Origin of the sequence: Desulfopila inferna (assembly GCF_016919005.1) — a bacterium.
Classification (GTDB): Bacteria; Desulfobacterota; Desulfobulbia; order Desulfobulbales; family Desulfocapsaceae; genus Desulfopila_A; species Desulfopila_A inferna.
In genome coordinates, this window is sequence record NZ_JAFFQE010000003.1 from 576,714 (window position 1) to 625,452 (window position 48,739).

42 protein-coding genes and 1 tRNA gene (1 of these 43 running past the window's edge) are annotated in these 48,739 nt (G+C 50.9%); 15 read left to right on the forward strand and 28 right to left on the reverse strand.

Annotated features, from left to right (window positions below):
- Positions 1-674 carry the 3' end of an ATP-binding protein gene (locus tag JWG88_RS10735; RefSeq protein ID WP_205233724.1) on the forward strand. Its footprint begins 1,429 nt before the window's first position, so 674 of the gene's 2,103 nt are visible here — the last part of the coding sequence; the start codon falls outside the window, past its left edge; the stop codon is at positions 672-674.
- A 53-nt stretch (positions 675-727) separates the two neighbouring features.
- Here JWG88_RS10735 and JWG88_RS10740 read toward each other — a convergent pair whose 3' ends face one another.
- Genes JWG88_RS10740 through JWG88_RS10750 form a run of 3 tightly spaced genes read right to left on the reverse strand, consistent with a single transcriptional unit; the run spans position 728 to position 3,178 of the window.
- The gene (locus JWG88_RS10740) at positions 728-1,471 is read right to left on the reverse strand and encodes an ABC transporter permease (RefSeq protein WP_205233725.1); all 744 of its coding nucleotides are present in this window, start codon (positions 1,469-1,471) and stop codon (positions 728-730) included.
- A complete protein-coding gene (locus JWG88_RS10745) occupies positions 1,455-2,198 on the reverse strand; it encodes an ABC transporter ATP-binding protein (RefSeq protein WP_205233726.1) in 744 nt (247 codons plus the stop codon). The genes JWG88_RS10740 and JWG88_RS10745 overlap by 17 nt, the downstream gene beginning before the upstream one ends.
- An 8-nt stretch (positions 2,199-2,206) precedes the next feature.
- The gene (locus JWG88_RS10750; RefSeq protein ID WP_205233727.1) at positions 2,207-3,178 is read right to left on the reverse strand and encodes a MetQ/NlpA family ABC transporter substrate-binding protein; all 972 of its coding nucleotides are present in this window, start codon (positions 3,176-3,178) and stop codon (positions 2,207-2,209) included.
- Positions 3,179-3,709: 531 nt separating this feature from the next.
- Here JWG88_RS10750 and JWG88_RS10755 point away from each other — a divergent pair.
- Positions 3,710-7,348, forward strand: coding sequence for a DUF3683 domain-containing protein (locus tag JWG88_RS10755; RefSeq protein ID WP_205233728.1), 3,639 nt, complete (start codon positions 3,710-3,712; stop codon positions 7,346-7,348).
- Positions 7,349-7,368: 20 nt separating this feature from the next.
- Here JWG88_RS10755 and megL read toward each other — a convergent pair whose 3' ends face one another.
- From megL to iorA, 15 genes are all read right to left on the reverse strand, one after another.
- Entirely contained in the window at positions 7,369-8,568 is a 1,200-nt protein-coding gene (megL, locus tag JWG88_RS10760; protein ID WP_205233729.1) for a methionine gamma-lyase, read from the reverse strand.
- Between the two features lie 68 nt (positions 8,569-8,636).
- The gene (gene ilvA / locus JWG88_RS10765; protein ID WP_205233730.1) at positions 8,637-10,145 is read right to left on the reverse strand and encodes a threonine ammonia-lyase, biosynthetic; all 1,509 of its coding nucleotides are present in this window, start codon (positions 10,143-10,145) and stop codon (positions 8,637-8,639) included.
- Positions 10,146-10,733, reverse strand: a complete 588-nt coding sequence (locus tag JWG88_RS10770) for a pyridoxamine 5'-phosphate oxidase family protein (protein WP_205233731.1) — start codon at positions 10,731-10,733, stop codon at positions 10,146-10,148. It lies immediately after the preceding gene.
- Positions 10,734-10,752: 19 nt separating this feature from the next.
- Positions 10,753-11,550 carry a radical SAM protein gene (locus JWG88_RS10775; RefSeq protein ID WP_205233732.1) on the reverse strand — a complete coding sequence of 266 codons (798 nt, stop codon included), beginning with the start codon at positions 11,548-11,550 and terminating at the stop codon, positions 10,753-10,755.
- Between the two features lie 25 nt (positions 11,551-11,575).
- Complete coding sequence (gene rph, locus JWG88_RS10780) at positions 11,576-12,271, reverse strand: ribonuclease PH (RefSeq protein WP_205233733.1); 696 nt, start codon at positions 12,269-12,271, stop codon at positions 11,576-11,578.
- 85 nt (positions 12,272-12,356) lie between these two features.
- Positions 12,357-13,655 (reverse strand): phenylacetate--CoA ligase family protein, encoded by a 1,299-nt coding sequence (locus JWG88_RS10785; protein ID WP_205233734.1) that lies wholly within the window; start codon positions 13,653-13,655, stop codon positions 12,357-12,359.
- A 291-nt stretch (positions 13,656-13,946) separates the two neighbouring features.
- A complete protein-coding gene (locus JWG88_RS10790) occupies positions 13,947-14,678 on the reverse strand; it encodes an ABC transporter ATP-binding protein (RefSeq protein WP_205233735.1) in 732 nt (243 codons plus the stop codon).
- A 40-nt stretch (positions 14,679-14,718) separates the two neighbouring features.
- A complete protein-coding gene (locus JWG88_RS10795) occupies positions 14,719-15,474 on the reverse strand; it encodes an ABC transporter ATP-binding protein (RefSeq protein ID WP_205233736.1) in 756 nt (251 codons plus the stop codon).
- 2 nt (positions 15,475-15,476) lie between these two features.
- Positions 15,477-16,550 carry a branched-chain amino acid ABC transporter permease gene (locus JWG88_RS10800; RefSeq protein WP_205233737.1) on the reverse strand — a complete coding sequence of 358 codons (1,074 nt, stop codon included), beginning with the start codon at positions 16,548-16,550 and terminating at the stop codon, positions 15,477-15,479.
- Positions 16,551-16,554: 4 nt separating this feature from the next.
- Positions 16,555-17,445: a branched-chain amino acid ABC transporter permease gene (locus tag JWG88_RS10805; protein ID WP_205233738.1), complete on the reverse strand. Its 891-nt coding sequence runs from the start codon at positions 17,443-17,445 to the stop codon at positions 16,555-16,557.
- Positions 17,446-17,846: 401 nt separating this feature from the next.
- The gene (locus tag JWG88_RS10810; protein ID WP_205233739.1) at positions 17,847-18,995 is read right to left on the reverse strand and encodes an ABC transporter substrate-binding protein; all 1,149 of its coding nucleotides are present in this window, start codon (positions 18,993-18,995) and stop codon (positions 17,847-17,849) included.
- A gap of 455 nt (positions 18,996-19,450) precedes the next feature.
- On the reverse strand, positions 19,451-19,882 hold the full coding sequence (locus tag JWG88_RS10815) for an ACT domain-containing protein (protein WP_205233740.1): 432 nt from the start codon (positions 19,880-19,882) through the stop codon (positions 19,451-19,453).
- A gap of 14 nt (positions 19,883-19,896) precedes the next feature.
- On the reverse strand, positions 19,897-21,207 hold the full coding sequence (locus JWG88_RS10820; protein WP_205233741.1) for a phenylacetate--CoA ligase family protein: 1,311 nt from the start codon (positions 21,205-21,207) through the stop codon (positions 19,897-19,899).
- 12 nt (positions 21,208-21,219) lie between these two features.
- A complete protein-coding gene (locus JWG88_RS10825) occupies positions 21,220-21,801 on the reverse strand; it encodes an indolepyruvate oxidoreductase subunit beta (protein WP_205233742.1) in 582 nt (193 codons plus the stop codon).
- Positions 21,801-23,600: an indolepyruvate ferredoxin oxidoreductase subunit alpha gene (gene iorA, locus JWG88_RS10830; protein ID WP_205233743.1), complete on the reverse strand. Its 1,800-nt coding sequence runs from the start codon at positions 23,598-23,600 to the stop codon at positions 21,801-21,803. The genes JWG88_RS10825 and iorA overlap by 1 nt, the downstream gene beginning before the upstream one ends.
- Positions 23,601-24,340: 740 nt before the next feature.
- Between iorA and JWG88_RS10835 the strand changes: the two genes are divergently transcribed.
- From JWG88_RS10835 to JWG88_RS10845, 3 genes are all read left to right on the forward strand, one after another.
- On the forward strand, positions 24,341-25,009 hold the full coding sequence (locus JWG88_RS10835; RefSeq protein ID WP_205233744.1) for a CBS and ACT domain-containing protein: 669 nt from the start codon (positions 24,341-24,343) through the stop codon (positions 25,007-25,009).
- A 117-nt stretch (positions 25,010-25,126) separates the two neighbouring features.
- The gene (locus JWG88_RS10840) at positions 25,127-25,648 is read left to right on the forward strand and encodes a hypothetical protein (RefSeq protein ID WP_205233745.1); all 522 of its coding nucleotides are present in this window, start codon (positions 25,127-25,129) and stop codon (positions 25,646-25,648) included.
- A gap of 71 nt (positions 25,649-25,719) precedes the next feature.
- Complete coding sequence (locus JWG88_RS10845) at positions 25,720-26,601, forward strand: universal stress protein (protein ID WP_205233746.1); 882 nt, start codon at positions 25,720-25,722, stop codon at positions 26,599-26,601.
- Positions 26,602-26,661: 60 nt separating this feature from the next.
- On the opposite strand, the gene JWG88_RS10850 is transcribed toward JWG88_RS10845, so the two are convergent.
- The 3 genes from JWG88_RS10850 to rnc all read right to left on the reverse strand — a co-directional run bounded on the left by JWG88_RS10850 (position 26,662) and on the right by rnc (position 30,526).
- Positions 26,662-28,638 carry an ABC-F family ATP-binding cassette domain-containing protein gene (locus JWG88_RS10850; RefSeq protein WP_205233747.1) on the reverse strand — a complete coding sequence of 659 codons (1,977 nt, stop codon included), beginning with the start codon at positions 28,636-28,638 and terminating at the stop codon, positions 26,662-26,664.
- Positions 28,625-29,620 (reverse strand): elongator complex protein 3, encoded by a 996-nt coding sequence (locus JWG88_RS10855; protein WP_205233748.1) that lies wholly within the window; start codon positions 29,618-29,620, stop codon positions 28,625-28,627. The genes JWG88_RS10850 and JWG88_RS10855 overlap by 14 nt, the downstream gene beginning before the upstream one ends.
- Before the next feature lie 174 nt (positions 29,621-29,794).
- Entirely contained in the window at positions 29,795-30,526 is a 732-nt protein-coding gene (gene rnc, locus JWG88_RS10860; RefSeq protein ID WP_205233749.1) for a ribonuclease III, read from the reverse strand.
- Between the two features lie 70 nt (positions 30,527-30,596).
- Between rnc and JWG88_RS10865 the strand changes: the two genes are divergently transcribed.
- Positions 30,597-30,672, forward strand: a tRNA-Cys gene (locus JWG88_RS10865).
- 163 nt (positions 30,673-30,835) lie between these two features.
- Here the strand turns inward: JWG88_RS10865 and JWG88_RS10870 are convergent.
- Positions 30,836-33,337, reverse strand: coding sequence for a glycogen/starch/alpha-glucan phosphorylase (locus JWG88_RS10870; RefSeq protein ID WP_205233750.1), 2,502 nt, complete (start codon positions 33,335-33,337; stop codon positions 30,836-30,838).
- A gap of 503 nt (positions 33,338-33,840) precedes the next feature.
- Here JWG88_RS10870 and JWG88_RS10875 point away from each other — a divergent pair.
- The 6 genes from JWG88_RS10875 (at position 33,841) to cysK (ending at position 39,636) form a co-directional block, all read left to right on the forward strand.
- Positions 33,841-34,446 (forward strand): tetratricopeptide repeat protein, encoded by a 606-nt coding sequence (locus JWG88_RS10875; RefSeq protein ID WP_205233751.1) that lies wholly within the window; start codon positions 33,841-33,843, stop codon positions 34,444-34,446.
- Between the two features lie 31 nt (positions 34,447-34,477).
- Complete coding sequence (locus tag JWG88_RS10880) at positions 34,478-35,764, forward strand: O-acetylhomoserine aminocarboxypropyltransferase/cysteine synthase family protein (RefSeq protein WP_205233752.1); 1,287 nt, start codon at positions 34,478-34,480, stop codon at positions 35,762-35,764.
- Between the two features lie 69 nt (positions 35,765-35,833).
- Entirely contained in the window at positions 35,834-36,997 is a 1,164-nt protein-coding gene (metX, locus tag JWG88_RS10885) for a homoserine O-acetyltransferase MetX (RefSeq protein ID WP_205233753.1), read from the forward strand.
- 1 nt (position 36,998) lies between these two features.
- Complete coding sequence (gene metW / locus JWG88_RS10890) at positions 36,999-37,610, forward strand: methionine biosynthesis protein MetW (protein WP_353740675.1); 612 nt, start codon at positions 36,999-37,001, stop codon at positions 37,608-37,610.
- Positions 37,611-37,627: 17 nt separating this feature from the next.
- Positions 37,628-38,632 (forward strand): serine O-acetyltransferase, encoded by a 1,005-nt coding sequence (locus JWG88_RS10895; RefSeq protein ID WP_205233755.1) that lies wholly within the window; start codon positions 37,628-37,630, stop codon positions 38,630-38,632.
- Between the two features lie 86 nt (positions 38,633-38,718).
- Positions 38,719-39,636: a cysteine synthase A gene (gene cysK / locus JWG88_RS10900; protein ID WP_205233756.1), complete on the forward strand. Its 918-nt coding sequence runs from the start codon at positions 38,719-38,721 to the stop codon at positions 39,634-39,636.
- Positions 39,637-39,658: 22 nt separating this feature from the next.
- On the opposite strand, the gene JWG88_RS10905 is transcribed toward cysK, so the two are convergent.
- From JWG88_RS10905 to JWG88_RS10930, 6 genes are all read right to left on the reverse strand, one after another.
- Positions 39,659-40,774, reverse strand: a complete 1,116-nt coding sequence (locus JWG88_RS10905) for a Glu/Leu/Phe/Val family dehydrogenase (RefSeq protein ID WP_205233757.1) — start codon at positions 40,772-40,774, stop codon at positions 39,659-39,661.
- Positions 40,775-40,798: 24 nt separating this feature from the next.
- Complete coding sequence (locus JWG88_RS10910) at positions 40,799-41,404, reverse strand: 2-oxoacid:ferredoxin oxidoreductase subunit gamma family protein (protein ID WP_240194381.1); 606 nt, start codon at positions 41,402-41,404, stop codon at positions 40,799-40,801.
- On the reverse strand, positions 41,404-42,147 hold the full coding sequence (locus JWG88_RS10915; protein ID WP_205233758.1) for a thiamine pyrophosphate-dependent enzyme: 744 nt from the start codon (positions 42,145-42,147) through the stop codon (positions 41,404-41,406). The genes JWG88_RS10910 and JWG88_RS10915 overlap by 1 nt, the downstream gene beginning before the upstream one ends.
- Positions 42,144-43,205: a 3-methyl-2-oxobutanoate dehydrogenase subunit VorB gene (gene vorB / locus JWG88_RS10920; RefSeq protein ID WP_205233759.1), complete on the reverse strand. Its 1,062-nt coding sequence runs from the start codon at positions 43,203-43,205 to the stop codon at positions 42,144-42,146. The genes JWG88_RS10915 and vorB overlap by 4 nt, the downstream gene beginning before the upstream one ends.
- Positions 43,206-43,214: 9 nt before the next feature.
- Positions 43,215-43,442 carry a 4Fe-4S binding protein gene (locus tag JWG88_RS10925; protein ID WP_205233760.1) on the reverse strand — a complete coding sequence of 76 codons (228 nt, stop codon included), beginning with the start codon at positions 43,440-43,442 and terminating at the stop codon, positions 43,215-43,217.
- 343 nt (positions 43,443-43,785) lie between these two features.
- On the reverse strand, positions 43,786-44,373 hold the full coding sequence (locus JWG88_RS10930; protein ID WP_205233761.1) for a helix-turn-helix domain-containing protein: 588 nt from the start codon (positions 44,371-44,373) through the stop codon (positions 43,786-43,788).
- A 736-nt stretch (positions 44,374-45,109) separates the two neighbouring features.
- On the opposite strand from JWG88_RS10930, the gene JWG88_RS10935 reads away from it, so the two are divergent.
- The 3 genes from JWG88_RS10935 to JWG88_RS22160 all read left to right on the forward strand — a co-directional run.
- Positions 45,110-46,132: a TAXI family TRAP transporter solute-binding subunit gene (locus tag JWG88_RS10935; RefSeq protein ID WP_205233762.1), complete on the forward strand. Its 1,023-nt coding sequence runs from the start codon at positions 45,110-45,112 to the stop codon at positions 46,130-46,132.
- A gap of 289 nt (positions 46,133-46,421) precedes the next feature.
- A complete protein-coding gene (locus JWG88_RS10940; protein WP_205233763.1) occupies positions 46,422-48,512 on the forward strand; it encodes a TRAP transporter permease in 2,091 nt (696 codons plus the stop codon).
- A 131-nt stretch (positions 48,513-48,643) separates the two neighbouring features.
- On the forward strand, positions 48,644-48,739 hold a 96-nt coding region (locus tag JWG88_RS22160; RefSeq protein ID WP_205233796.1), incomplete at its 3' end, for a 4Fe-4S binding protein.

The window sequence follows — 48,739 nt, forward strand, 5'->3', positions numbered from 1 at the left end:
AAGAAGGCGATTATGTCGTGCTGACAGTGGAGGATTTCGGCATCGGCATAACAGCTGAGGATCTCAATCACATATTTGAACCTTTTTATACAAAAAAGGCCATGGATCGCAGCGGCACAGGTCTGGGCATGGCCATTGTCTGGGGCACGGTTGAGGATCACCATGGCTATATAAACGTGGCAAGCATTCCGGAACAGGGCACTCGTTTCGAACTTTATTTTCCGGTAACTCGGGATCCTAAAATTGAAAAAGACAAGTCCATTGTGATCAATGATTATATGGGCAATCAGGAAAAAATACTGGTCATTGACGACATAGCCGAACAACGAAAAATTGCCACGGCCTTGTTAACTGCTCTCAATTACAGGGTAACTACTGTAAGCAGCGGTGAAGAAGCTATAGGTTATCTGCTCGAAAATCAGGCTGATATACTTTTATTGGACATGATAATGGATCCCGGCATAGACGGACTGGCTACGTATAGGCAGATACTAAAAAGACATCCGCACCAAAAGGTAATCATTGCCAGCGGATTTGCGGAAAACCAGAGGGTTAAAGAAGCCCAGCGACTTGGTGCCGGAGAATATATACGAAAGCCTTATACGATTGATAAAATCGCTATTGCGATTTCCGCAGAGCTTTCCCGGGATTCTTTAAAGACCATAAGCAACTGATTCCTGAAGATCTATTGCTATCCCAGCGGGGCTGGACGAGACACTTGGCCAGCTCAACCCGCGGCACTCCAACGGCACAGTCTCCTTTCAAGCATATCAAGCAGCAGGTAGAGGCAAAAGCCCAGCATGGCCATGCAGGAAATACCGGTGTAGAGAGCGACATAATCGGCGCGTCCCCAGGAATCCATGATGATATAACCGAGACCTTTGGTGGTGGCGAAGGATTCGACAAAAAAGAGGATAGCTACCGAGGTGCCGATGGAAATGCGCATGGCCGTCAGGATCTTGGGCAGGGCGGCGGGAAGAATGACATGGCGATAGATCTGCAGGCGGGTTGCGCCAAGGGTCTGCATGGAATAAAAGTAGTTGCGGTGGATGTTCTTGGCCGCATCCCTGGTGGTCACCAGGATCTGGAAAAAGACGATCAGGGCGATAAGAAATATTTTGGAAAAATTACCGATGCCGAAGAGGATGATGATCAGCGGCAGCAGCACCACATGGGGAATAGGATAAAGCAGATAGATAAAAGGCGACAGGCTCTTGCGCAGAGCCGGCTCCGCACCGACTGCGAGCCCGAGCGGAACGGCGGTCAGGAGCGCCAGCAGAATACCCAGGAGCGCCCGGACCATACTGATGGCCAGATCATCGAGCAGACTGCCGTCGGCCAGTTTGATGATAAGATCGTAGAACACCTGCCAGGGCTGCGGCAGGGCCATGGTCTCCAGCAGCAGCGCACTGACCTCCCAGAGCAGCAAAAGAATTGCGGCTGCTAAAAGGGTATCACGTTTCCTGCCCATTGCCCTGCCCTCCCAGGATGGTGCGCACTTCCGTGCATAAATGAAAAAAGTTTTCGCTCTGCCGGTAATCGGAACTGCCCACCTCCGGGTTGTCGACGATCTGCAGCACCTTGGCCGGCCGTCTGCCCAGGATAATTATTTTCTGGCCCAGAAATACCGCCTCTTCAATGGAGTGAGTAACCAGAACCTTGGTGATCTTCTTGGTCTTCCAGATATCCAGGATAAGATTCTGCAATCTCTCGCGAGTCAGGGCGTCAAGTGAGGAGAGCGGCTCATCCATGAACAGGATCTGAGGTTCTACGGCAAGGGCGCGGGCCAGGGCGACGCGCTGCTGCATGCCTCCGGAGAGCTCGATGGGATAATGATTCCCGAAGCCAAGCAGTCCCATATCGTCAAGCAAGGTGTTGACGCGCTCGGTGATCATGGCTTTTTCCATCTTTTGCAGGACAAGACCGAGTCCGATATTCTGCGCAACCGTTTTCCAGGGAAAGAGCCCGTAGTTCTGCAGAATGGTGCCGCAGCGGGGATTGCCGGTAATGGAAATATCACCCCGATCGGGCCGGAGCAGTCCGGCAAGCAGGAAGAGCAGCGAGGTTTTGCCGCAGCCGGAAGGCCCGATGATGGCGCAGCTGGTCTGCGCTTCGATACGGAAGGATATATCCCCCAGTACTTTCTCGACGGTTCCATCCCGGGTGAAGGAAAGATGCACGGATTCGACGTTAACCATACAGTGATCTACTCGGCAAGAAAATCGGTTGAAACCATGCTTTCATAAGGCAGCCTGCCCACCAGCTTTTTGGGGGCCAGCCAGTCGATAATAGGACCATAGAGCTCTCTGCTGAACGGTGCCGGCAGCGGATAGCGGGGTATCACATAGTCGGCAAGAAACGGTGGAATCCGTCCTTTTTCCAGGAAAAGAGCGCGATATGTCTCGGGACTGGAGTTGATGGCCTGTACGCCTTTGGTCAGGCCACGGAAAAAGGCGGCGATATCGTCTCTTCGCTCCTTGAGCACATCGCTGTGGAAAACCATGACCGTCTGAGAAAGGCTTTGTTTACTGGCTGCATCGGAAATCAGAATACGGGCACCCTTTGATACGGCAATGGAGGCCAGTGGTTCCGGCAGGGTTGCCGCTTTGACCGAATTGGAAAGCAGCATTTGCATCCTGATGGGCATCTTCTTCACCTCCACGGTCTTGATCTCGGCAGGCGTGAAACCCTGTTCCTCGAGCAGTCTGTCGGTGACATACTCGATGATGGTGGCACTGGAGACGGCGATCTCCACATTTTTCAGATCGTCTACCTCTTTGATATCCGATTTTGGTGAGGCCAGGATGGCAAAAAGGCCTTCGCCGGGAGTTTCGCCAAGGAGAAGCGAAGTGATTTGCAGGATGCCCCTGCCCTTATCGAAAAGGATGGCACCGACAGGATCGGCGACAGCGCCGTCGATTGCTCCGGCCATAAGTGCGCTGTCTCTTTCCAGTGCGCTGAGAAAGGGAATGAGCTCTACCTCGAGGCTCTGTTCGGTAAAGAAGTCTTCCTGTTCGGCGACATAGAGTGGAACAGAATCCTCGATCAACAGAACCCCTATTTTGAGAGGCGTAGCGGCCTGGACTGTGCCTGAGAGCAAAAGCAGGCAGAGAAGTATCAGTGCCTTACTCTTGAAAAACTGCCCCCAAAAACAAGAAAATGAAAAATTTATTAACATCCGTGAACCTGCCTCTATAGCCAAAGTGCTTACACCCCTCAAGGGGGTACTGTAAAGAGTCCAGCTCGGCTGGGTTAGTACCTTACTCATTCTTTTCTTGTTTCTTGGCAAGAAAGCTATGTGGCCCAAGGTTTTCATCCGGCTCAGCCGGACTAGAAAATGATTGTGTTTCATAATGTTCCGGGTAGAAATAGATTTTGATAGTGTAATTCACCAGCCTATCTTATTTTTGCTGGTTTTTCGAGTATTTTCCTTTGATTTTTTTTGCAAGCAACTGCGAATTATGGTAGTGAGAAGTCTTGACATCCGGTTCCGACTTCACCAGGCAGTCCTCTGTAGTTCCACTCTATATCGGACACAGCTTGTTTGACAAAAAGAGATGATTTTCTTTTAACTTTTGAGAATCAAATGATTTTCTTTGTCATGTTATACTTTATTGAAAGCAGCAGGAAAATTCACCTTTCCAATTATTAGAGATCTGCGCAGCTCGATGTCATCTTTTTGACACTGAACTTGCGATATGGAACAGTTATGAATAAAGAAGATTATCGCGAAATTCCCTACAACTTCACCTCAGCCGACGACAAACTGATAATCAACCATCTATTCGGCCCGGCGGTCTGGGGCAGCCTGGAAGAGTTGCGCTCCCAGAGGATCACAGGAAGATCGGCACGCCTGGTGATGCGCTTTATGGGTGATCTCTTTATCATGAGGCGCAATCCCTTTCTCTACCAGGAACTGATCGACTCGCCTCTGCGCAGAAACCAGTTTTTCAAAACAGCGGATACCGATCTGCAGATTATCGAAAACGGAGTCAAGGCTGTTGGCGTCAGCGAAAAGCGCAGCACCAAAGTCATCAACCTCGTCAACACTTGTCGAAACCGCCTGAAAATCCTGAAAAAAAGCATCACCGGGGCCAAGGCGCGCAGAGCAAAAATCAAGAAGCAGCTTGGCTCCATAATCGGCAGGGAATGCATCTCCTTCGACCCCTTCACCCTGATCAGCCATGCCACCGATGCCACGGATTGGCGCCTCTACCTGCCCGTTGCCGTTGTCTATCCCTCGGAGGAAAGCCAGGTGGCGCCGCTGCTTAAGGCTATAGCCGAGCTGAAGATGCATGCCATACCCCGGGGCGGGGGAACCGGCCTCACCGGCGGCAGCGTGCCGGTCCGGGACAACTGCATCGTCATCAATACCGAGAAACTTAATGGAATCAAACCCATCGGCAAGGTCAGCTATCTGCAGAATGACCCCACGCAGAAGGTGGAGGTTCTCAGGGCCGAAGCCGGGGTTATTACCCAGGATGCTATGGCCGCGGCGGAAAAGGAAGGGTTGGTTTTCGCCACCGATCCCACCAGCGCCTGGGCCTCCACCATTGGCGGCAACATTTCGGAAAATGCCGGAGGGAAGACCGCTGTTCTCTGGGGGACGGCGATCGACAATATTCTCTCTTATTCCATCGCCATGCCCAATGCCGGTCTGTGCACAGTGCGGCGGATCAACCATCCTCTGCGCAAGATCCTCCCGGAGGATCAGGTGATCTTCGAGGTGAAGAGCGAGGACGGCAGCTACCGGCGTACCATATCACTCTCAGGCATGGACATCCGCAAAAAGGGGCTGTGGAAAGATATCACCAACAAGGCACTGGGCGGACTGCCGGGCTTCCAGAAGGAGGGCACCGACGGCATCATAACCTCCGCCGAGTTTATTCTGCATCAGGCCTATCCCAAGAAACTCACCTTCTGCCTTGAATTTTTCGGCAATGACATGGATGAGGCCAGCCGGGTCATCGTTGAGATTTCTCAAGAGTTTTCCAATGGCGGTGCCGAAGCGCTCATGGCGCTGGAACACTTTGACGAGGAATATATCAAGGCAATCAACTACAAATTCAAGGCGGCCAGGAGTGAACGCCCCAAGGCGGTGCTTCTTATAGACATGGTCGGTCACAGCGACGAGGAGATCGGGAGGGGTAGAAAAAGATTCGAGAAGCTTCTTGCACCTTATGTCAATACCGAAGTATTTGTTGCCAAAGACAGCGATGAAGCCTCCCGTTTCTGGCGGGACCGCAAAAGGCTGGGCGCCATCGCCGCCAGGACCAATGCCTTCAAGCTGAACGAGGATATCGTTCTGCCTCTGGCGGCCCTTGCCGAATTTGCCCGCTTTGTCGATGAATACAATATCAATGAAGATATTCACAATAAGAAGGAATCCATCCACGCCACCATTGAATACCTCAAGACTGCCGTGCCTATCGAGGATCCGGACTGGCTCGAGGCAAAACTGCCCACGGCCGACAGGCTTTGCCGCGAAACCCTGGAAAAGCTGGACCTGCGTAGTATTGAGTCTATTCGTCACGAGGTTTATATCAAAAAACTGATGGATGATCTGCTTGAGCTTTTTCGGGGCTACAGCCGGGTCAGTGGTCATATTCGTGAGATTTTTGAAGATGTCCGCAAAAAACGCATCATCATCGCCACCCACATGCATGCCGGCGACGGCAATGTTCATGTCAATATTCCGGTGTTCTCCAATGATAGAAAGATGATGGGTCGGGCCGAAAAGACCGCTGAAGATATTATGGCAAAAGCCGTCGAACTCGACGGTGTGGTCAGCGGCGAACACGGCATCGGCATCACCAAGATGAAGTTCCTCGACAAGCAGCGGCGCCTCGAGCTGCAGGAATATCGCCGGGATGTCGATCCGGAAAACATCATGAACCCGGGCATGCTGGAAGACCCGTATATCATCAACAAAGTCTTTACCCCTAGTTTCAACCTGCTTGAACTGGAGGCTCGCATCCTCAAGCACGGCTCACTGGAGAGTCTCTCCTCCAAAATCGCCAAATGCGTGCGCTGCGGCAAATGCAAGCCTGACTGCTGTGTGTTTATCCCCTCAGGTAATGTTTTCTTTCATCCCCGCAACAAAAACCTGGCCATCGGCTCGCTTATCGAAGCATTGCTCTATGATATGCAGCGCTCTCACTTTCCCAGATTCAACCAGCTGAAAAACCTGCAACAGATTGCCGACCACTGTACCATGTGCGGCAAATGTCTGAGCCCATGTCCCGTTGATATAGATACCGCAGAAGTATCGGTGCTGGAGCGGGAGATTCTTGCTGAAATCGGCTATAAAAAGACTCCTGTCGCCACCACCCTTTCACTGCGGTATTTGAAAAGCAGAAACAGAGTATTCAACACGGTCTTTCGTAAAGGTGTCGTCGACTGGGGCGGCAAAACCCAGCGGCTTGGCGTCAGGATGCTGGAAAAAGCGCCGGACAGGGTAAGCCACAGCCGTAGCAACATGGTTGCGATGCTGAAGTCGCCGATGGTACCGCCTTCCGCCAGCACCCTGCGGGATCTGTTGCCGAAGTGCTCAAACAGCGAGGCGCTGCTGCTGCGGCCGGCAAAAGTTGCCGTAAAAACGGTTTTCTATTTTCCCGGATGCGGTTCGGAGAGGCTCTATGCCGATATTTCCAAAGCGGCACTCTACGTTCTTTTGAACAGCAATATCCAGATAGTACTGCCGCCTCCCTATCTGTGCTGCGGTTTTCCCTCCCGGGTCAACGCCAAAAAGAAGATGCATAACGAGATCGTTCTGCGGGACACCATTATCTTCAGCCAGATACGAGAGATGCTGGGGCACCTTGATTTCGATGCGGTTTTGATTAGCTGCGGCACCTGTCGGGAGGCTCTGCACAAAATGGGGGCCGCGGAAATTTTCAACTGCGGCATCGAGGATATATCCGAATACGTCATGCGCCTGAATCCGGAACTTTTCCGTGTGTCCGCAGAGAATTATCTCTACCATGCGCCCTGTCACGATTCCCTGGACGGCAACGGAAGTGTGCTCATTAAAAAGCTTGGAGCCGGGGTAACCCCGACACCGGATTGCTGCTCGGAAGCGGGAACCATGGCCATTTCCAGACCTGATATATCTTCTGCCATGCGCAGCAAAAAACGGGAATCGATAGCCGGCAGGATGAACGATACTGATGCAGAGCAGATCATCCTGACCAATTGCCCTTCCTGTATTTCCGGTCTGGGCAGGAATACGGATATGAAGATCAGGCCACAGCATCTGACCGAGGCGCTGGCGATCTCGGCGGGTGGTCCGCAGTGGATGGCAGAACTTGAAGCTCTGATAGCAAAATTTGAAAAGGTCACCTTTTGAAACGTTGGGTGCACTCGTGCTTAAATGATCCGGTTCAACGCCTGTTCCAGATCAGCGATGATATCGTCGACGTTTTCCAAACCGACAGCCACCCGTACCAAACCCTCCGATATTCCGGCTTCCTCTCGCTCTTCCGCAGTATACGGAGAGTGGGTCATGGAAGCCGGGTGCTGAATGAGCGTCTCGGCATCTCCCAGACTAACAGCCAATTTGCACAATCGCATGCCGTTCATAACACCCTTGCCCTCTTCTAAGCCGCCCTTCAACTCAAAAGCGACGATAGCCCCGGGAAGGCTCATGTTCTTTTTAGCCAGTTCGTACTGCGGGAAACTCTGCAAACCAGGATAGTACACTCTTTCCACCGCTGGGTGCCTCTCCAGGCATTCTGCCACTTTCATAGCGTTTGCACAGTGTTTTTCCATTCGAATTTCCAGGGTTTTCATCCCTCTGATAATCAGGAACGCATTAAAAGGACTCAGCGAAGCTCCGGTCATGTCTTTAATGCCGAAAAACCGTACTTGATCGATGAATTCCTGCTTCCCCACCACCATACCGGCAATGACATCTCCATGGCCATTGAGAAATTTTGTACCGGAATGAACCACGATATCGGCACCCAATTCCAATGGCCGCTGGATATAAGGGCTGCAGAAAGTGTTATCCACCACGACCACACACCCTTCTTGATCATGGGCAATGTTGCTGACTTCTTCAATATCAATGATCTCCAAGGTCGGATTGGCCGGCGATTCCAAGTAAATAACCCGGGTATTGGGCCTCATTGCCTTTTCAATATTTTTTGGATCTGTGGCATCTACAAAGGTGACTTCCACTCCATACCGGGTCAGACCGTGGCTCAAATAGGAAAAGGTACATCCGTACAAAGTCTTGGACGCTACTACGTGGTCTCCGGATTTAAGCAGCGTCCAAAAAGCCGATGTGATGGCACCTATGCCGGAAGCTGTGGCCACTGCAGCTTCGCCCCCTTCCAGCAAGGCGAGTTTTTCCTCCAGATGAGTGCAGGTAGGATTGCCTAAACGGGAATATATATAGCCGCTTTCTTCCGATGCAAAGCGGCGGCCCCCCTGTTCTGCATTGTCGAATACAAAAGTGGCTGTCTGGTGAATGGGAACAGTCAATGCGCCGTACTGGTCTTTTTTATACCCTCCGTGGATTGCTTTTGTTGCAAATCCTGCCTTAGCCATTATTTTTTCGTCCATTGAGATGCCTCCTTGGCATAGTTATGACAGATTAACAATTCGCAGCCTCTATGCCAAAGGAAAATGAATTAGAGAAACAGTGAATACGCCGGATTGTCGGTTTCCTCCCGATACCTGTAGCCCAGGGCGGCAAGTCTCTCCTCCAGATGAGGATCGTTACCTTCGGGAAATTCCAGGCCGACAAGGACGCGGCCGTAATCGCCGCCCTGCATGCGATAGTGAAACAGCGAGATGTTCCTGGCTCCACGGGTGGCGTCGAGAAATTTAACCAGGGCACCGGGAGTTTCCGGGAACCAGAAGCGGAACAGCCTCTCGTTTTGCACCTCCTGGGAGCGGCCGCCCACCATGTAGCGAATATGGGTTTTAGCGAGAGAGTTGTCGGTGAGATCGATATTTTCATACCCCGCTTCACTGAGTTGCCTGCTGAAGCTTTGGCGCTCCCGGGAATCGCGAATGGAGATGCCTACAAAAATCTGCGCCCTGTCCCGGCTGGAGAGGCGATAGTTGAATTCTGTAATATTGCGCTCACCCACCAGATCTCTGCAGAACCTTTTCAAGCTCCCCGGCTCTTCGGGTATGGTTACGGCAAAGAGCGCTTCCAGCTTTTCGCCGATCATGGTGCGTTCGGCCACATAGCGCAGCCGCTCGAAATTCATATTCGCCCCGGAGTTGATAGCGATCAACGTCTTATTTCTGCAGCCTGATTCCCGCACATATTTCAATAATCCAGTCATACCCAGGGCGCCGGCCGGCTCAACGATGGACCTGGTGGCCTGATAGATGGCCTTAATGCCGCCGCACAGCTCATCGGTATCCACTCTGATTATCTCATCGACAAATTTACGGCACAGCTCAAAGGTAAGATCCCCCACTCTTTTAACGGCAACCCCATCGGCGAATATTCCCGGTGCCTCAAGAGTTACCGGCTCTCCTTTTTCAAGAGATCTGGCCATGGCATCGCTGTCCTGCGGCTCGACGCCGATCACCATGATATCCGGGCGCAGCGCTTTTATATATGCGGCGATTCCAGCAATCAAACCGCCACCGCCGACCGGCACAAAGATGGCGTCCAGTTCTCCCGGGTTCTGGCGCAGCAGCTCATCGGCCACGGTGCCCTGACCGGCAATGACCAGAGGGTCATCGAAAGGGTGAATGAAGACCATGCCGGTCTCTTCTATGATCTGCCGGGCATAATCGGCGGCCTCGGAATAGCTTGCGCCGTGGAGCACCACCTCACCACCGAAATACTTAACCGCCTCAACCTTGATCTGCGGGGTGGTCTCCGGCATTATGATGAGCGCAGGTATCTGCAGTTTACGTGCGGAAAAAGCCACACCCTGAGCATGGTTGCCGGCGGAAGCGGCAAGAACACCGCGCTTTTTCTCCTCGCTGCTGAGATGGGCAATTCTGTTGTAGGCCCCGCGGATCTTGAAGGAAAAAACCGGCTGCTGATCTTCCCGTTTGAGCAGGATATTGTTGCTCATGCAGGCCGACAGCGAGACAGCCGCATCGAGAGGGGTTTCGATGGCCGCTTCATAGACCCTTGAGGTAAGTATTCTTCTCAACATTTCTTCCATCTATTTCTCTCCGATATATCTGGCGGCCTCCTGGTCGCCGGGAAGGTTGCGGGTGTGAAGGTACTTGGCGATTCGATTTTTTTCGGAACTTTCCTTTTTCTGGGCAAGATCACTTTTTGCGGATATGGAATCGATACGGACGGCAATCACGGTGCAAAGGCCCACTTCCTTAGTCTCTGCAGTGATGGACGTAAAGCTGCCACCCTCTTCATGAACACGGACAAGGGCATTGAGGGAGTCCGCCTTTTCTTCTAAATCCTCAACAAATCTGGCCCTTCCCCGAATAATCACACAGTGATAGAACTGGTGAACCTGACAGCTTGGGCGACTGCGGTCATAATCGACTCCGAGATAGGACAGTGGTATGTCCACCTCGAAACAAACTTTGTCACAGCGTTTGATGTTGTCTGTTTTTTCGCCCTTATGGGCACAGTGAAAGTAGATCGAGTCCCGGTGAAGGACATAGTTGACCGGAGTTATATAGGGGTAGCCGTCCTTCCCGAGAGTTGCCAGCCTGCCGATTCTCACCCTTTCCAGAATCTGCTTGATTTCTTCTTTGTCGGTTATTTCGCATTGCTTTCTTCGCATATCTGTATCCTGTGATTTCTTATATGTCCAGGCCCGGCTGCCGGAGGAGTTCCAGGCCGACAACCTCCTTGATCGATTCCTTCCAGCGAATCAAGCTATTGTTTTTCAGCCTATGGTAGATCGCTGCAATATTCTCGTCGTTCTGTTCTTTTCTGATGCGCTGAAGCTCGTGGGCCATTTGAGGTGTATCTTCGCTCACACGCTTTTTAATTTTATTCATCTTGCCGATCCAGATGGAATGGCTGACAAAGGGTGAGAGTTGGTCTACCAACTCTTCGATTTTTTCACTCTCGAGCATCGGCTCGATACTGATTGAGGTTTGAAAACCACGGGAGTATGCATGCCGGAGACTGGCCAGCCGCTCTTCATAGGCGGGTGCCGCCGGCTCCCAGAATTGCAGGATTCTGTTATCTATTGCGGTAATTGAAAAACGGAAGAGAATCTGCCGGCGGCTGTTGTTAAAGGTTCGACAGATTTCCTCGATGCAGAGCAGGTGCGGTTTGGAGACAATCAGTATGCTGTTGCCGGGGGCGAGAAGATTGTGGAGAAGCCGGATGCAGTCAGCGAGTATTTCCGGCTGTATATCATGATTGGCGGGAAACATGACTGTCCCCGGATACAGTGGAAAGCTCCGGTGCACATCCGCGGAACGAACTTCGGGATGCTGCCACTCGGAGGCAGAAACTCTCTTCTTTTTGACGACGCCGTCATACCGGGCGTAACAGTATCTGCAGCCATGGGAACAGCCTGTACAGCAGTCGATATCTGCCACTGCCCATTCACGGGTGCCGCGTATTCTTTTCTCAGCAGCCGTCATCTTACTCTGTGAGCAATCTCCTTTCTTACCAGAGGTCGAACAATTCCTTGATTCCCCTGTCGGCAAGCTTGGTCATCTCAATCAGGGATTCTGTGGTAAACGGAAAGCCTTCGGCGGTAGACTGGATCTCAATCCATCTGCCGTCTCCTGACATGACAAAGTTGGCATCGGTATCCGCTCTTGAATCCTCCTCATAGTCGAGATCAAGCATGGCAATGCCATCCACCATTCCGGCAGAAACCGCTGCCACCGGCAGAAGATCGGGAAGGTGAGCGATTCGGCCGTCCTCAGCCATGCCGCCTATAGCATTGCGAAGCGCCAGAGCAGCACCGGTGATGGAGGCGGTACGTGTTCCTCCATCGGCATTGAGTACGTCACAATCTACCCGGAGAGTGCGCTCGCCAATGGCCCTCAAGTCTACCATCATGCGGAGGCTGCGACCGATAAGACGCTGGATTTCGAAGGTTCTGCCGCCTATGCCTTTAGCGGTCTCCCGCCGAAATCTGGTCGAAGTGGCGCAGGGCAGCATTCCGTATTCCGCCGTTATCCAACCCTTTCCCGTGCCAATCAGAAAGGGAGGAACCTGCTCCTCAATACTGACTCCGCAGATGACATGGGTATTGCCCATCTTGATAAGAATTGAACCGTCGGCGTTAGGCTGGATGTTTCTTTCGACCGTTACCGGCCGCAGCTCGTCTGCAGCTCGATTATTTGAACGCATATTTAATCCTTTGTTAATCCGCCAGAAACAGCGGATAAATGGAAAACCATTTCGGTTTATATGTGGCTATAAATGTACCCTAAGTCTAAAGCTTACGATTATCAATAACCCTATTGCCCTTGCCGTTAAATCGTTCCAGGGTCTTCTCCTCGACCAGCTTAATGTCGACACTGATGCCGAGTTCGGTGGCCATTTTCTTTTTGATCATCTCCACCAGCCCCCGTTGTTTTTTCATGGAGTCGAAAAACATCGATTCAACAGCCTCGACCATTACCGTAAGCTTGTCTTCATTGTTTTCTCGATCGACAATGAGGCGGTAATGCGGCTCAGTGCCTTCAATGTCGAAAAGGATCGACTCTATCTGGGTGGGAAAGACATTGACGCCCTTAATGATGAGCATATCATCGGTCCGTCCCATTATCCTGCTCATCCTCTGAAATGTACGGCCACAGGGACAGGGCTCAGGGATCAGCCGGGTAAGATCACGGGTCCGGTAACGAATTACCGGAAAGGCTTCCTTGGTAAGTGTGGTTATGACCAGCTCTCCTACTTCTCCCGGTGCCACCGGCTCCATGGAGTCAGGGTCAATCACCTCGACGAGAAAATGATCCTCGTTGATATGAAGACCATTGCACTCCGCGCATTCACCGGCTACCCCCGGCCCCATGACCTCGGAAAGACCATAGTTGTCGCTGGCCCGGATTCCTAGACGCTCGTTTATCTCCCGACGCATGGATTCGGACCAGGGTTCGGCGCCGAACAGTCCGAACCTCAGGGAGAGGCCATGGGGATTGATGCCCATATCCATCATCACATCAGCCATCTTCAAGGCATAGGATGGGGTGCAAACCAGAGCGGTGGTCTTGAAATCCTGCATGATCTGAATCTGTCGCTTAGTATTTCCCGAAGAAATCGGAATTACCGAGGCCCCAAGGCGCTCCGCCCCGTAGTGCAGACCGAAACCGCCGGTAAACAGCCCGTAGCCGAATGCTATCTGGATAACGTCGTCCGCGGTGACTCCGGCACTGCAAAGAATCCTGGCAACCAGGTTGGACCAGGTTTTAATATCGTTTCTGGAATAGCCGACCACGGTGGCCGAACCCGTAGTCCCCGAAGAAGAATGCACCCGCACAACCTCACGCAGAGGCACGGCAAAGAGGCCGTAGGGATAATTATCGCGCAGGTCCTGCTTCATGGTAAAAGGCAGCCTTTTCAGATCCGATAATGAGCTTATGCGGTCATACTCCAGCTTCATTTCATTGAACTTATTACGGTAAAATGGGACATGCGTTCCAACCCTGTAGACCGTGGACTGGAGCCTTTCCAGCTGTAGCTGCTCCAGGTCCTCACGGGGCATACATTCCTTATTTTTCTCCCAGATCATGATGTTTTCCTGTGGTTCTTAAATATCTTGTTATAGAAGTGACCGATTTATACCTTAGAGATTGTTTTCTTTTTTACATGAAAAACAATCTGTCTAGTTTATATACATTATTTTCTTATCTGATTACCCTTAATCCTCAGCTCAAGGTTGGGACTGCTCTTTTCACGGGTCTCTGCAGCCCGGACGGCTGCAGCGAAGCCCCCATGGACGGTTTATGGCGTCCCGATGAAAAGAGCAGTCCCGGCCTGGGCCGAAAAATGCTGTGTTTCAGGGGTAATCAGATTTTCTTATTTACTCTAATTCTTCCATCCGTTCCCTGCCAAGATAGGCCCGCTGCACCGCGCTGTTCGCCAGCAGATCTTCGGCTGCACCCTGGGCAATGACCTTCCCGGTTTCAAGAACATAGCCGCGGTCGGCGATGGCCAGAGCCGCCTTGGCATTCTGTTCAACGAGCAGGACCGTATTGCCTTCATCGCGGAGTCTTTCAATTATCTGAAATATCTCTTTGACGATCAGCGGAGCCAGGCCGGTGGAGGGTTCATCCATCATCACCAGGGATGGTTTTGACATCAAGGCCCTGCCCATTGCCAGCATCTGCTGTTCACCGCCCGACAGGGTTCCGGCAAGCTGATCCCGCCTCTCCCTGAGGACAGGAAAGAGCTGGTATTGATGATCAAGCTGCTCCAGCAATGCCTTTTTACCCCCCTTCCGCAGGACATGCCCTCCCAGGATCAGATTTTCTTCAACCGTCATTGTGGCGAAAACCTGACGCCCCTCCGGCACCATTACGCAACCCAGTGCGGGGATTTTCGATGGAGCGAGACCGCTGATATTGCTGCCGTCAAAGATCATCTCGCCGCTGTTTGCCTTGACAAGTCCGGAAATAATGGAGAGAAGTGTAGTTTTCCCGGCGCCATTGGCGCCGATGATGGTGACGATCTCTCCGGTGTCGACATGCATGGAAATATGTTTGAGAACCTTCAGTTTGCCGTAACCTGATTCAAGGTTTCGTATTTTCAGCATATCACACCAATAGCCTTTTCCTAAAATTATATGGGATCATCTAGTCGCCAAGGTATACTTTTATAACCTCAGGATCCTTCTGGATATCAGTTGGCAACCCTTCCGCTATTTTCTCGCCGAAACTCAGGACAACAATTTCATCGGAAATGTCCATGACCAGGGACATATCATGCTCAACAAGCAATACCGTAACGCCCAGTTCCCTAATTTTGGTGATCAGCCTGCCGACCTCGGCGGTTTCATATATATTGAGCCCGGCAGCCGGTTCATCGAGCAGAATCAGAGCGGGATCCAGAGCTAGTGCCCGGGCCAGTTCAACCGCCCGCTGCAGTCCGAAAGCCAGGCTGGTAGCCTCTACATCGGCATATTGATCGATTTCAAGAAATTCAAGAAGTTCCATGGATTTTCTGTGAATCTCTTTTTCCTCTTTGACGATCCATGGCATATGAAACATCGAAGCGAGAAAACCTGCCTTGCTCTGCACATGCCTGCCCACCATAACATTTTCAAGGGCTGTCATGCCATTGAACATCTTAATATTCTGAAAGGTTCTGGCAACTCCGAGGGCGGCAACCTGATATGGCTTTTTTCCGGTAAGCTCCGTGTCTTTAAACAGGATGCCGCCGGAGGTAACGGACAGTGAACCTGCAATCAGGTTGAACAGAGTGGTCTTACCTGCCCCGTTTGGTCCGATAACCGCAGTTATACTGCCTTCCTCAACCGCAAAGGAGACGTCGTTCACAGCCTTCAATCCGCCAAAATGTCTATGGGCGTGTGAAATCCGTAGTAGCGCCATCTCTACGCCTCCTTTCCGGTGGAATTTACCCGGGCGAAAATCTTTGCCGTTTTCTCTTTGAGGTTGATGCGCAGCAGACCATTAGGTGCAAAAAGCATGATTACAATCAGAATTACCCCGAAGACCGCATCATCATAGCTGCCGAAAACTCCGCGCAGAGAGAGAAAATTGAGAATCACCGCCATTATCAGCGCCCCCCAGAGATGGGCCATCCCTCCCACCGCGACAATGGCGACATACCTTACGGATTTCATGACCCCGGCTTCGGAAGGACCGATGCTGCCGTTGTAATGGGTCATAAACACGCCCGCCACTGCCGCAAATACGGCAGAGAGAATAAAGATATTGAGCTTATATCGTGCCGTATCCACACCCATGGAATCAGCGGCATCCTCGGCGCCGTGAATGGCACGCAAAGCTCGTCCTGCTCTGGAATTGATAAGATTAACGAGAAGCACCATGCCAATGCCTACCAGAACCCAGGCAATATAGTAATTCTCAACCCTTGTGGTGAAATCACCGCTCACCGCGAGATTACCGAAAAGCGGAAAAGGCGGAACTTCGGAAATGCCGTCGGCTTCTCCGAAATATCCCGTAGCCAGAACAATTCGATAGATGATGATGCCGAATCCCAGCGTCGCCATGGCCAGGTAATGGCCCTTGAGTTTGAGAGCCGGAATGCCGATAAATAAAGCAAGCAATGCAGCGATGCTTACCGCAGCGATACAGGCAATCCCGGGACTCACCGCCACCACCATGTCGCCGTATATGTCCTGATTCTCCTTGAGAAATCCCAGAGAATCCAAGGTACGCAGCAGCGCTGTATCTTTATATTCAAGAAGGTTGCTGGTGGTCAGCGCCGCGGAGAGATAGCCGCCGATTGCAAAAAATCCGGCATGGCCCAGGGATATCTGGCCGGCATATCCCATAACCACACAGAGGCCGATTACCAGCAGACTATAGTAGGCGGACATGGTCATCTGGGTGAGATAATACAGGGTATCTGTCCAGCTGGTCAGAAGCTGGACACAGATAACAAAGACTGCAAGTGGTATTAATGGCAGATATTTTTTCATAACATCAAAATTCTTTCAGACCGGCGGCGTCTTTGGAACCAAACAAACCATGCGGGCGAACAAAAAGTATCAGCAGCAATATGCTGATGGAGATGGCTTCCTGAAAGGCAAGAGGGAGCACCGATACAGAGAAGGCCTCGATGATCCCCAAGAGGAGTCCGGCAATCACCGCTCCGCCAGAGCTTCCCAGTCCGCCGAGAATGGCGACGGTAAATCCTTTTATGGCCAATTCTGTTCCTATGTTGTATTGCGAATAGGTAATGGGCGACATGACACTCCCCGCCAGCGCCCCCATCCCCGCACTCACCATAAAAGAGAGGGTCACCATATTTTTGGTATTTATGCCGCAGAGTACGGCGGCGGTTCTATTGGAGGCACAGGCGCGCATTTCACGCCCCACCGAGGTCGCCTTGAAAAATACGCCCAGCAACAGCATCATGGCGGTACAGGTAGCCAAAACCCAAAAAACCTGAGGCGATACATGAGCTCCGGCAATCTCCACGCTGGTAATTTCATCGCCGATAAAATAGGGCAGCGACCGCACCCCTTCTCCCCAGATATGCAGAGCAACCTCGCGGATCAGGATGGAAACCCCGATGGTGATAATGATCAAACGCAGGACACTGGGGCTCTCCAACCAGCGGATAAAGACCATTTCAATCAGTGCGCCTATGATCACGGTTACGACGACCGCACCACAGATTGCCGCCGGCAGGCTCATATATTCGAGCAGACTTATCGATATCATACCGCCCAGCATGACAAATTCTCCCTGGGCAAAATTGATGATACCGGTGGTATTGTAGATGATGTTGAAACCTATGGCGACAATGGCATAGATTGCCCCATAGGTGATACCGGCAAAGACGTATTGAATGAAAAGTTCGACTGTCATAAATAACACGCGGTTCGGGACCTTACAGTATCCCCTTTTCCGGAATTTTTTCCTGCAAAAGGCAGGTGAGGAGAATCCCTAAGACACCAGTTGTAATTAAGCAAAAAGATCTCAGAAAAAAAATGGTTTCCGGTCATCTGATAATCTCCTAAAAAGTAGCCACGATGTCAGATGGATGGATAAAAAGTTCGATATACAAGGATCAGGTTTTTGGCAGGCCTTCGACAAGACAGGAAGTATGCCGAAGTCCTGCCAAAAACCTGCAACGCGGGGGATCCGGCTTTCTCGAAGTCGGAGTTTATGCCCGTCCGGGTGCTTATTGCGACGCCATCATCATCCAGTTATCCGACAAAAAAAGGGCCGGGTTCAAACCCGGCCCTGGTTCAGGAGGTGAGGATGACTTAATTTTCCCGGTATTGAACGAACTTGCCGTCTTTCACCGTCATCATTTCAAAAGCATTTATATCCAGACCGCTATGATCCTCAGGAGTGAACTGGAAAATTCCACCGGTGCCGACAAAGGACATGTTCTCAATATTTTCGCGTACCTTCATTTTATCGGCAACACCAACTTCCTCAAGCGCCTGCACCAATATCATCATGGCATCATAGGCATGTCCACCGAATGTACTGACCGGTTCGCTGAATTTAGCCTCATAGTCTTGCTTATACTCCACCAGGACCTTTTTTTGTGGATTGGAATCATCCAGGGTCTCGGCGATCAACAGGCGCCCCGCCGGAAAGATCACCCCTTCCATGGCCTTGCCGCCGACTTCGACATATTTTATATTACCGAAGCCATGACTGAGATAGAGCGGCACATCCCAATTTGCCTGTCGCATATTTTTGGCAAGAATGGTCTGCGCAGGGACAATCGACCAGTTGATGACGGCCTCAATTTCCCCTGTGCCCTTCCACTTGGCCACCAGCGACGACAGATCCGTCACATTGGGGGCATATACTTCGCTGGAAATTACGGTGATGCCATATTCCGGGGCCAGTTCTTCGGTGAACATCTTGCCCAATTTACCGAACCCTGTACCGCCTGCCGCTACACCGATTTTGGAGATATTATTCTTCTGCATGTGCTCAAGAATCTTGCGAACCGCCAGGCTGTCGTTCTGAGGTGATTTATAAACAAAGCGGGCTACCGGATCGACGATCATTTTGCTGGAGGCGCAGGAAATCAGCAGCGTTTCCGATTTTTCGCACAACCCTTTTATGGCCATGGTGGAACCTGTTCTGGTGGGTCCTAGAATGGCAAAGACCTTTTCCTCTTCTATAAGCTGTTTGGCATATGAAACCGCCTTCTCTTTCTGTCCAGCGCTATCCTTGATGATCAGTTCGATCATCTCACCATTGATGCCTCCCCTGGCATTGATGGACTCAACCAGCATCTCCAGGGTATTAGCCTCAGGAACTCCTAGAAAAGCCGTTGGGCCGCTCACGGACAGAATTGCCCCTATCTTCAGGGTATTGGCCGAAGCTACGCCGCAAAGCGCAATGCATGACAGCAGTACAACCGCTATCTTGGAAACCGATCTTTTCATATTTTCCCCTCCATTTACTTGTGATCAGGCTAAAAACCCCAGTCCCTGCCCTCTCACAATATTAGTACCTTACTCCCCGAAAGCCGACACATAAAACAAGAAAATGGAAACAGTCTCTAAAGCCGTCAACTTACACATACTGCCAAGGTCAGCTCAGCTGGGTTAGTACCTTACTCCTAAACTTCTGTCACTCAGTTCAGTACCCCCTTGAGGGGTGCAAAAAACAGAAAGTAGAAATGTATTTAAAAACTTAAAGTTGGATATGCATGCAAGGTACTTGCTTGCCTTTTACCGGCGTTAGTACCTCACTCAATTAAGCCGACATAAAACAAGAAAACGGAAACTCTTTTCAAAGGGCTTATATTCACTGCCAAGGTACTTATGCCCCTCAAGATATTGACAAGAGTCCAGCTCCGCTGGCTAAATACAACCGTTTTTTCTGTGCCGGATATCTTTCACAGTTCGCAGATCTGGGCGCCGGACAAGGTGGTGATACCTTTATTCTGCAGCACCTCAAGAGCTTCATCAACATCCTCAAAGCGAAAAATCATGACCGCATTCTCCCCGCTTTTATTAACGAAGGCATACATATATTCAACATTGAGTTGAGCTGCTTCGATAATCTTCAAAACTGAGGCCAGACCGCCTACCTTGTCCGGGACTTCCACGGCAATGACGTTGGTTCTGCCGACAGTGAAACCACCGTTCTTCAATACCTTTTCAGCCTCTTCCACTTTATCGACAATCAGACGTAATATGCCAAAATCGGCGGTGTCCGCTAGCGAGAGCGACCTGATATTAATACCGTTATCTGCCAGAACTCCGGTAATTTCCGACAGACGCCCCGATTTGTTCTCTAGAAAAATTGCAATCTGTTCAACTTTCATTCCACCCTCCATGATCAGATTTTGCGATTATCGATTACCCGCTGGGCTTTGCCCTCACTTCGCTGTATGGTTCTCGGTTCTACCAGTTTAACCTTGCAGGTCACTCCAAGCATGTCCTTGATCTCGGCCTGGATTCTTGCGCTCAGTTTTTCCAGGACACGAATTTCATCGGAGAAAATTTTGGTGCTGACCTCGACCTGAACCAGCATGGTGTCGAGATTGTCCTGCCGTTCGACAATGATCTGGTAGTGCGGCTCAACACCATCAATGCCCATAAGAACATGCTCAACCTGTGAGGGAAAAACATTGACGCCACGGATGATCAGCATGTCATCGGTTCTGCCGGTCACCTTCTCCATACGCACCAGGGTCCTGCCGCATTCGCAGGTATCATAAATAAGGCGGGAGATATCTTTGGTTCTGTAGCGGATAATGGGAAATGCCTCCTTGGTCAGCGTGGTGAAGACGAGTTCGCCCTGCTCGCCGGGTGGCAGTACCTCTCCGGTTTCCGGATCTATTATTTCCGGCAGGAAGTGATCTTCAAAGACATGCATGCCCCTGGTGGTCTGCAAACACTCCATTGCCACTCCCGGCCCCATGACCTCGGAAAGTCCGTAAATATCCACGGCCTTGAGGTTGAGCTTGTTCTCCACCTCCTCGCGCATATTCTCACTCCAGGGTTCGGCTCCGAAAATACCGACCCTGAGCGACAGTTTAGTGCGGTCAACCTGCATCTCATCCATGGCATCGGCAAGGTTGAGCGCATAGGATGGGGTGGAAAGCAATACCGTCGAACCGAAATCCTTCATGATTGTAATCTGTCTCTTGGTATTGCCACCGGAGACGGGAATGACTGTGGCTCCCATCTTTTCTGCACCGTAATGGACTCCGAGACCACCGGTGAAAAGACCGTAACCATAGGCATTATGCACCATATCGTTTTTGTCAGCGCCGGCACAGGTAAGCGCCCGGGCCATAATCGAGGCCCACAGCTCGATATCTTTCCAGGTATATCCTACCACCGTGGGCTTGCCCGTGGTGCCCGATGAGGCATGCACCCTGACCACCTGGTCCATGGGCACTGTAAACATGCCGAAGGGATAATTGTCGCGCAGATCTTCCTTCACGGTGAAAGGCAGCTTCCGCAGATCGTCGAGGCTTTGGATATCCTCCGGCCTGATCCCCTTCTTCTCCATTTTGTCGCGATAGGGCTTTACCGTCTTGTAGACCCTGGCGACAAGATGCTGAAGCCGCTTTAGCTGGATGGACTCGAGGCCTACCCGTGGCAGAGTTTCTATCTCTTCTTCCCAATAGAGTGCCGACATAACTTCTCCCCCTTACACACCGGCCTTTCTGCCTGCGGCAAAGGCCTTTAGATTAACTTCCCGAAACCGCTCCGGAACCCGATTTTCAATAACCTCAATACAAACAGACGGATCTATGGGCAGATATGGCGACAGGGCACCCACCATGACCACATTGACGGTTTTTACCTCGCCCACTTCCCTGGCTATATCGAGGGCATCTACGGTGATTACGGAAATATCATACTCAGCCAGCACATCGAGAACATTGTCGGGATAGGTCGTCTGTCCGGTAGCCACAGAGGGCGGCAGTATTTTCTGAGTATTGACGATAACCTTGCTGCCCCTGTGCAGATAAGGGAGGTAGCGGGCCGCCTCCATCATTTCGAAAGCCATCAGAATATCGGCCTTGCCCGGTTCAATCAGCGGCGAATAAACCTTGCTGCCGTAGCGCAGCTGGGCGGTAACCGAGCCGCCGCGCTGCGCCATGCCGTGAACTTCACTTTTTTTGGCGTCGAATCCGGCGGCAAGAAGACTGTAGGCCGTTATTTCACTGGCCAGCAAAATTCCCTGTCCGCCGACCCCTGAGAAGAGGATGTTGCCTTGCTTATCCATTATTCCTCCCCCCGAGTGATGGCATGAAACTTACACAGTGAGGCACACTGGCCGCAGTCATTGCACAATATTTCATCTATTTTTGAAATCCCTTTTTGTTTCTTTTTATATCCCCGTTCTTCCGCCTCGCCTTCAGCGAAAGGAGTCCAGCTTATGGCCGGACAGCCCAGCCTGATGCAGGCCATGCAGCCGACACAGTTCTCCTGATTGGTAAAGTAGGAAACCGGCTTTTTCAACTTCATCTCCGGCAATAGCACGCACGGTGCCTGGGAGATTACAACGGACATCTCTTCCAGGGCAACGGCCTCTTTGAGCACCTTCCTTGTTCCCGGAACGTCATGGGGATCGACCACATAAACGTGACGAACTCCAACCGAGCGGCACAGGGCCTCCAGATCGATGGAGTGGGCCGCTTCTCCTTTTATGCCGGTGCCCGAAGTGGGGTTAGGCTGCTGTCCCGTCATTGCGGTGATTCTGTTATCCAGAATGATGAGGGTAGAAGCCGAGTTGTTATACACCGAGTTGATCAGCCCGGTGATGCCCGAGTGGATGAAGGTGGAATCCCCAATCACCGAGACAACTTTATCGTGCGCCCCCTCACCAAGTGCCTTGGCCATGCCATGAGCTATGGACACCGAAGCCCCCATGCACACCGTGGAGTCCATGGCGGAGAGCGGCGGCAGAAAGCCCAGGGTATAGCAGCCGATATCGCCGGAGACGAACAGCTTCATTCTGGAGAGGTTGAAGAATATGCCCCGATGCGGGCAGCCGGCGCACATGTTGGGCGGCCGCATGGGCAGCTGCGGAGCTTGGAAAAGCTCCGGTCCGGTAGTTTGCTCGATGGCATTGCGCACTATCGAGGTATTCAACTCCCCCTGTGCAGGAATCAGGTCTTTTCCTGTGCAGGCGATGCCCATGGCTTTGACGTGCATCTCAAGAAATGGATCAAGCTCTTCCACGATGACGAGTTCGTCGACGCTGTCGGCAAAGCGCCGGATCATTTTCTCCGGCAGGGGCCAGCACATGCCGAGCTTGAGGACAGCGGCATCGGGAAAGGCCTCCTTGACATAGAGGTAGGAAACACCGGAGGTGATGAAGCCTCTTCTGGTGTCACCTTCTTCAATAACGTTATAGGGTGCTTCCTCAGCTATTTCCCGGCATTTAATCATCCGTTCTTCGACAGCCACCCGCCTTTTTTTGGCATTGCCCGGAAGCATGACAAATTTGGCGGGCACCTTTTCAATGCCCACTCCAACCGGAGGGTTTATCCTCTCGCCCTTTTCCACGATTCCCTTCACATGGGCAATCCGGGTGGTTATCCGCATAAAAACCGGGGTATCCAACTCCTCACTGAGCTGGTAGGCATACCCCATAAACGCTTTGGCCTCGGCGGGATCGGAGGGTTCCAGCATCGGCAGCTTTGCGGCAAAGGCATAATTCCTGTTGTCCTGCTCGTTCTGAGAGGAATGCATTTCAGGGTCATCGGCCGTTATGATCACCAGCCCTCCCCGTCCACCGGTATACGAAGCGGTAAACAGCGGGTCTGCGGCGACATTGACGCCGACATGCTTCATGGTGGCCAGCGCACGGGCACCGGCAAAGGAGGCGCCGATTGCTACCTCGAGACCAACTTTTTCATTGGGAGCCCATTCGGTATATACACCTTCATAGCGGCAAAGGTTCTCCATTATCTCCGTTGACGGAGTCCCTGGATAACCCGATGCAACGGTAACTCCCGCCTCAAAGGCCCCAAGAGCAATTGCTTCGTTGCCGGACATCCAGAACATATTATCTTTCATAGTCGTTACTTCAACTCCTCATATCTATTGTTAAAGCGAGGGAATAACAGACATACCGGAAACATGACATTCCAGACTGCATGATATGTACATCTCAAACTGCGATTGTTATTTACGGGAAAGAGATGCAACTACTCGCAAAATAAAACAAAATACTTACTCTGATTTCCCCACTTGTAGCAAGCATTTTTTCAAACCAATCCCCCTGTTTACCCAGTGATAAAGCGACAAAAGCAGAACCGGCGCCCCAGAGGTTTTTTCACTTATTTTTGATATTGGTGATCATTTTGGTACGTTACAGAAATCCCTCTGCCCCTGATCAGTACACTTCTTCCATTGCTTCTGCTACAGAAAAAAAAGAACATCCTCTCATTCCGATATCTCGGCTGATTTACGTGTGTTTATTCATACAAAACCTTGTTTGATGCGCCGAGATGGGCTCTGCGATAAGCACCCGTACGGGCATAAACTCCGACTTCGAGAAGTTCTTTATACTGGGCGCAGTTGAATCGCGATTTGGCGGACCATCAACAATAAAAAAGATATAATATGATATTATCCTTACAGAATTCGAAATTTATACTTATACTATAAATTACAATTTCAGTAGAAACCATTCTATTGGAGTTTTTGGTATTATCGTGGATGGCGTCGTAGAAGGTCCGATCTCCGTCTGGGAGTTCGATTGCGATTTTTTGTCACTTATCAGCTTTTTTTTAAAACTACCGGAGGCACACCACATGTACGTTGGCAGAATAATGCATACCGATTTGATTACCGTATCTCCCAGTACCAGTCTGGAAGATGCAAGTATCCTGATCAAAAAGAAAAAAATTGATCACTTACCAGTCATTAACGACAGCGGCAAACTCGTGGGCATACTCTCCGACAGAGATCTTAAGCAGTACTGGGCATCCCCTGCTACCTCACTCAGCAATCACGAACTCAATTACCTGCTGCAGCAGGTATTGGTCGAAATGGTCATGATCAAAACTGTTATCACCATTTCTCCGGGCACCACCATCGAGCGCGCCGCCCTGATCATGCAGGAGAATGACATCAATGCCCTGCCGGTTATGGAGGATGATCATCTTGTCGGCATTATAACCAGTACGGATGTCATGGGAGTTTTGCTCAGTGCCATCGGCATCAGCGACGACAGTGTCCGCCTCGGGGTTATGGTTAAAGACAGTATCGGCTCACTGGCCGAGGTTTCGGAAATACTCAGAAAAGAAGAGATCAACATCCAGAGCCTGTTCTCCTGGCCTGAAAAAGAGCACAATGGTGTATATCAACTGGTAATGCGGATACCTGAAAATGACGGTCAAAAGGCCATTGATGCCCTAAACAGAAACGGTTACAAGGTTATTTTGAAATACGAAGAGGAAATAACCCCGTTTTTACCATGAACCACGTCTGGTTGTGCACTCTCCGGTTAATCATGAGCGTGAATTGAGATGTGCATTATAATTCTCATCTTTAACAGGTTCAATGCTCGCACCAACTTCAACAAAATGAGGGATAAAATGCAGAGAAAATATGACATCTTCTCTAAATCAATACTTTTTCTTCTGTTCCCGGTTATATTCTCCGCCTGCGCAGGACACCAATCAAACATCGGAAAAAGGGTAGTTGATGAACATGTCCTGCCAGCTGTTGAAACGGTTTCGTCACCCGGGAAATGGCAAACAAACGATTTGAGAATTTTATACAACGTCAAACAGGAAGGCGATTCATATATTGTGACAGGTGAATTACAGATAGATAACTACATCATCCAATCCTTTCCTTTAGTTGAAAACTTCCGTTTCTTCATCAACTATCTGGACGAAAACGACACGGTGATCAGCTCTAACGACATCAGCCCGGCAATAGGCTACAGGAAATATATACCGGAATTTCTCAGTCTGCGTAATGTGCCCACGGCACCTCCAAACAGTGCATCCTTCGCTTTCAGTTACTGGGGGACATTCGCAGGTTATAATAATCAAGAAGAAAGTACCGGTGATTGGACAATCCATTTTTCCCCTTTTGGTGAGAATAGATAACAACTGCCAAGTTCTCTTCAATACTCGGGCGAATTATCTACAACCGGATAGAAACAAAGACAGGAGAGGCAATGAATCTTCATTTCCTGATCAATATCAGTTCAGATACGGAGAATCTCTACGGTGTCCGCTTTTTCAACTCATTTTTTGAGGACAGCGGCAGCTGCAATGTCACCCTCTTTCATATATCCCGACTGGACAGCAGTGATGGTTCACAGTCGCTTATGAAGATGTGGGAGGGACCTGGAGAAAAAAATATCAGCGGAGACCTGACCGTCGGGGCCAAAAAGGCACTGGATAAGGCGAGAAGATACCTGGAAGGCAATCAGGTGACAATAGAGCAGGTGAAAACCAAAAGCGTAAGGGAACGTTACGGTAAAGTAAGGGATATTCTGAGCGAAGGAAGGCAAGGTCTCTATGATGCCATTATCCTCGGACGCCGTGCCACCTATGCCTTGCAATGGCTTTATGAACGACCGGGAGACGAGATCGCTCAGGCTCTGATCCAGGAAACTTCCCTGAACTGCCCCTTATGGATCTGCAGCGAGCCGGAGGAAGGAAGAAAAAATGTGCTGCTCTGTGTTGATGGCTCGGAAGAGTCTTTACGGGCAGCCGACCATGTCGGTTATATTCTCAGCAGGGCCAGGCAGCATGGAGCAACGGTCTTTCATGTAACATCGGGCCCCAAGGCAGATGCCGAAAAGATTCTCGATCAGGCTGCGGATGTACTGCTTTCCCATGGTGTCGCAGAAGAGCGAATTCAAAGAAAAAGCAGCTGGGGAATGTCGACGGCAAACACCATTCTCGCTGAGAAAAACAGTGGACTTTATGCTGCCGTGGCTATCGGCCTGCATGCCCATAAAGAGACCAAAGGCATTCTGGGACAACAGGGAGGGATAACATCCAACCTGGTTAAAAAGATATCCAAAGCGGCATTATGGTGCTGCCCCTAAATCTGGAAAAAGCTCGATTTACCAGGCGTGATCTAGCTTACTAGTCCTTCATATACCGTTTCAGCTCTCTTCCAACGCGGCATCCAGTTCATCGATTTTTGTCTGCGCCTCCTCCCAGCGCTCATACCAACGCTGCAACCGGCGCTTGCAGTCCTCGTATTCCCTGCTGGTGGCAGACCAGGCGTCTTCATTCTTGTAGAGATCGGGATCCGCCATTTTCTCTTCGAGTTTTTCCTGGAGTTTCTCCAGCCTCTCAACCTGCGTTTCAGCTTCTGAAAGCTTTTTGGACCACGGGCCCAGCCTGCGGCTGCGTTCCTGTCTCTTCTGCGCCTCGAGTTTACGCTGTTCCTTCCTGCTGATTCCGTCGTTCTCTTCTCCGCCGGAAGTTTTTTGCGCGGCACCGTTCTGCGCCGCCTGCTGCTCTCCCCGCTCCCTGGCCTGCCTGTCAAGGTATTCAGCGACATTGCCCTGATGAAGTATTACTCCGCCATCCTTGACGACAATCACCTTGTTGATGAAGCTGTCGAGAAAATAGCGGTTATGCGAAACCACCACAACGGTTCCGTCATACTGCTGCATCGCTTCCTGAAGTACCTCCTGCGAACTCATATCGAGATGGTTGGTCGGTTCATCGAGCAGCATGCAGTTGGCAGGTTTAGCGATCATGGTGGCTAGCGCCAGCCTGCTCTTCTCGCCGCCTGAAAGAACCGACACCTTCTTGTCGACATCATCTCCCTGAAAAAGGAAAGCGCCGAGCAACGAGCGTGTCCGGGTAACGGTCATCTCCTCGCCGCTGGTTGCCATGGTCTCCAGTGCCGTAAATTCGGGATTCAGCTCCCTGGCCTGATGCTGACCGAAATAGGAGCGTTTGACATTGGCACCATATTTTATCTCTCCCTCATCATAATCGAGCTGACCGGCGAGGATACGCAGCAGGGTCGATTTGCCGGCCCCGTTAACACCGACCACTGCCACCTTGTCGCCGCGCTGCAGAAAAATATTAACATCCCGGAAGACCGTCTTGTCGTCATATCTCTTGCCGAGCCCCTCGACGAAGAGTACGTCCTTGCCGGACGGCGGTGCCGGAGGAAAAGAGAATCTGATCTGCTGCTCGTTTTCGGCAATTTCCAGCACATCCATCTTTTCCAGCTGTTTAACCCTGCTCTGAACCTGCTTGGCCTTTGTTGATTTGGCCCGGAACCTTTCAACAAACCGCATGGTCTGCCGAATCTTGGCCTGCTGGTTGTCGTAGGAGGCTTTTTCTATCTGCTGCCGCTCTTTTTTCTCCTCGAGGTAATAGGAGTAATTTCCCTTGTAAACCGTGAGATTGCCGAGGCTTATTTCCCAGGTCATATTGGTGGTTTTATCGAGGAAGGTCCGGTCATGGGAAATTATGATCATCGATCCCTGATAGTTTTTCAGAAAATCCTCGACCCAGGTCAGTGAATCAAGATCAAGATGGTTGGTAGGCTCATCAAGCAACAGCAACGAGGGGGCCTCGAGCAGCATTTTGGCAAGCATCAGGCGCATTATCCAGCCCCCGGAGAAGGAGGAAACAGGAGCATCCATATCCTCACTCTTGAATCCCAGGCCGTGCAGTACTTTCTCGATTTTTCCCTGGATGGCATAAATATCACTGCCGTCCAAGCGGTGCTGAAGCTCGCCCTGCCTCTGCAAAAGTGCTTGAAACTCCCCCGATTCAGGTGCCGCGGCGGCCAGCTTGCCGTTCATTTCTTCGGCTTCCCGCTGCAGTTCCAGGAGTTCGGAGAAGGCGGTTTTGGCCTCATCATACAGGCTGTTATCGGAGATAATGGCACTGCTTTCCTGGGGAAGATAGGAAACTGTAAAATGTTTCGAACGGCTGACCACGCCGTCGTCTGTTTCCATTTCTCCGGCCATTATCTTTAATAGGGTCGATTTTCCGGCACCATTCACTCCGACCAGACCTATACGGTTGCCCTGATGGACCCGGGCCGATATATTTTTAAACAGGTGTTTTTTGCCGTAGCGGGTATCGAGCTGATTAACAGACAACATAATGCATTTTTCCCCGTTCCATATTTTTATCCACCTTCACTTCCAATCTCTCATCCAGACCGAGTTCCTGCAAGCGCAGCCTGTTTGATTTTCTTGGACCATTAAACGATGACAGGTCCCTGGTGGATATGGTCACCTGCATCTTCTGCTCCGGAAACTTCAAGAGGAGCCGCCGCACCCTCATTAACCATTCTCTGGCAAGAACCAGCTCGCCGAAGGCAGGATGATAGGGTCCTGTGACAATACTCTCTTTTAAAGACGGTGAAGGCTGCAGTCCCATACGCACCACGCCGATACCGGCATCGAGAAACAATCCGCGGGCTCGGGCTGTCAGAATAACCGCCATATCAAGAGTCAGCGGCTGATACCTGCCCCTCTGATAGAGCACCGCAAGTCCGGAATCTTCGAGCACAAGCGCCGGGTATATCCTGACAAAATCGGGCCGCAGATCTATTACTTTGCTCACAGTTCTCAAAAAAGAGGTCCTGCTTTCCCGAGGCAGTCCCGGCATCAGTTGAATGCCGATTTGCATCCCTGCTTCTCTCAGATGAGTGACGGCTCCAACACAAGCCTGAGCATTGTGGCCCCGCAGGGAAGCGGAAAGCACCTCATCATCAAGAGACTGGACCCCCAGTTCGACAATACCGACACCATACTCCCTGAGAATATCGCAGATGTGTTTGTCAATGCAATCAGGCCTGGTGGAGAGACGTATCAGGTCGACCTTCGTATTCTGCCGCACCGTCTCCAGCATGGCAATCTGCTGCTCCACAGGAAGACAGGTAAAACTGCCTCCATAGAAAGCAAACTGGACCGGTTCTTTTTTCCTTTGGTAACTGCTCCAGAGGGTAATGGTATCCTCAATCTCCTTTTTCACATCTCCACAACCTCTGTTTTTGCCGGTAATCGAGTTTTGATTGCAAAACAGGCATTGATGAGGGCATCCCTGATGAGGAATAAAGTATGGAATAACAAAAGGCATAATGTTTAAATGTGATGGCGTCGTAAAAAGCCCGATCTCCCGCGTTGCAAGGTTTTTAGCAGGCCTTCGACATACTACCTGTATTGTCGAAGGCCTGCTAAAAACACTGCTCCTCGTATATCGAACTTTTTATCTAGCCATCTTAGAGCTTCGCGGCAACTTTTTATGAGGTTATCAAGTGCAAATGCCGAAATCATTTTGAAGAGCGGCCGCCGCCGCTTTCTGTTCCGCATCCTTTTTTGATCCGGCCGACCCTGTTCCCAACACCACATCTCTGAAAACTACCGCAACAGTAAATATTTTCTGGTGCGATGGCCCCTCCTCTCCGTCAAGACGGTATTGAGGCGCCTCGTTATATTTTTCCTGGAGTCTCTCCTGCAACGTACTCTTGGCATCACCCATGAGCAGCTCTTCTTTGTTTTCCGTGATTGCCGGGACAAAGAATCTCTCGACAACCTCGGTGACGGTATCGTAGCCGCTGTCTTCGAAAATGGCACCGATCACCGCTTCGTAGGCGCAGGACAGAATGGAAGATTTATTTCTGCCGTTGGAGGCTTCCTCGCCCTTGCCCAGATAAAGAAACCTGCCAAGTTCGACATCCCTGGCCATTGCGGCAAGATGGGTTTCATTGACCAGCGCTGCCCGAATTTTAGTGAGCTCACCTTCTCTCATTCCCGGAAAGAGATGAAAGAGTAGGTGGCCGACCGCAAGGTCGAGAACGGCATCTCCTAAAAATTCGAGGGTCTCGTTATTTTTACACACCTGCGACTGTTCAAAAGCGAAGGAAGAATGAATCAATGCTTTTTGCAACAGGCGCAGATCTGTAAAGCGATAGCCAAGCAGCTGCTCAAACTCGCCAAGCATAATTTTGTTCTGCTTGGCAAGCGAATTGATTTTCATGTCCATTGTGGTTATTTTTCCTCTTGTCAAAAAAGTAAAGTATGTTATAAGAGTGGCTTCACAAACGCAATATCATGGCGGCGTAGCCAAGTGGCTAAGGCAGTGGTCTGCAAAACCATTATTCATCAGTTCGACTCTGATCGCCGCCTCCATTCATAAAGCGGGCTGCAAACAATCATGTTTGCAGCCCGCTTTTTTTTTGCTCGTATCTAAAGTCTGGCGCAGCTGGGCCATGGCCCGGCAGGACCCTCAACCGGAGATACGTGTATAGCATTCTAAAGATAAGGGTGCAATATCTTTCAGTCACCCTCTCCGCTATCCCTCCAGTGGTACGCCCCAGATTTCTTCAGCATACTGGCGTATCGTCCGATCCGTTGAAAATTTCCCCATCCCGGCAACATTGAGGATGGCTTTTCTGGTCCAGTTCTCCCTGTCCAGAAAGGCGGTCTCGACCTTTTCCTGGCATTCCAGATAGGATTCAAAATCCCGCATGACCAGATATGGATCGTGTTTATCGAGCAGCGAATCCACCAATGGCTTGAAAAGCTCCCTGTCTCCTCCGCTGAAGACGCCGTTGCTCAAGGCTTCGATGACCGCTCCGATATCCGGACGATGTTCGCAGATTTCGTGTGGAGTGCGACCCGGATTGAGCCGTTCATATTCGGCTTCATCGGCATTCAGGCCGAAAATGAAAAAGTTTTCAACGCCCACCTCTTCACGGATCTCGATGTTGGCGCCATCGAGTGTTCCGATGGTCAATGCCCCGTTGAGTGAAAATTTCATATTACCGGTACCGGAAGCCTCGGTTCCGGCAGTGGAAATCTGTTCAGACAGGTCCGCGGCCGGCATAATGATCTCTGCCTGGGATACATTATAATTAGGTAGAAAGACTACTTTGAGTTTGTTTTTTATACGGGGATCATGATTGACCATTGCCGCTATGGAGGTAATAAGCTTGATAATTCTCTTGGCCTTCCAATACGTCGGCGCCGCTTTTCCGGCAAAGATGACGGTGCGCGCAGGAGTCTCATCATCAGCTCGGCGCACCAGCCTCTGATAAAGATGAATCACATGCAGGGCGTTGAGCAGCTGTCGTTTATACTCGTGAATTCTTTTTACCTGCACATCGAACATGGTTTCCGGCTGCACCGTGATTAAGCATTTTTCATTGATATATTCAGCCAGACGAGCCTTGTTGTCCAGCTTCACCTTTTCCCAGGTTGAGCGAAACTGCTTATCCTCGACATATCCTTCTATGGCGTGCAGTTTATTGAGGTCTGTGATCCAGCCCTCGCCTATGCGACTGCTGATCAGCTCCGCCAGTTTGGGATTACACTGCAGCAGCCAGCGGCGGGGGGTTATTCCATTTGTTTTCGAGTTGAATTTTGTGGGATAAAGATTATCGAAGTTTTTAAAGATTTTTTCTTTCAGGAGCTTGGTATGCAGCTCCGCCACTCCGTTGACGGAGTGGCTGCCGATAATGGCAAGATGCGCCATCCGCACCATTTTTACATGCCCTTCCTCGATTATCGACATATCCTGCAGCTTATGATTGTCACCCGGAAATTTCAGACCTATAAGATCGAGAAAACGTTTGTTGATCTCGTAGATAATTTCCAGATGACGGGGGAGAACATGCCCCATAAGCTCAACACTCCATTTTTCCAGGGCCTCCGGCATCAACGTATGGTTGGTGTAGGCAAAGGTCCGCACCGAAATATCCCAGGCCTTATCCCAGCTCAGCCCCTCGTCGTCAAGCAGCAGCCGCATCAGTTCCGGGATGGCTATGGCCGGATGGGTATCATTCAACTGCACGGCCACCAGGTCGGGAAATTTATCGAATGTCGTGTTCTTCTTGCGATAGCGCCTGAGAATATCCTGAAAGGTAGCGGCCACGAAAAAGTATTGCTGCCTGAGCCGCAATTCCTGGCCGGCGAAATTGTGATCCGGCGGATAGAGTACCTTCGATATTGTCTCCGAGCTCACCTTCGATTCGACCGCACCGATATAATCTCCCCTGCTGAAATATTTGAGATCCAGCTCCCTCGAAGCCCGGGCTGTCCAGAGCCGCATGTTGATAACATGATCGTTGCCGTATCCGGGCACCAGCATGTCGCAGGGAACGGCCATGACATCCTTGGTATCTATCCACTCCGAGCGATTGTGGCCCTTCTGGTCCTTATAGGTCCGCACCTTGCCATAAAATTTCACGGAAAATACCGGTAAATGACGACGAAATTCCCAGGGAGTTCCATAGCGAAGCCAGTTATCCGGGCTCTCGACCTGGTAACCGTCGATAAGCTGCTGCAGAAAAAGTCCGTACTCATAGCGAATTCCGTAGCCATAAGCCGGAATCTTCAAAGTAGCAATGGAGTCCATGAAGCAGGCGGCCAGACGTCCCAAACCCCCATTACCGAGAGCCGCATCCTCTTCCTCTTCCAGAATTTCCTCGAGAGTGCAGCCCATGCTCTGCAAAGCATCCTCCACCTCGTTGCGGATTCCCAGATTGAGGAGACAGTTATCCATTGATCTGCCGATGAGGAACTCCAGAGAAAGGTAATAGACCCTCTTCTTTTCCTTGGCATAAAAGGTCTTCTGCGTATCGATCCATTTTTTTACCATGATATCGCGAATGGTATAGGCCAGGGCCTTACTGATATCATTTGGTCCGGACCGTTCGGGGTCTCTGCCCTGAAAACTTAAAAGATGATGAATTATACTGCTTTTGATAGAATCCCCGGCATGATCATCAAATGTCTTCGGCCAGGCACGATCGATCTCAGCGGCCGGAATGGTCCCATCTTTTTGCACATCCATACTTTTTTCTCCCTTTTTCAAAAACTGATAGAGCCGTCGGCGGGAACCGGCTGCATCACAGTTCTTCTCTATGTAATTGGATTTTTTAGATGCTCCACTACACTTTTGACAAAGACGACCTATAATTAGTAGTTCACAGATTATAGCTACACGTAACTATTCAGCAGCACACCCGGAGTCGGAGTTTATACCCGTCAGGGTGCTTACCTCTAACCCAGCTGAGCTGGATAAGTACCTTGGCCACATATGTAAGTTGACGTCTTTTAAGACAGTTTCCATTTTCTCGTTTTATGTTTCGTTTTTTGGGAAGTAAGGTACTAAACAGTTACAGACAGGTGGTTGGCCAAATAATACGGATCAGCCTGAATATTTACAGCTACACGTTATCCACTGTTCTTCATTTTGTGAATGCAATATATTCACAGATGTGCCACAATGTGGCATAACAGAATGGACGAGGGATACATAACGATATCCATCATCTTACCACTCAAGGAAAACCCATGTCCAACACAAAGCCAGCAAAGAAAGCACCTGGGAAAGATTCTGTAATTATTTATATTGTTTTGGCATTTGTTGCCGGATTTATCAGTGGCGCCGCTTTTGCGGTTTACAAAACCGTACCATCCGACACTCCGGCCGTCACCGGGCAATCACAGATAGCCGAAGAGCAGGCCCAGCACATAGCTCATCTGGAAGAAGATGTTGCCGCCGATCCCGAGAACTTCCAGGCCTGGGCCCAGCTGGGCAACCTCTACTTCGATACCTCCCAGTACGAGAAGGCCGTCAATGCCTATCAGCGGTCGCTGGAGTTCCAACCGGATAATCCCGATGTCTGGACTGATCTGGGGGTTATGTATCGACGCAACAAACAGCCGGATAAAGCCATTGAAGCTTTCAACCAGGCTATTGAAGTTGACCCCAGCCACGAGATTTCCCGGATCAACAAGGGAATTGTTCTTCTCTACGATCTCAATGACCCTCAGGGGGCCATTACTTCATGGGAAAATCTTCTCAAAATCAATCCGGGGGCCACAACGGGCAGCGGAAACTCCATCCGGGAATTCGTTGATCAACTCAAGCAGGATATGGAAAAACAGGAGCAGTAATTTACACAGTCAATGTAACAGGAGAGGACATATGAAATTCGAGACCCAGGCCCTTCATGCCGGTCATACTGTTGACAGGGAAACCCTGTCACGTGCGGTGCCCGTTTATCGCACCAGTTCCTATGTTTTTAAAGATACGGAGCATGCCGCCAGGCTTTTTGCTCTTCAGGAACTTGGCAACATCTACACCAGAATAGGCAACCCCACTCAGGATATCCTGGAACAACGCATTGCCTCCCTTGAGGGAGGCGCTGCCGCGTTGGCGCTCTCTTCGGGGACTTCCGCGATTTTCTACACAATCATCAATATCTGCAGACAGGGTGATGAGGTTGTTTCTGCCAATAATCTCTATGGCGGCACCCTGTCACAGTTTGACTCGATACTCTCCCAGCTCGGCATCAAGGTTCATCTGGTCGATCCCGAGGACCCGGCAAATTTCGAGAAAGCCATTACCGAAAAGACGCGGGTGATCTATTGCGAAACCATCGGTAATCCCGGTCTGAACATGATCGATATCGAAGCGGTGGCGACCATTGCTCAAAAACATCACCTACCGCTGGTGGTCGATTCCACCTTCACCCCGCCATGCCTGTTCAGGCCGATTGAATATGGTGCCGATGTCGTCGTTCATTCACTGACAAAATGGATCGGAGGGCATGGCACCGCTCTGGGCGGAGTTGTTGTGGATGCCGGTAATTTCGACTGGACCGACTCCAGATTCGCGCTCTATAACGAGCCGGATCCCTCCTACCACGGTCTCCGCTACGCCCATGACCTTGGAGATCTGAATCCGGTGGCATTCGCCCTGCGCATGCGCCTGGTGCCGCTGCGAAATCTCGGCGCCTGCATATCTCCGGACAACTGCTGGTTTTTTCTGCAGGGTATCGAAACACTGGCGCTGCGCATGGAGCGGCACTGTGAAAACGCTTTCCTCATTGCAGAACATCTGCAAGATCATCCCCAGGTGGAATTTGTAAATTATCCTGGCCTGCCGGGTTGTCCCGGTTATGAAAATGCCAAAAAATATCTGGACAACGGCTACGGCGGCATGATTGCCTTCGGTATCAGGGGAGGCCAGGCTGCGGGCCGGATTTTTATTGAGAGCCTCGAGCTGATATCTCACCTGGCCAATGTCGGAGATGCCAAGTCGCTGGCCATTCATCCGGCCTCGACAACCCACTCACAACTCTCCCCGGAGCAGCTGAAGGCCGCGGGAATAACAGAATCCCTGATCAGGCTGTCAATAGGTATCGAGCATATTGACGACATACGGGACGATATCGACCAGGCCCTGGTCAAAACGGCAAAAAGTATATAAGCTGTATTGCTGCTGTATATTAAGATATAGATCATAAAAATCAGTACTAAAGGCAACGTCAACATCGCCATGCATCAGGAAATTCCAGCAACCGAATCCGCTCCTCTTATAGTGGAAAAACAATTTTTCACCTTTGCCGAACCGCCGGAATCTCTGGTTCTGGAAAGCGGTGCGAAACTGGGACCGGTCACCATCGCCTATGAAACCTACGGCACATTGTCACCCGCCGCGGACAATGCCATCCTGGTGACTCACGCCTTTTCCGGTGATTCACATGCTGCAGGGTATTATATAGAGGACAGCGAGCGGAAAAAACCGGGCTGGTGGGATGCGGTGGTCGGACCCGGAAAAGGAATAGATACCAATAAATATTTTGTGATCTGCTCCAATATTCTCGGCAGTTGCCTGGGATCGACCGGGCCCGCTTCGATCAAACCGGAAACGGGCAAACCCTATGGTCTTGACTTTCCCATGGTGACCATTGGTGACATGGTCAAGGCACAAAAACAGCTGATCGATCATCTTGGCATAACCCGGCTGCTTTGTGTGATCGGCGGTTCGGTCGGTGGCATGCAGGTTCTCGAATGGTGTATCCGCTATCCGTATATGGTACGCTCGGCTATCCCAATTGCTTCAACCATGCAGCATTCCGCCATGGCCATTGCTTTCAATGAAGTGGCCAGGCAGGCTATAATGGCGGATCCACACTGGAACATGGGCAATTATTATGACGGCACCCCGCCACGCATGGGCCTGGCTGTTGCCCGTATGGTTGGTCATGTCACCTATCTTTCGGACGAGGCCATGCGCCGTAAGTTCGGCAGGAGGCTACAGGATAAAAATGATTTTTCCTATGAATTCGGTGTTGATTTCGAGGTGGAGAGCTATCTGCGCTACCAGGGATCAAAATTCGTCAAGCGCTTTGACGCAAACTCCCTGCTTTATATAACCAAAGCCGCCGACTATTTTGACCTGACCAACGGTTCAACGGGAAAATCTGCCCGTAATTTCTCCCGAAGCAAAGCCAAATATCTTGTAATATCTTACACATCTGACTGGCTTTACCCAACCTACCAATCCAGAGAACTGGTGCAGGCCCTGAAGCGGGCCGGCCGGGATGTGAGCTTTTGCGAGATCAAGGCAGACGCCGGTCACGATGCCTTTTTGATTCCCGATATTCGCCTGCAGAACATTTTAAGAGGATTTCTTGATGGTATCGCCGGAAACGGATAAAATGCGTTATGATCTGCAGATCATCGGTTCCTGGATTGAAGACGGCTGCAAAGTTCTCGATTTGGGATGCGGCAACGGAGACTTGCTGGCCTGGCTAACTACAAATAAAGGTGTGCGGGGGACTGGCATCGAATATGACCAGAACAAGGCGGCACAATGCATTGCCAGGGGGCTGACGATTTTACAAGGAGATTTCAACGAAGAAGTTGAGGACTACCCCGACGGATCATTCGACTATGTTATTCTGAGCCAGACTTTGCAGCAGGTCTACGAGCCGGCACGGCTGCTTCATTCCCTGGCAAGAATCGGAAAAAAAGTTGTGGTCAGCTTTCCCAACTTCAGCCATCTCTCCATCCGGCTGCAGCTTCTCCTCAAAGGCGTAGCCCCAAAAAACGAGCAATTGCCCTATTCGTGGTATGACACACCAAATATCAGAGTCATTACCCTGAAGGATTTCCGTAAATTCGCCCGCGATGTCGGTTACCGTATCGTCAAAGAGGTGGCTATCAATACGCATCACCATGACTTAACTGGAAAAAGAGTACATTATTTCACCAACCTGCGTGCTACCTATGGAATCTTTACCATAGAAAAAAACACCGGAAAACCCTAACAGCACAAGCAACGACAATGTCTGAATACACTGAAAACAGAAAAAATATCATCCAGTCACTGAGTGAAATCTGCAATACCGAAGGGGAAACCGTCACCAGTCAGCACAGCAAAATTCCACCGGTGGTAAAAAAGCTGGTTGATTCGTGGAAGAATGAAGAGCATTTCAACCATATCAGTCCCGTAGCGCTTCCCTCCGATGGAGCCATTGCCGCAATCATTGAAAAAGCACGGTCCATACTTTTTCCGGGATACTTCACCAAAGTAAAGCTGCACCAGTCCAATCTGGAATATTTTATCGGCCAGGAAACAACCGATCTTTACGAGATGCTGGTTGAACAGATCAGCATGGCGATTCGTCATAATTGCCGGCGCAACGAGCTTCCCTGCACGAATTGCGACGAGTTGAGCCACAGAATTGCCTTCACCTTCATCGAAAGGCTGCCTGAGGTGACGGCATTGCTGACTGCCGATATTCATGCCACACTGGCCGGCGATCCAGCCACCAAGAGCCCCGATGAGGTTATCTTCTGCTATCCCGGTTTGCTGGCGACCTCCGTTTTTCGCCTGGCGCATGAACTTTTTATGCTCGAGGTTCCAATAATTCCCAGGATCATGACCGAATACGCTCATGGCCAGACGGGGATCGACATCCATCCCGGAGCCACCATAGGTCCAGGACTGTTTATCGATCACGGAACGGGCGTGGTTATTGGAGAAACAACGATTATCGGCAAGGGTGTTCGTCTCTATCAGGGGGTAACTCTGGGCGCACTCTCTCTGCCGCGGGATGCGGGTGAGAAACTCTACAAGCAAAAGCGCCATCCAACCATAGAGGACAATGTTATCATTTATTCGAACACCACTGTTCTCGGAGGCGACACCATAATCGGAGAAGGTTCTGTAATTGGCGGTAATATCTGGTTGACGGAGAGTGTTGCCCCCGGCACCAAGGTACTCTTAAAGAAACCGGAGCTTATATATGCAGGCTCGCAAAAAGACACTCCTGGTAAAATGGGATAACTCCCGGAACGCGATCTTCTCTTTTAAAACCAGAGCAACTCCTGGTCAATATCTGCAGAAAAAAAATAGCACAGGAGGCAAATCTCATGTCATCAGCCATTACAGCAACCATCGGCAATACCCCGCTGCTCCAATTACATACCCTGTCCCGGCGGACGGGGGCGATAATTCTGGGCAAGCAGGAATCCCGCAACCCCATGGGCAGCGTCAAGTGCCGGATTGCAGTCTCCATGATCGGGGCGGCGGAACATCAGGGCAAAATCAACAGCGAAACTCTGGTGGTTGAGCCCACCAGCGGCAATACCGGGCTTGGCCTGGCCTTTGTCTGTGCCAGCAAAGGCATCAAACTCGTGCTCACCATGCCGGAATCCATGAGCATCGAAAGAAGACAGATGCTGCAGCATCTCGGGGCAGAGCTTGTCCTGACTCCGGCGGCCGACGGTATGAACGGCGCCATCGCCGCCGCCCGGAAGATCATTGCCGAGACCCCCAATTCATTTATGCCGAATCAGTTTGAGAATCCTGCCAATCCGGAGGTACACAGGCGCACAACGGCCGAGGAAATCTGGCGGGACAGCGACGGCAAGGTTGATATTTTTGTGGCTGGAGTCGGCACCGGAGGCACCATTACCGGAGTATCCGAGGTTATCAAGCAAAGGAACCCGGCCATGCTGTCCGTGGCCGTCGAACCGGCAAACTCTCCCGTTCTCTCGGGTGGAAAACCGGGCCCCCATAAAATTCAGGGCATTGGAGCAGGCTTCATTCCGCAAATCCTGAACAGGGACATCATCGACGAGGTAGTGACTGTCAGCAATGAAGACGCCATTGAAATGGCCCGAATGCTTGCCCGTCTCGAAGGTGTTTTTTGCGGAATTTCATCGGGAGCCGCCTGCCATGCCGCACTGGAAATAGCAAAAAGAAGTAAAAGCAAAGGGAAAAATATTATTGTTGTTCTTCCCGACACTGGTGAAAGGTATCTCAGTACCGATCTGCTGAAAAAATAAGTGCAAGAGACTGCTGCGGGACTTAAGCCCGATTTATTCCTGCGGCGGTTTCCTGATGGCTTTTGGTTTTTATCAGCTGATGTTCTCCGGCACCTTGGCCGTCTGTTTTTTTTGCGGCAATGATCTCTTCAGCAATTCTATTGGCGATGATGTTGGTCGCCAATCCTTCTCTTTCCGAGAGTTCGATGATCTCTGTTAGTGTTTCGCCGATCACCTCGGTTTTTTTCCTTGCCATCTCGGCATCATAGGTAGCTTCCATCTCGCAACTGATATTAATGACGCCGCCGGCATTGACCGCATAATCAGGAGCATATAGAATATTCCTACGCCGAATTTTCTCCCCGTCTTCTTCCTGCAGCAGTTGATTATTGGCGCTTCCCGCTACGATTGCGCAGCGCAGCCGGGAAATCGTTTCGTCGTTGAGAATTCCTCCGAGAGCGCAGGGAGAGAAGATGTCACTCTCCACCTCTAATATCTGCTCTGCCTCGACCTGCTCAAAATCTATCTTTTTTTGAAGATTTCGCAAATTAACGGGATTGATGTCCGCGGCAATGATCCTGCAGCCAGCCTTGAAGAGCATCTCCGCCAGCCTGCCGCCGGTTTCACCGACCCCCTGCAGGGCAACGGTGAGCCCGTCAAGATCATCCCTGTGCAGTTTCTGCCGGACGCACGCCCTGATGGCGCAATATACGCCATAGGCGGTAAAAGGACTGGGATTTCCACTGCCTCCCACAGTGGCGACATGTTCGGTTTCCCTCTGCACGATTTCCATGTCCGCGAGGGTGGAATTGACATCCTCGGCGGTAATATACACTCCGTCAAGATGTTCGACAAACCTGCCGAATTGAGTAAAGAGCTCTGCTCGATCAACCGCGGCAAGATCCGTGCGCACCACGGCTTTGCCGCCGCCCAGTTCGAGCCTGGCCAGTGCATTTTTATAGGTCATGCCCCTGCTGAGCCGCAGGGCATCAGTCAGGGCGGCCTCGTCGCTGTCATATTTCCAGACACGACATCCTCCAAGAGCCGGCCCCAGGGTGGTGTCATGAACGGCCACCCAGGCGGTAAAACCGACTTCCAGGTTGTCGCAACGCACAACCCTTTCGTATCCATCCACCTGCAATTCGGTAAATTTATTCATGCCATTCTCTAATTTTTTCACTTTTTATAGTGCCGTTTGCGCAGCCTCCATAAACCCGGAATTCTGTTCTCTCGAGGACGCATCCAGGATCGCTGCATATTCCATCCCTTTCCTCAGAGCCTCACGGTTCAGAGGAAGGAGTTTCTCCGCCTTCTCTCCGAACACCTTTTTAAACGCCTCCATCACATTTTCCGGCTGTACCGCTCTGCTGATCTCCAGATATGCTCCCAGCATGATCATGTTGGCGACCCGGCGATTGCCGCATTCCATTGCCAGCTCATCTGCAGGTATATAGTACTCATGCACATCATCCCTCTCGCTTCTCTCGTCGATCATGGAGCTGTTGACCAGCAGATATCCTCCGGCAACCAGAGATTTCTCAAACTTCCGCAGCGAGGGAAGGTTCATAACAATTGAGCAGCCGGCATCGTTTGCAATAACGGGAGAGCCAACAGGCCTGTCGCAAATCATTACGCAGCAATAGGCCGTGCCCCCGCGCATCTCGGGACCGTAAGATGGCATCCAGGTAACATTTTTGCCTTCGATCATTGCGGCATAGGCAAGCAGCTGCCCCATGGACATCACGCCCTGGCCGCCAAATCCTGCGCAGATTACTTTTTCGTCCATCATTACTCCACCTCCACGGTTTTGTAGACACCCAGCGGATAGTACGGAATCATATTTTCCTCCAGCCATTTGACAGCCTCGACAGGACTCAACCCCCAGCCGGTCGGACAGGTGGAGAGGACTTCGATCAGGGAGAATCCTCTTCTTTCCGTCTGCATTTGAAATCCCTTTCTTATTGCCTTCCCCGCCTGGCGAACCGCCTTGGGATCATGAACCGAGACTCGTTCGATGTGGGCGGAACCGGGGATCTGGGCGAGCATTTCCGAAATCTTAAGGGGCATACCGCAATGCTCCGCATCACGGCCTTCGGGGGCAGTGGTCACCTTCTGGCCGACGAGCGTTGTCGGCGCCATCTGGCCGCCGGTCATGCCGAAGGTGGCATTATTAACAAAAATAACGGTTATCTTTTCCCCCCGATGAGCTGCATGAACTATCTCGGCGGTGCCGATCGAAGCCAGATCGCCATCTCCCTGATAGGTAAAAACCGTCTTGCCGGGCTGAACCCGCTTGATGCCGGTGGCAACAGCAGGGGCGCGTCCATGGGCGCATTCCACCATATCCACATTGAGGTAATTATAGGAAAGAATCGAGCAGCCCACAGCAGCACAGCCGATGGTTTCGCCTAAAAGATCGAGTTCAACCAGGGCTTCGGCAACAAGACGATGAATCGTGCCATGATTGCAGCCGGGACAATAATGGGTATCTTTGTCGGTCAACCCTTTGGTTCTTTGGAATATGACGGTCATACCGCAACCCTCCCCCTGCATTTGCGTATTGCCTCGGCAATTTCCTGCGGAGCGGGTATCACCCCCCCGACCCGTCCATAGAAATCAACCTCCATCCTGCCGTTGACGGCAAGCCGGACATCGTCGATCATCTGGCCGCAGCTCATCTCGACACAGAGTATCCCGGTGCAGCTTTGCGGCAGCGCCCGAAACGGCTGCACGGGAAAGGGCCAGAGGGTTTGAGGCCGAATAAGACCAACCGCTATTTCTCCATCCAGGAGATCAATGGCATTTTTTACTATGCGCGAAGTGGTGCCGTAAGCTACCATCACTATCTCGGCACCTTCCATTTTATATTCTTCCCAGCGCCGCTCCTCTTTTTCGATGCGGCGATATTTTTCCTGCAGCCTGAGATTGATCTCTTCCAGAAGTTCCGCGACCAGGACCAGGGTTTTTATGGTGCGAGGTGCTCTGCTGTTGCCGTGCCCGGTCACCTTCCAGTCTTTTGCAGGCAATTTTCTGGGAGAAATACCTGTCAATTCCACGGGCTCCATCATTTGACCAAGGACACCGTCGCTAACGATAAAAACCGGTGTCCTGTAGTAGTCCGCCATCTCGAAGGCCTCCAGCATCATTTCCGCCGATTCCTGCACCGAGGCCGGAGCAAGGGAAGGAATGCGATAGTCGCCGTTGCCTCCCCCCCTGGTCATCTGATAGTAGTCCGCCTGAGAGGGTTGGATACCGCCAATCCCCGGGCCACCGCGCTGCACATTGACAACGACGCAGGGCATTTCCGCGGCGGCAAGCAAAGACAATCCTTCCTGCATCAGGGCGATACCGGGGGAAGATGAAGTGGTCAGAGCTCTGGCTCCGGCCGCTGCGGCTCCGTAGACCATGTTGATGGCTGCCAGTTCACTTTCAGCCTGCAGAAAAATGCCGTCGTGAGCAGGCAACTCCCTGGCCAGATATTCAGGAATTTCGTTCTGGGGGGTTATCGGATACCCGAAGAAGTGAGTACACCCAGCCTCAATTGCCGCCATGGCAAGGGCTTCGTTGCCCTTCATGAGATTCTTTGCCATTCTCCCTCCTTATCCGTCAAGCCGTTCAACGGAAATAGCGACATCCGGACAAACCATGGCGCAGTAGCCGCAGGCGATACATCCCGCCATATTCTTGATGGCAGCAGGCTGATATCCTTTGATATTGATAACAGTACCGTCCATAAAGATTATGCCTGTAGGACATGCTTCGGCACATAGCTTGCACCCTTTGCAGCGATCGACGGTTATCACAACCAGTCCCTTCGGTTTCGCCATAATGCCACCCCTCAGGCAGTACAACCAGGTGGGAAACCAACAATACGTTATGAATACCAATAATTTATTGCTGATCGTTTGGTAGTTTTTCAAAAAGTAAGGTTTATTTATGATCAAACTTTTTTTATTTTTACTTAACTCAGGATACCAGAGAAAATCAGTAGCAGTCAAGCTATTTTTCCACCTACTGAGAGCAACTTGACGGCCATACTACCGACAAAATCACTTAATACGCAAAAACTATTTTTCAGTAAGAGTAAATCAGTAAATCGAGACAACGCCGTGAAAACCGACGAAAAGATATGTGGAGAAGAGTCTTCTTCGGATAAGAAGGAAGGGCGGCCTACTTCGGCCTGTATATCACCACCAGAGTTTTTACAGTACCGTTAATGCCGCGATAGCCGTGGGGAGTGGAGGAATCAAAGTAAAGGCTGTCGCCTTCATGCAGCACAACAAGATTATCGCCGTATCGGAACTCAAGCTCTCCATCGAGTACAAACAGGAATTCTTCCCCTTTATGATTATTGAAGACGATATCATCAGGCTGACGCTCTTCCATATGTACTATAAATGGCTCCATATTCTTATCCGCCTTGGGATAAGCCAACGGTTCATACTGGTAGCCTATATGAGAGATATGCGGTCCCTTGGCAATACCGTAGCGGTCTTCTTTGCGGACTACTACCATATTGGAATCCTGATTCGTTTTCTGGAAAAAAGTGCCGATAGGAACGCCCAGAGCACTGGATATCTTCAGCAATGTGGCAATTGGCGGCGTGACGATATTGTTTTCTATCTGGGAAAGATTCGGCTTCGACAGACCGGTAAGATCGGACAACTCCTGCAAGGTGAGATCCCGCTGGTTACGTAAGTATCTAATCTGGCTTCCGATATCCAGAGACGCCAGTTCATTTTTTATATCCCGGGCCATGAGAGTTCATCTGAAAGAATTTCATTGACCGGGCAGGTCTCTCCCGCCCGTTGTTTTAGCATCGCAATAATCTTGCGACTTCCCCTTCTAAAGACGATTAAATACTAGCCTTTTCTCCAAAAAAAGTACATGACAAATGTACCTTCTCTTTTCCCACGGCTGCCGGTTCAATCTCTTCGGCCTTCCTGTAAAATCAGTGAAGGGAAGAGGCACAAATCCTTGGCGGACAAACGACACCGTCATCCGCTCCGCAGCGGGCTGCAACTGCCGCTTGTTTTAAAAGGTTGTAAAATAATAATCACTTATATTAAACTATATTATGAGCCTCTTGCAAAACTCTATGGTGGGGACTGAAGGTGGATCGGGGAAAAGCTAGAAAAAAAAACAACGTAACATTCTGAAATAATTTAGCTTGATGTGATTTTCTGATATATTTTGTTTGGCCAACAAATACAACAGGAGAATCAGCATGAAGCTCACCGAGAAGATATCATGGTTGATGGGGAGATTACAACAAAGTTTACTCCCCAGCCTTGAACAATGTTGTGTTTCTCCGCTTTCTAAGCAAGAGAAGCATTTGGTTAAGATCCTTGAAATCATCGAAATCGAACGCCATATTTCGAGAAACCGTCTTATAATAATACATAAATAGCCATTCCTTTTATCCTACGGCAGCACGTATGACATCGGCTTTTCCCGATGAAGGTAATCATTCAATAATGAAAAGGAGATTCGTATGAAATTACAATCGTACATGAAGGGCTTCACTGCGGCCATTATAACCGCTGGTATTCTCTTTGGCGGTTCGGCCCAGGCACTGGAAGAAAAGAACTATCTTCTTGCCACGGCAAGTACCGGCGGAACTTACTATCCGGTAGGTGTTGCCATCTCCACTCTAACCAAAGTCAAGCTGCAGCCCACCATGAAAATCGGCATGTCGGCTATCAACTCCGCCGGCTCCGGGGAAAATATCAAACTGCTTCGCGACAATGAAGTGCAGTTTGCAATCCTTCAGGGGTTGTATGGTTACTATGCCTGGAACGGCAAAGGACCGCTGGAGCAGGAAGGTCCCCAGAAAGAACTGCGCTCGGTTTCCATGCTGTGGCAGAACGTAGAGCAGTTCACCGCTCTCTCTTCCAAGGTCAAATCAGGCACGGTTGCCGATATGGAACTTTTCAAAGGTGAGCGGGTGGCCCTCGGCAAGAAAAATTCCGGCACACTGGGCTCGAACCTGACCCTGCTGGGCAATCTGGGAATCGATGCTGAAAAAGCTTTTGACCTTGTTTATGTCGGCTATGGCCCAAGCGCCGATGCTTTGCAGAATGGACAGATTTCAGCAATGAGTACACCGGCAGGTGTTCCCACAGGTGCTGTGACCAGGGCTCTTGCAGCCATGGGCGATGATGCCGTAATTCTCGATTTTACCGACGACCAGCTCAAAAAAGCGGATGGCGGCCTTAATCTCTGGACCCGTTATGTCATTCCTGCGGGCACTTATCCAAATCAGGAAAAAGACGTCAATACCGTCGCCCAACCGAATTTTCTGGCGGTGCGTGCCGACATTGACGAGGAGGCCGTTTACCTGATTACCAAAACTCTTTATGAAAATCTGCCTTTTCTCAATGCCATTCATAAAGCCACCAGTGTGATGAGTATAGAGAAGGCTCTTGCCGGACTGCCCATGCCTCTCCATCCCGGTGCCCTGAAATATTATCAGGAAGTGGGACTTGAAGTTCCCGATCATCTGATTGCCAGGTAAGCCCGAAGGTAATTCTCTTTTTGCTGTTTCGGCAGATATCCTCAACCAGGAGATCTGCCGAAAGATGAGGTGCAGATACTGCGTAACTATTCAGCAGCACCCCATCTGCAAGCGATCAGCCCGAGAACATAGGCGTACTATAGTTTCCCAGGCTGCTTGCGTACATCTGGAGCACTGCTGAATTGTTACAGTTCAAGGTAAGCTACTGTTTTTTTGCTCATTTCTGAATATTTACGATACTGCAACGATATAGCCGGGGATACCTTTCACACCAGGAGCACGAATTACTTTGGAGAACCCACGAAACGACTTCGCCGCCCCTCGCGGTTGTACCGAAAAGACCATCTATTTTCTGGGTATAGCCGTCTCGCTGATGCACATCTACTTCAATATAGTCGATGTGATTCCAAGTCTCTGGCAAAACGCCCTGCATTATTCCGGTTTTTCCCTGCTCTGCATTCTGGTCTATCCTTTCTTCCTGAGAAAAGGGGCTCGCGGAATCCTACTCTTCGATGTTCTCCCGGGAATACTTGCCGCTATTGCCGCCATTTATATGATTGCCATGGAAGATGCCATCTATGCCCGCGGCGTCCACCTCTCCCTGATTGAATGGTTTGCCGGAATCCTCCTGATCCTCTCCGCTATAGAATTTACCAGGAGAACGACGGGCTGGATCATCCCCATACTCATCATTCTCTCCCTCACCTATGTAAGCTGGTGGGGCAGCCTGCTCAGCGGCGTCTTTAAATTCAGCGGCCTCACCGCAGAGACCATTCTCTTCCGTTCGATCTATGGAGACGATGGACTTTTTGGCAACATTGCCCTGATATCGTCTTCCTTTGTTTTCATGTTTATCCTCTTCGGTGCCTTTCTGCTGCGCTCCGGAGCAGGCGATTTTGTAGTCAATCTGGCCCGGGCCGTGGCCGGTAAAACCGCGGGCGGTCCGGGACTTGTTGCCGTTTTTGCCTCCGGGCTGACCGGAACTATTTCTGGATCGGCTGTTGCCAACACCGCCTCGACGGGAGTTATCACCATTCCCTTAATGAAGAAGGCAGGATTTAAAGCTAAATTCGCCGCCGGAGTAGAAGCCGCCGCGTCCACCGGTGGCCAGCTCATGCCGCCGATAATGGGAGCCGGCGCATTCGTGATGGCCAGCTACACTCAGATTCCCTACACAACCATCGTGGCGGTCTCTATCCTCCCTGCCATTCTCTATTTTGCCACGGTCGGCTTTTTTGTGCGGGTGGAGGCCAAGCGCATCAACATCTCAGTGATTGACGATGAACAGCTGAAACTGATCGATGTTCTCAAGGAAGGCGGCCTCCCCTTCCTGCTGCCGATAGCAACACTCATCGGTTTGCTGGTCTATGGCTTTACTCCAACCTATGCTGCGGGTATCTCCATTCTGGCCGTTATCGTCTCTTCCTGGATCACCCCAAACCGCATGGGAGTCAGGGCAATCATGGATGCTCTGGCACTGGGTGCCCGGAATATGGTGATGACCGCAATTTTGCTCTGCAGTGTCGGACTCATCGTCAATGTTATTGCCACGGCAGGCATCGGCAACACCTTTTCCCTGATGATAACCAACTGGGCAGGTTCGAGTCTGCTCATTGCCCTGATCCTCATTGCCCTGGCCTCGCTGGTGCTGGGGATGGGACTGCCGGTAACAGCTGCCTATATCGTCCTTGGCACCTTATCCGCACCCGCCCTCTACAATCTCATTGCCGATGCCCAACTCGTCGAGATTCTCTCAAAAGGAATGCTTTCCGAAGAGGCAAAGACCGTATTTATGCTGGCTGCTCCCGACAAGATGGAGATGCTCAATCAGCCGATGTCGCTGGAGGAGGCACGTCGGCTGCTCTCCGAGGTACCTTTGAATCTCGCCGGAACAATACGGGACCTCGGCATCAGCCCCGAAGTCTCGACCTCTGTGCTGCTCTCGGCCCATATGATTATCTTCTGGCTCAGCCAGGACAGCAACGTCACCCCGCCGGTCTGCCTGACGGCCTTTACCGCGGCCGCCATTGCCAAGACCCAACCGATGACTACCGGCCTGGAAGCCTGGAAAATCGCCAAAGGAATCTACATCGTTCCCCTGCTGTTCGCCTATACTCCGCTGATCGGTGGCAGCTGGTATGAAGTTATGGAAATTTTCATTTTCGCCCTCATCGGCCTCTATGCCTTTTCCGGCGCACTGCAGGGTTGCCTGGAAAATCGGCTTAGCCTGCCGTTGCGCCTGTTTGCCCTGGTACTGGCCGCTGCCATGCTGTGGCCGGCATCTCTCTATGTCCATCTGATTGCTGCTCTGCTCTTTGGCATGCTTTTCTTTTTCAACCTCAGAGGCAAGCCTGAGCCATCGGCCGCAGCGGGCCGGTAGTTATTGACAAAATACCGCAAACCACCTACTGAAAGGCCAAGCGAGCATTGCCGCAACAACCATTATTTGCATTTTCATCTTTTTTTTTATTAAATAAACATTTAGGGAACAATAACGCCAAGAGGACATACATGGCCAAGCAGAAACTTAAAGAGCTTGTTATCAATCGGGACTGGTGCAAAGGCTGCGGCATTTGCGTCAAGTTCTGTCCCACCAAGGTCCTGGAA

Bases quoted from the DNA above. Each gene is read 5' to 3' on its own strand.
- JWG88_RS10800 (WP_205233737.1), bottom strand. From the start codon at position 16,550: ATGAAAAAATATCTGCCATTAATACCACTTGCAGTCTTTGTTATCTGT.
- JWG88_RS10840 (WP_205233745.1), top strand. From the start codon at position 25,127: ATGCAGAGAAAATATGACATCTTCTCTAAATCAATACTTTTTCTTCTG.
- JWG88_RS10850 (WP_205233747.1), bottom strand. From the start codon at position 28,638: ATGTTGTCTGTTAATCAGCTCGATACCCGCTACGGCAAAAAACACCTG.
- JWG88_RS10805 (WP_205233738.1), bottom strand. From the start codon at position 17,445: ATGACAGTCGAACTTTTCATTCAATACGTCTTTGCCGGTATCACCTAT.
- vorB (WP_205233759.1), bottom strand. From the start codon at position 43,205: ATGGCAAAGAATCTCATGAAGGGCAACGAAGCCCTTGCCATGGCGGCA.
- JWG88_RS10835 (WP_205233744.1), top strand. From the start codon at position 24,341: ATGTACGTTGGCAGAATAATGCATACCGATTTGATTACCGTATCTCCC.
- JWG88_RS10930 (WP_205233761.1), bottom strand. From the start codon at position 44,373: ATGGCCCGGGATATAAAAAATGAACTGGCGTCTCTGGATATCGGAAGC.
- JWG88_RS10855 (WP_205233748.1), bottom strand. From the start codon at position 29,620: ATGCCTTTTGTTATTCCATACTTTATTCCTCATCAGGGATGCCCTCAT.
- ilvA (WP_205233730.1), bottom strand. From the start codon at position 10,145: ATGGAAGAAATGTTGAGAAGAATACTTACCTCAAGGGTCTATGAAGCG.
- metX (WP_205233753.1), top strand. From the start codon at position 35,834: ATGCATCAGGAAATTCCAGCAACCGAATCCGCTCCTCTTATAGTGGAA.
- JWG88_RS10910 (WP_240194381.1), bottom strand. From the start codon at position 41,404: ATGATGGACGAAAAAGTAATCTGCGCAGGATTTGGCGGCCAGGGCGTG.
- JWG88_RS10740 (WP_205233725.1), bottom strand. From the start codon at position 1,471: ATGGGCAGGAAACGTGATACCCTTTTAGCAGCCGCAATTCTTTTGCTG.
- JWG88_RS10925 (WP_205233760.1), bottom strand. From the start codon at position 43,442: ATGGCGAAACCGAAGGGACTGGTTGTGATAACCGTCGATCGCTGCAAA.
- JWG88_RS10845 (WP_205233746.1), top strand. From the start codon at position 25,720: ATGAATCTTCATTTCCTGATCAATATCAGTTCAGATACGGAGAATCTC.
- JWG88_RS10895 (WP_205233755.1), top strand. From the start codon at position 37,628: ATGTCTGAATACACTGAAAACAGAAAAAATATCATCCAGTCACTGAGT.
- JWG88_RS10790 (WP_205233735.1), bottom strand. From the start codon at position 14,678: ATGCTGAAAATACGAAACCTTGAATCAGGTTACGGCAAACTGAAGGTT.
- JWG88_RS10815 (WP_205233740.1), bottom strand. From the start codon at position 19,882: ATGAAAGTTGAACAGATTGCAATTTTTCTAGAGAACAAATCGGGGCGT.
- JWG88_RS10750 (WP_205233727.1), bottom strand. From the start codon at position 3,178: ATGTTAATAAATTTTTCATTTTCTTGTTTTTGGGGGCAGTTTTTCAAG.
- megL (WP_205233729.1), bottom strand. From the start codon at position 8,568: ATGGACGAAAAAATAATGGCTAAGGCAGGATTTGCAACAAAAGCAATC.
- JWG88_RS10880 (WP_205233752.1), top strand. From the start codon at position 34,478: ATGAAATTCGAGACCCAGGCCCTTCATGCCGGTCATACTGTTGACAGG.
- rnc (WP_205233749.1), bottom strand. From the start codon at position 30,526: ATGGACATGAAAATCAATTCGCTTGCCAAGCAGAACAAAATTATGCTT.
- JWG88_RS10810 (WP_205233739.1), bottom strand. From the start codon at position 18,995: ATGAAAAGATCGGTTTCCAAGATAGCGGTTGTACTGCTGTCATGCATT.
- JWG88_RS10825 (WP_205233742.1), bottom strand. From the start codon at position 21,801: ATGGATAAGCAAGGCAACATCCTCTTCTCAGGGGTCGGCGGACAGGGA.
- cysK (WP_205233756.1), top strand. From the start codon at position 38,719: ATGTCATCAGCCATTACAGCAACCATCGGCAATACCCCGCTGCTCCAA.
- iorA (WP_205233743.1), bottom strand. From the start codon at position 23,600: ATGAAAGATAATATGTTCTGGATGTCCGGCAACGAAGCAATTGCTCTT.
- JWG88_RS10745 (WP_205233726.1), bottom strand. From the start codon at position 2,198: ATGGTTAACGTCGAATCCGTGCATCTTTCCTTCACCCGGGATGGAACC.
- JWG88_RS10770 (WP_205233731.1), bottom strand. From the start codon at position 10,733: ATGCGAAGAAAGCAATGCGAAATAACCGACAAAGAAGAAATCAAGCAG.
- JWG88_RS10935 (WP_205233762.1), top strand. From the start codon at position 45,110: ATGAAATTACAATCGTACATGAAGGGCTTCACTGCGGCCATTATAACC.
- JWG88_RS10870 (WP_205233750.1), bottom strand. From the start codon at position 33,337: ATGGATGTGCAAAAAGATGGGACCATTCCGGCCGCTGAGATCGATCGT.
- JWG88_RS10875 (WP_205233751.1), top strand. From the start codon at position 33,841: ATGTCCAACACAAAGCCAGCAAAGAAAGCACCTGGGAAAGATTCTGTA.
- JWG88_RS10785 (WP_205233734.1), bottom strand. From the start codon at position 13,655: ATGATCTGGGAGAAAAATAAGGAATGTATGCCCCGTGAGGACCTGGAG.
- JWG88_RS10820 (WP_205233741.1), bottom strand. From the start codon at position 21,207: ATGTCGGCACTCTATTGGGAAGAAGAGATAGAAACTCTGCCACGGGTA.
- JWG88_RS10795 (WP_205233736.1), bottom strand. From the start codon at position 15,474: ATGGCGCTACTACGGATTTCACACGCCCATAGACATTTTGGCGGATTG.
- rph (WP_205233733.1), bottom strand. From the start codon at position 12,271: ATGCGTTCAAATAATCGAGCTGCAGACGAGCTGCGGCCGGTAACGGTC.
- JWG88_RS10915 (WP_205233758.1), bottom strand. From the start codon at position 42,147: ATGACCGTCATATTCCAAAGAACCAAAGGGTTGACCGACAAAGATACC.
- JWG88_RS10775 (WP_205233732.1), bottom strand. From the start codon at position 11,550: ATGACGGCTGCTGAGAAAAGAATACGCGGCACCCGTGAATGGGCAGTG.
- metW (WP_353740675.1), top strand. From the start codon at position 36,999: ATGCGTTATGATCTGCAGATCATCGGTTCCTGGATTGAAGACGGCTGC.
- JWG88_RS10755 (WP_205233728.1), top strand. From the start codon at position 3,710: ATGAATAAAGAAGATTATCGCGAAATTCCCTACAACTTCACCTCAGCC.
- JWG88_RS10905 (WP_205233757.1), bottom strand. From the start codon at position 40,774: ATGAATAAATTTACCGAATTGCAGGTGGATGGATACGAAAGGGTTGTG.